The organism is Streptomyces sp. NBC_01445, assembly GCF_035918235.1.
Classification (GTDB): domain Bacteria; phylum Actinomycetota; class Actinomycetes; order Streptomycetales; family Streptomycetaceae; genus Streptomyces.
The window spans coordinates 5,791,288-5,847,330 of record NZ_CP109485.1; the positions used below are offsets into that span (position 1 = coordinate 5,791,288).

The following is a 56,043-nucleotide window of genomic DNA, read 5'->3' on the forward strand; positions in this document are numbered from 1 at the left end:
TGCGGCACCATCGGCCGGCCCTGTCCGCGGGCCGACTGGGCGACGTACGAGAGGGCCATGACGGCGGCGCGGGCGAGGTCCTCGCGGGCCTGCGCCTCGTCGATGTCGAGCAGCGGTTTCAGGCCCCACACGGGCGCGAGCATGGCGAGCGCGGACTGCACGTCGACGCGGATGTCGCCGGAGTGGACGGGGATGGGGAACGGCTCGGCGGGCGGCAGGCCCGGGTTGAAGGCCCCGTCGACGAGCAGGCCCCAGACGTTGCCGAACGAGACATGGCCGACCAGATCCTCGATGTCGACGCCCCGGTACCGGAGGGCGCCGCCCTCCTTATCCGGTTCGGCGATCTCCGTCTCGAACGCGACGACTCCCTCGAGGCCGGGCACGAAGCCGGGGACAGGGCCGGGGTCAAGGCCGGGGTCGGACATCAGGCGGCTCCTCTGAATGTGTACGACTCTGCGTCTGTACGACTCTGCATCTATCTGTACGACGGTGGACCGCGGTGGTGGCGCGGCCCCGGGGGCTCGCGGGCCGGATCGGTCACCCCGGTGATGCCCCGTTCGGCTGGCGGTCACCCAACCGAAGGGGCGGCGGGACCGACGACGATATCCGCTGGTGCCACCCTTGGGGAGAGCTCGCGGCACTCAGTGCCACTCAGTGATGAACTCCACGCGCCCGACTGCCCCATGCGTACGGCAGGATGACCGCGTGAGCGACCACCACGACCACCCCGACCACCACGCGCCCCCGAACCCCGCCGTCATGCGTGCGCAGTACCGCCCGCCGGGTGAAGGGCTCCTGGAGGAGGACGTCCCCGCGCGCCCGATGGAACTGTTCGAGCTCTGGTTCAACGAGGCCACGCGGGCGCGCGGCGTGCTGTACGAGCCGAACGCGATGGTGGTCTCCACGGCGGACGCGGCCGGCCGGCCGAGCTCGCGCACCGTGCTGCTCAAGGCCTACGACGACCGGGGCTTCGTCTTCTACACGAACTACGGCTCCCGCAAGGCCCGCGACCTGGCGGCGAACCACGAGATCGCGCTGCTCTTCCCCTGGCACCCGATGGCCCGCCAGGTCATCGTCTCCGGCACCGTCGCCCACACGAGCCGCGAGGAGACGGCCGCGTACTTCCGCTCGCGTCCGCGCGGCTCCCAGCTCGGCGCGTGGGCCAGCGCCCAGTCACAGGTCCTGGCCACGCGCGCCGAACTCGACACCGCGTACGCCGAACTCGCCGAGCGCTACCCGGAGGGCGAGAACATCCCGGTGCCCGACCACTGGGGCGGCTTCCGCGTCACCCCGCGCACGGTCGAGTTCTGGCAGGGCCGCGAGAACCGCCTCCACGACCGGCTCCGCTACGTCCACGAGCCGTCCGGCGCCTGGCGCGTCGAACGCCTGGGCCCCTGAACCCGGGTCCGCCGCTACGAGGTTCCGCCGCTACGAGGTGAGCACGCCGTCCAGGAAGGGCTCGATCGCGGAGCGCAACGCCTCCGGCCGGTCGTAGTGCACGAGATGCCCGGCGTCCGCGATCTCCGCGTACTCGCCCCTGGGCAGGACGCGGACCATCTCCTGCGACTCGGCGCGGCCCAGCTCGCCGTCGAGGCCGCGGACGACGAGGGTGGGACAGCGGACCTGGGCCAGCTCCTCCCAGTGCGCGTCGTAGACCCACGTGGCCCGGGAGACGAGCATCTGCCGGTGGTCGAACACGGGCCGCCAGCCGTCGGGGCTCTCCGCCATGACCTCGGCGTAGAACTCACCGCGCGAGGGCTGGGGCCGCTCCACCCACGGGTCGTCCTCGCCGAACCACTTCCGTACGTCGCCGAGCGTGGCGAAGGGCAGGGGCCAGGCGTCGAACCAGTCCTCCCACTCCCGCTGGGAGGCCGCCCCGAGTGCGGAGGCCCGCATATCGCAGATGATCACGGCCCGTACGAGGTCGGGGCGGCGCGCGGCGAGCTGCCAGGCGGTGAGCGCGCCCATGGAGTGGCCGATGACGACGGCGGGCGCGAGGCCGAGCTGCTCGAGGGCGGCCTCGGCGTCCTGGATGTACGCCTCGCGGTCGTAGGGACCCTCGGGGGGTTTCTGGCTCTGGCCGTGGCCGCGCTGGTCGAGCGCGACGGCACGGTGGCGCTCCGAGAGCCAGCGGGCGGTGTTCGCCCAGTGCGAGGCGCGGCCCATGAGGCCGTGCAGTAACAGCACGCCGGGGGACTGGTCGACCTCACCCGTCTTGGGAGGGTCGGCGAACTCCCACGCGGCGAGGCTCACGCCGCCCGCCCCGGTCACGTCGATGCGCCGCACCATAGGCCCTGGCACCCCCTTTTGGTCGCGCCTGCAGTCGCGTACCCGCGCACGCTATCGAACTCTTTTTCGAAAACGCGGTCGTTCTGGGCAATACCCCTCGTTCGAGTGACCACGCTCAAGGATTGATCGCCGTCGCCGAGGGGAGATCTTCAGCGGGAGGCGGACCGCTCGGGGAAATCGGTCCGAAGGGGATGACCCTGGGAGCTCGGGGCTCCGGGTCAGCACAGGGGAGGACAGGCCCCGGCGCCGCAAGGCGCCGGGGCCCTCTGTCTGAGTGCGCCCCGCCTGGGTACGCCCCACCTGGGTACGTCGGCACATCGTCCTGCCCCCCTCCCCGCCCGCGCGGCCGGACCGGTGCGGACCCGAAACCGAGACGGTCAGGAGTCCTCAGGTCATATGCCTCTTGCGACAGCCTTGCACGCAAAACGTCCGCGCGCTGCGATTCCACGCAGGGAATCCTGGTTTCTGCGAGAGTTCTCAGGGAAGGCGATGACGTCCCAACTGTCCTTGTGGGAACAGGAGTTGACGCGTCGGTAAGTTGCCCGGACGCCTTTTGTCGCGCCCGGCGCCCGGCTCAGCGCTTGGCGACGAACACGTGCGAGGCGACATCAGCCACCAGCTCCGCAGCCTCACCGCTGCTGCCCACCAGGACCCCGCCCGGCGACGCCGTCACGCTGACCACGGAGCCCGGCTGGATGCCCGCACGCCGCAACGTGTACATCAGCTGCGCGTCCGTCTGGATCGGCTCACCGATCCGGCGCACCACGACCGTCTTGCCGTCCGTGCCCGGGTCGAGGTCGGCGAGGGACACCATGCCCTCGTCGAGGAACGGGTCCGCGCCGTCCTTCTCGCCCAGCTCCTCGAGCCCCGGGATCGGATTCCCGTACGGCGACTCGGTCGGGTGGCGCAGCAGCTCGAGGACGCGGCGCTCGACCGCCTCGCTCATCACGTGCTCCCAGCGGCAGGCCTCGGCGTGCACCTGCTCCCACTCCAGGCCGATCACGTCGACGAGCAGGCACTCGGCGAGGCGGTGCTTGCGCATGACGCGCGTGGCGAGCCGGCGGCCCTCGTCCGTCAGCTCCAGGTGGCGGTCCGTGGCGACGGCCACCAGGCCGTCGCGCTCCATGCGGGCCACGGTCTGGCTCACCGTCGGGCCGCTCTGGTCCAGCCGCTCGGCGATCCGGGCGCGCATGGGGACCACACCTTCCTCTTCGAGCTCGAGGATGGTGCGGAGATACATCTCCGTGGTGTCGATCAGTCCGGACATACGTGCCCCTCGATTAGCTCTGCTAGCTCACCGCTAGCTCGTGCGCTGGCCCTGAACCCAATTCTGACGCATAGCGCCGACAACCGTGCCGCGCCGGGGGAACCGGGCTCCGTACGGCAGGAACGTATTGACAGGGCACTGGTCCGGACCGCAACGTGATGCGCGGCACACGGGCAGTACGGGACGACGAAGGGGCTCCGCCGATGAGCGACAGCAAGCTGGCCGGTCAGTACCTCGACGCCGCGATCGGCCTGCTGAGGCGGGTGCGCGACGAGGAGGACCGCAACATCGCGGCCGCCGGCACGCTCATCGCCGACACGGTCGCCGAGGGGGGCCGGCTCTTCGCGTTCGGCGCGGGGCACTCCTCGCTCGCCGCGCAGGACGTCGTCTACCGCGCGGGCGGTCTCGCCCTGATGAACCTGCTCTCCGTACCGGGGGTCGTCGGCGTCGACGTCATGCCCGCCACGCTGGGCTCCGCCCTGGAGCGTGTCGACGGGCTCGCGGGCGCCGTCCTCGACTCCAGCCCGGTCCGCGCGGGCGACACCCTGGTGATTGTCTCGCTGTCCGGCCGCAACTCCCTGCCCGTGGAGATGGCCATGAACGCGCGCGCACTGGGCCTGCGCGTGATCGGCGTGACGTCCGTGGCGTACGCCGAGGAGACGAAGTCCCGCCATGTGTCGGGGACGTTCCTCAAGGACCACTGCGACATCGTCCTCGACTCGAAGATCGAGGTCGGCGACGCGGAGCTCACGTACGACACCGTCGACGCCCCCTTCGGGCCGGCCTCCACGATGGTGGCCAGCGCGCTGATGCAGGCCACCATGGCGACGGCCGCGGCCGAGCTCGCCGACCGCGGCATCCAGCCGCCGCTCCTGCGCTCCGGGAACGTGGACGGCGGCCACGAGTGGAACGGCCGCGTCTTCAGCGAGTACGGCGACCGGATCTTCTACCGGCACTGACGCGTGGCGCGCGGCTACCGCTCGAGCACCCTCGCCAGGTCGAGAGTCCCGGCGATCCGGGCCGCGACGCTCTCCGCGTACGTGGCGTCGGCCCGCTCGAACTGCGTACGGCTGGGCCCGCGCAGGAACGTCACCACGCCCAGCGTCCGCGCCCGGCTGCGCAGCACCGCGCACAGGGCGTGCAACGTGCCCTCGGGCCACTGTCTCGCCTCGGCCCACTCGCGCGCCCGCGTGGCGTCGCGCCCGCTCGCGCCGGCCCGCACCGAACCCGTGCGCTCCACGCACTGCAGCGCCGGGTGGCCCTCCAGATAGCGCACGGGCAGCGTCGTACGGGGCACCAGCAGGCTCGGCCCCGGCGCCCCCGAAGGCGTCGCGGCGGCCCGCGCCAGGCGCACCGGACCCGTACGTTCCCCGTCGGCACCCCCATAGGCCTGCTCGTCCCCGACCACCAGATCGATCAACGCGTGGTCGGCGAACCCGGCCAGCGCGAAGTCCAGATGGATGGTCGCCGCCTCCGCCGGGTCCTCGCACTCGGCGGCGGCCCGCGAGGCCCGGTGCAGCTGGTTGGCCCGGAAGCGCAGCTGCGCAGCCTCCTGCTCCGTCTGCTTGGCCTCGGTGACGTCCTGGAAAAGCCATCCGACGCCCAGCGGTACGGGTTCCTCGGTCAGCGGTGAGGCGAGCCGCACGAAGCCGCTGCGCCAGCACCTGCGCGCGTCGCCCTCCGGGAGCCGCACCGTCACCCACAGCTCGGCGGGGGCCGGCGGCGCGCCCTCCGCGAGCACATGGGCGAGCGCGCTCTCCAGCTCCTCGACGCCCTGCGAGATCAGGTCGCCGAGGGGGCGTCCGAGCAGCGCGGTACGGCTGGAGCCGAGCGCTCGCGCGGCATGCACGTTCACGACGGCGGGCCGCAGGTCGGCGTCGACGAGGACGACTCCCCAGGCCGCGTCCTCGAAGAGGGCCTCGCTCAGGGCGATCGACCGCTCCAGGTCGATCTGTGTGTGCACCTCGCTGAACGCGCAGTACAGCCCGGCCGGCTTGCCGTCGGGCCCGCGCACGGCGGAGGACTGTGTCCGTACGAGGACGCGCCCGCCGTCCTTGGTGAGCAGGGCGAATTCGTGGACCTGCCGGCCCGGTGCCCGCATCGCGGCCATCAGCCGGGCCTCGACCTCGTCGGCGTCGGCGCTGCGCACCGCCCATCCGGAGAACCCGCGCCGTCCCACGGCCTCGGCCGCGGACCAGCCGAGGATCCGCTCGGCCTCACGGTTCCAATGGGTCACGATCCCGTCGGCGTCGAACGCGCAGAGCGCGGCGTCCATCCCGTCGAGCAACGCGGCAAGAAGATCGGCCCCGTCCCGCTCGGGCTCGTCGGGCCCGAGCTCGTCGGTGGCCCCACTACGCCGGGAAGCACTCACCTGGCACCCCCTGCAGGCTGTGTCCGCGTGTTCCGCACTTCAGATCATTCAACTCGAACGTGACGCAGCACACGCGGAGTTCGGGGAAATCGTTGCGTCCCGGAGATCCGGGAGGAACGTTCCGTCCTTGATCACAGCGTACGACCTCGCGGACGGGACGAGTGTCGGGCCCGTTAATTCGCTTGAAGGCTCCCCGGACCCTTTTTAGAGTGGGGGTACACACGAAGGGAGGTGGTTCGGCAGATGTATGAATACCGGACGCGTGAGGTGACTGCGGGCTAGTAGCCCGGCGTCGCATCTCGATTTCGGCGCCGGACCAGCACGTGAGAGCTGCGTGCAGCCGGCCCCAATCCCAAGCAGTCACCCGACCCGCGAGCCGCCGGTACGTCCGGCCGGCTTCCGCCCGTCTCGTACGGGAGGAGACCTGGCTCGCGGGTCGTCTGCGTGTGAGCACGACCCGCGGGTGCACGACACACGAGCCGACGACCCGCGCGCGGTGGATCAGGTGAAGACGACCGTCCGGCGCCCGTTCAGCAGGATCCGGCGCTCCGCGTGCCACTTCACGGCGCGGGCGAGTGCCTGGCACTCCACGTCACGGCCGATCGCCACGAGCTGGTCCGGTGTCACGTCGTGGCCGACGCGCTCGACCTCCTGCTCGATGATCGGGCCTTCGTCGAGGTCGGCCGTCACATAGTGCGCGGTCGCGCCGATCAGCTTCACGCCCCGCGCGTGTGCCTGGTGGTACGGCTTGGCGCCCTTGAAGCTCGGCAGGAACGAGTGGTGGATGTTGATGATCCGGCCGCTCAGCTCCTTGCACAGGTCGTCCGAGAGGACCTGCATGTAACGGGCCAGGACGACCAGTTCGACACCCTCCGCGCGCACCACGTCGAGGATCTGCGCCTCGGCCTCGGGCTTGTTGTCCTTCGTCACCGGGATGTGGTGGAAGGGGATGTCGTACGACTTCACGAGCTCGGCGAAGTCCGTGTGGTTCGAGACGACCGCCGCGATGTCGACCGGCAGGGCGCCGATGCTGGCGCGGAACAGCAGGTCGTTCAGGCAGTGGCCGAACTTCGACACCATCAGGACGACGCGCATCCGCTCCGCGGAGCGGTGGATCTGCCAGTCCATGTGGAAGGAGTCGCCGACCGCGGCGAAGCTGGCCCGCAGCTTCTCCGCGGTGACGGGCGCGTCCGCCGAGAAGTGGACCCGCATGAAGAACAGGCCCGTGTCGTGGTCGCCGAACTGCTGGCTGTCCTCGATGTTGCAGCCGGTCATGAAGAGATAGCTCGACACGGCGTGCACGATGCCCCGCTTGTCGGGGCAGGAGAGAGTCAGGACGTACTGCTCGCCGCCGGCGACGCCGGACGCGGGGGACTGCTCATTCATGCAGGCAAGGGTCCCATACACGTAACCCGCGCCGGGCCGCCGTCCCGCTGGTCGGACGCGCTCGCGGCGCTCAGGCCGCCCGCGTCATGATCCGCAGGACCTCGAGCGTGCGGGGCGCCGCGTCGGGGTCGTCGCCGTCGCTCGTGGCGAGCACGACGTGCGCGTCCCGCGCGGAGTGCACCGCTTCCGGCCACGCGTGGTGGTCGAGATAGGCGGAGACGGGGGCGTCCGGGCCCACCTGGTGCATGATCCGCAGCACGCGCAGCACCGCGGTGTCGACGAGCTGCGCCTCCTGGGAGTCCCGGAAGATCGTGCCGACGTATTTCTCGGCGGACCAGTTGTCGAGCCAGGTGTCCTCGACGAGGCGGTACACGGCGTCGGTGACGTCCCCGAACCCGTCCACGCCCGCGAGCCAGACGTCCCGCTGGAACGCGGGGTCGGAGAGCATGTGCAGCGCGGAGCGCACATTGCTGCGCCAGCGCCACCACGGCATGTCGTTGAGTGGCATGCCGCCCATGGTGGAGGAGCGACGGCCGCGACGGGAAGACTTCTCCGAGCTTTGCACGGTCATCGATCGTACGTGCCGTCCCCGCCGGCCCGTCCGGACCCCCGTAATTCACCTCCACGTCACCGCACGTTGACCGCAGGTCACTCGCGGGTTAGGGATGCGGCGGAATCGTGCAGGTTCATGACTGGCCGTCGCCGCACCACCACCTCGCGTACCTCGCGCTCTCTCCGTTCCACCGTGCTTTCGGCGGCGGTGTGGGCGGCTTGCGCGTCGCTCGTCGCCGGGTGCGGACTCGTCTCCGACATCACCGGGAGCTCCAAGGACCCCATCACGGTGATGACGTGGGCGCCCGAGAAGACCCAGGCGACCAACATGCCCGGCATGCCCGCCATGGCGCGCGCCTACGCGCGCTGGGTCAACGCCCACGGCGGCATCGGCGGCCGCGACCTCAGGGTCATCACCTGCAACGACAACAACGACACCGTGGGCGCCGCCCGCTGTGCCAGGGACGCCGTCGAGCAGCAGGCTGTCGCGGTCGTCGGCTCCTACAGCCAGCACGCCCGCTCCTTCCTCGCCCCGCTGGAGTCCGCCGGCATCCCGTACATCGGTGGCTACGGCGTCACCGACGAGGAGTTCGCCAGCCCCTTGTCGTATCCGGTCAACGGCGGCCAGCCCGCCCTGATGGCCGGAAACGGACGGCAGCTGGCCGCCGCGGGCTGCGACCGCACCTCGCTCGTGCGCCCCGACACCGTCGCCGGCGACCAGCTGCCGCTGCTTCTCGACACGGGCCTGTCCGCGGGCCGCGACAAGGCCTTCGACGTGCGCGCCGCCGAGGACGCCACCGACTACACGGAGCAGGCCCGCCAGGCGCTCCTGCGGGCCGGTGCCGACCCGGTCGGGAAGGGCTGCGTGACGGCGGTCCTCGGCGACCGCACGGACACGTTCTTCGACTCGTTCCGCCGCACCCGCGACTCGTATCCGAAGGTGCGGATCTCGACCGTCCTCGGCAGTGTCGACCAGACGGTCATCGACCGCTCGGGCGGCAAGTCGGGCGTCTACGAAGGGGCGTACGTCACCGGCTGGTACCCGGTGGCGACCGACCGGCGGTGGGCGACGATGCGCAAGGTCATCAGCGAGCAGGCGTTCGGCGACAACCGGATCGACCCGGCGGATGCCGGCGTGCAGACGACCTGGATCGCGTACACCGTCCTGAAGCAGGTCATCGAGTCACTCGGCAACGGTGACGTGACGTCGCACACGGTGCGTGAGGCGCTCGACGGCGGCCTGAAGGTGCGCACCGGCGGGCTGACGCCGACGCTGAGCTGGCGCTTCGAGGACATGATCGCGGCCCGCGGCTTCCCGCGGCTCGTCAACGCCGACGTCACCTTCCAGGTGGTGCGCGACGGGCGGCTCGTGGCCGCGCGCCGCGGACTCGTCGACGTGTCGAGGACGCTGGAGGCGACCCCGACGGGCTGAGCCCGCCCGGCCGCCCCCGTATCAGCTAGGGCCTCTCGTTTGGATCATGCCGGACTCGCGGGGTCTGGCATGATCCAAACGAAAGACCCTAGAGCTGGAACGGCTTGCGCTGCGGAAGGTTCCACTGCGTCGCGATGGTGTTCCACAGCTTCGACGCCTGGGTCTTCTGCGTGGAGGCCGTGCCGCTCGCCTGGTCGCCCGCGCGGCGCTGCGGGGTGGGTTTGGCGTGGCCCTTGTGACAGCCGCCCTTGCCCGCGACCTGGTCGGCCCACGCCGCGTAGTGGCTGTCCGCGGAGGCGGAGGCCTGCCACGCCTTGGTGAGTGACTGCGTGAGCGCCGCGTTGCTGGGCAGCTTGTCCACTTCGAGCGCGGCGAGCCGGGTGACGAGCCCGGTGCGCTGGGTGGCGGCGCCGCGCAGGTCACTGGCGGCCTTGCCGAGGTCCTTGCAGGCGCCGATGTTCGCGACGGCCCTGATGACCGTGTCGCGGCTGTTGTTCGAGTCGGCGAGGAGCTTGTCGAGTGCGACGGCCTGCGCCTTGGCGGGGTCGGCGGGCGTCGGGGACGAGCTGCCCGGCTCGCCGGTCGCGGCGGCCGGCTTGGCGTCGTCTCCCTTGTTCTCGTCGCCCCCGCCGCTGATGAGGGCGCCCGCGCCGATGCCGACGACGAGGATGCCGACGCCGATGGCGGCGATGAGCGGCACCCTCGAGCCGGTGCGGTTCTGGCCCTTGCGGGCCGCGGCCCGCCCGGTGGGCTCGTACGGGCCCTGGGGCTGCACGGCCGGACCGGGTCTTCCCGGCCCGCCCGGTCCCGAGGGTCCGCCGGCGCGCGGGTCGAAGCGGGGCATCTGCTGCGTCGAGGCGGGCGCGTCCGGCTCCGGCTCGGTGCGGAAGAGGCTGTCGAACTCGGCCGGGGGCTGCCGGTCGCCGGGGGCGCCGGGGCGGATGCCGTAGGGCGCGCTCGGCGGCGCCGAGGGCACGGGCGCGATGTACTGCGTGGCATCGCTGTCGGTGCCCGCGGGCGGCATGGGCATGGAGCCGTACGGCTGCTGCTGGGGCGGCATCTGACCGGGTGCGTTCGCGCGGCCCAGGTACTGGGTGGCGTCGGCGGGCACCTCGGGCGGCAGGGCCCCCGGAGCGACCGGCGCTATGTACTGCGTGGCGTCCGCGTCGGAGGGCGCGGTGGGGGCCATGTACTGCGTCGCGTCCGAGGCGGAGGCGGGCGGCAGTGGCGCGGAGCCGTACGGGGCGGCGTGCGGCGGCAGCGGGCCGGCCGGGGCTCCGGCGGGCGGCAGCTGCGCCGAGTACTGCTGCTGCGGTGCGGCCGGGGGCAGCGGGGCCGCGGCGTGCGGCGCGTTCTCACCCGGCAGCGCGGGCGACGCGGACGGCGCGCCCCACTCGTACGTGGGCATCGGGCCGCCGGAGGCCGCCTGCGCGGACTCGGGGCCCCACGGCTGGCCCCAGGGGCTGCCGCCCGAGGGGGCGACGTGCGACTGGTCGCCGAAGGTACCCGGCAGCAAGGGCTCGCTGCCGTCGGCGGGCAGCACGACGCCTTCGTGTGCCTGCCGCACCGAGGGAAGGTGCGGATCCTCGCCCTGTCCGCTCTGCTGCGTCACCGGGACTCCTACGACTGGGGGACCTTCGGAATCGTCGGCTCACGCTACCGGGTCCCCGCACACACGTGCCACGCAGCTCAGAACCCCACAGCCTCCCCACACCCTCAAGTAACAAAACAGGCCTGCGGAACGCTGATTAGCGCCCTCCCCAAGCGGGTTGAGGCGTCCGTCACACAAGCTTCACCCGTACGTCTCCTGCGCGCCGCTCACCAAACTTCACGCTGCCTGAAGATCAAGGCGCGCACCGAACTCCCGCACCACGGGTTCGTCCCGGTACGGCTCGAGGCGCTGCCTGAAGTCGTCCAGGTACTCGGCGCCCCGGTTCGAGCGCAGCGTGCCGAGGAGTTCCACCGCGCGCGTCCCCGTCTGACAGGCCTGCTCGACCTCGCGCTGCTGCACCTGCGCCGTGGCGAGCAGCACCAGGCCGATCGCCCGGCGCCGCGCCCGCGACTGAGGATGCCCGGCCAGGGACGCCTCGGCCTGCCGCCGCGCCGCCTCCGCCTGCCCCAAATCCCGGTAGCAGTGCGCCAGTTCGTCCGCGAGATACGCCGCGTCGAAGTGCGCGATCCAGGCCGGGTCGTCGCCCGAGTCCGGCTCGGCCCGCTCCAGCGCGGCCAGCGCGCTGCCCGCCACCGCCTGCGTGGCCCGCGCGTCCCCGAGCAGGGCGTGGCCCCGCGCCTCGGCCGCGTAGAACATCGCCTCCGCGCGCGGGGTCACCCGCCCGCGCGCCCCCTCCTGCGCCGCGCGCGCCAACTGGGCGATCTCGCGGGGGTTTCCGAGCTGCGCCGCCAAGTGGCTCATGGACGCGGCCAGTACGTATCCGCCGTACCCGCGGTCCCCGGCGGCCTGGGCGAGGCGCAGGGACTGGATGTAGTACCGCTGGGCGAGGCCCGGCTGTCCGGTGTCGACGGCCATGTACCCGGCCAGCTCCGTCAACCGGGCCACCGCCGCGAAGAGTTCACGCCCCACGGCCTCCCGGTACGAGCCCGCGAGCAGCCCCGACACCACGCTGTTCAGATAGTGGACGACCACCGGCCGCACATGCCCGCTGCCGTACTGGTGGTCAAGGTTCGTCAGCGCCTGGGTCATCGCCCGCACGGCGGCCACGTCCGACGCCCCGACCCGCGGCCCCGCCGACCGCGCGACCTGCGAGTCGGGTACGGAGATCAGCCAGTCCCGGCTCGGTTCGACCAGCGCGGACGAGGCCACCGACGACCCGGACAGGAAGTCCCTGCGCCCCACGTCGCTGCGCCACAGCTCGCACACCTGCTCAATGGCGCCGAGGACGGTCGGCGAGAACTGGAGGCCGACGCCCGAGGCGAGGTTCTTGCCGTTGGCCATGCCGATCTCGTCGATCGTGACCGCGCGGCCGAGCTTGCGGCCGATGGCCTCGGCGATGATGCCGGGCGCCCGGCCGCGCGGCTGCTGCCCGCGCAGCCAGCGGGCCACCGACGTCTTGTCGTAGCGCAGGTCGAGGCCGTGCTCCGATCCGCACATGTTGACCCGGCGGGCCAGCCCGGCGTTCGAGCAGCCTGCTTCCTGGATGAGCGCCTGCAGCCGTTCGTTGGGCTGTCGCGCTACGAGAGGCCTTGCGGCCATGGCGTACCCCCTGTGTGCACCGTGGACCATCGGGCTGGCTCGGGCGGAGCCCGCCTTGAGGTGATCAATGCCCTGAGATCAAACGGAAGATGCGCCACAAAGGAGGGCAAAAACAAGCAAGAGCCCCAACTGGTGGCCGGTCGGTGGACAACACCCTCGTCTGGTCCTCTGGGCTGGCTACCCCCTGCCGGGGCCATTCCTCCCGCGCGCCCCCGCCCATGCATCCATGCGCCCCACGTGCAGGATCGGTGCTGCAGGCCCCCGCGCGCGTGCGCCCGTAACCCCGGGTGGCGGCGGGAGTTGAGAACGTCGTGGAAGAGACCATCGGAGTCACCTCGGCAGTCACCTCGTCCGTCACCTCGCCTCCCCAGATCCCCAAGCAGCGCGGGGAGATCCTCCTCGACGCCGCCGTGCGCTACGCGGAGGAACGCCACTGGGACGTGTTCCCCGGCACCTGGCTGGAGGTCGACGAGGGCAGGCAGCACTGCTCCTGCGGCGACGCCAGGTGCGCGGCCCCCGGTGCCCACCACGCCCGCGAGGACTGGGCGAACCAGGCGACCGGGAGTGCGACCGCCGCCCGCCGGCTGTGGTCCAAGCACCCCGCCGCCTCGATCCTGCTGCCGACGGGCCGCACGTTCGACGCGATCGACGTGCCCGAGACCGCCGGGTTCCTGGCCCTGGCCCGCATGGAGCGCATGGAACTCACTCTCGGCCCGGTCACCTGCACCCCCGACCGCCGGATGCAGTTCTTCGTCCTGCCGGGCGCCGCCTCGAAGGTCCCCGACCTGGTCCGCAAGCTGGGCTGGCCGCCCGCCTCCCTCGACCTGGACGCGCTCGGCGAGGGCGCCTACGTCGCCGCGCCGCCCACCCGCGTCGGCGGCCGGGGCGCCGTCCAGTGGGCCTGCCGCCCCACCGCCGCGAACCGCTGGCTGCCCGACGCCGAGGAGCTCATCTCCCCGCTGGCGTACGCGTGCGGGCGGGAGGGCCGCCGGTAGAACCCCGACAGTGACCCGCGCGGCCACGTATCGTGCGGGAACCTATGGCGGCGACGAAGGGCGGCGGGCGGCACAGTGACCGAGGCGGGGATCAGGATCGAGGCGGAGACCGAGGCCGGCGCGCCGGCCGTACGCGTACAGGACCTCTGGAAGGCGTTCGGCCAGAGCGTCGCCGTCGCGGGGATCGATCTCGCCCTTCCCGCGGGCAAGTTCATCGGCCTCGTCGGGCCGAACGGCGCGGGCAAGACGACCACCCTTTCCATGGTCACCGGCCTGCTCCGGCCCGACCGTGGCACCGTCGAAGTCGTCGGCCACGACGTGTGGCGCGACCCCGTCGAGGTGAAGGCCCGCATCGGGGTACTGCCCGAGGGCCTGCGCCTGTTCGAGCGGCTCTCGGGGCATGAACTCCTCGCGTACACGGGCAGGTTGCGCGGCCTGCCCGGCGCCGAGGTCGACAAGCGCGCCGCCCAGCTCCTCGACGTGCTCGACCTCACCGGGGCCCAGCACAAACTCGTCGTCGACTACTCGACCGGCATGCGCAAGAAGATCGGGCTCGCCGCCGCGCTCCTCCACAACCCCGAAGTCCTCTTCCTGGACGAGCCGTTCGAGGGCGTCGACCCGGTCTCCGCGCAGACCATCCGCGGCGTCCTGGAGCGCTACACCGGCTCCGGGGCGACCGTCGTCTTCTCCTCGCACGTCATGGAGCTCGTCGAGTCGCTCTGCGACTGGGTCGCCGTCATGGCCGCCGGCCGCATCCGCGCACAGGGGCCCCTCGCCGAAGTGCGCGGCGACGCGCCCTCCCTCCAGCAGGCGTTCCTCGAACTCGTCGGCGCGAACAGCCGCGACACCACCTCCGACCTGGACTGGCTGGGAGGCGGCAGCCGGTGACCACGACGACCGTCACGCTGGTCCGCCTCAAGCTGGCGCTCCTGCGCAACGGACTGCGCGGCTCCACGGGCCGCCGCGCCGCCTACATCGCCACGCTCGTCGTCGTGCTGCTCGTCGCCGCGCTCCAGCTCATCGGCCTGATCGCCCTGCGCGGCAGCACCCACGCGGCGACCCTCTGCGTCATCCTCACCGCCGTACTCGCCCTCGGCTGGGCGGTGATGCCGCTCTTCTTCCCCTCCGGCGACGAGACCCTCGACCCGACCCGCCTCGTCATGCTCCCGCTGCGGCCACACCCCCTCGTACGGGGTCTGCTCATCGCGTCCCTCGTCGGGATCGGCCCCCTGTTCACGCTCTGTCTCGCGGTCGGCGCGGTGATCGCCCTGGCGCACGGGGCCGCCGCGTCCGCCGTCGCGGTCCTGGCCGTCGCCCTCACCCTGCTCACCTGCGTCGCCCTCGCCCGCGCCGTGGCCGCTGCCAACATCCGGCTGCTCACCAGCCGCAAGGGACGCGACCTCGCCGTCCTCAGCGGGCTCGTCATCGCCGTCGGCGCGCAGGTCGTCAACTTCGGTGCGCAGCGGCTCGGTTCGTCCGGCGGCCTCGGGGCGCTCGACCCGGCGGGCGACGTACTGGCCTGGATCCCGCCCGCGTCCGCGATCGGCGCCGTCGACTCCGTCAGCCACGGCTCGTACGGCGTCGCGGCGGCCCGCCTCGTCCTGTGTGCGGCCGCACTCGCCGGACTTCTGTACGCGTGGCAACGCGCCCTGACGCGTCTCATGACGTCCCCCGACGGCTCCACGCTCCAGGCCGCCGAGCCCACCCGCCGCAGGCGCACGTCCCGCGGCCCCCGCCTCCTGCCCGACGGCCGCACGGGCACGGTCATGGAGCGCGCCCTGCGCTATGTGTGGCGCGACCCGAAGACCAAGGCGGCCTGGGTGACGTCCCTGGCCATCGGCCTGATCGTGCCGGTCTTCAACGCCCTCCAGGGCACCGGCTCCATCTACTTCGCGTGCTTCGCCGCCGGAATGCTCGGCATCCAGATGTACAACCAGTTCGGGCAGGACACCTCGGCGTTCTGGATGGTCGCCATGACCATCTCCTCGCCGCGTGACGCCTACGTGGAACTGCGCGGCCGCGCCCTCGCCCTCCTGACGATCACCCTGCCGTACGCGACGCTGGTCACCGTCGTCACGACCGCGATGCTCGGCGACTGGCGGGCCCTGCCCGAGGTGCTCGGCCTCTCCTTCGCGCTCCTCGGCGCGATGCTCGCCACCGGCGCCTGGTCGTCGGCCCGCTTCCCGTACTCGATCCCGCAGGAGGGCTACAAGAACGTCGCCCCGGGGCAGGCGGGCCTCGCCTGGATATCGATCTTCGGCGGGATGGTCGCGGCGGCCCTGCTGTGCGCGCCCGTCATCGCCCTCGCGATCTGGCTGCACGTGTCGGGCGCCGAGTCCGCGACCTGGCTGCTGCTGCCGATCGGCGCCGCGTACGCGGCGGGGATCACCCTGGCGGGCCTGCGCCTGGCCGCCCCGCGCACGGCGGCCCGCCTGCCGGAGATCCTCGCGGCGGTCAGCAAGGGATGACGCGTGCCGCAGGGCGTATCCCGCGTATCCCCCTGGAGCGCGTCACATCCTGCTGAGCGCCGCCGTCGCGTACAGGACGTCGTGGATGGCCTCGCGGTCGCCGTCCTGTCCGGCGGCCGCCTCCTCCGGAGTGACGTGACCGGCCGCCAGGCGGCAGAACTCGGCGCCGTCCAGGGCGACATGGGCAACCTCGTGCTCCTCCGAGCCGACCGCGCCGGGCGAGTCCAGGGCGATGAGCCACTCGCCGCCGCCCGCCCCCTCGACCTCGAGGCGCAGCGTGCGGCCCGGCGCGCCCGCGGCGACCAGGCTGCGGGCCGGTGCGGCGAGGCCCGCGCGGCGGCGCCCGGCGAGGGAGTCGGGAAGCAGCCGGGCCGCCAGATCGATCATGCGGTTCAGATGGCGGGCCGACGGCGGCTCGTACGGGTAGTCCACCGCCTCGGCGATGTCCTCGGCGTGCACCCAGCACTCGAAGGCGCGGTCCAGCATCGAGTCGCGCAGCGGCAGGGAGAAGTCCCCGTACGGGACCGCCAGTTGACCCGACGAGCGGGTGCGGCCCGAGGAGCCGTCCGGGTCGGCCGCGAACGACACCGTGCGGATCACGGCGTGCGACTGCTCGCGCCAGGGGCCGCGGACGGCCCGGGTCGGCGGGAAGTGCGAAGCCTTCCAGAACGTCTCCGTGCGGCTCTCCGGCGTGCGGCGCTCCTCGGGTGCGACGCCGAACAGCGGGTCGTCGAGGCCGAGCGCGACGGCGACCAGGCCGTCCACGCTCATCAGATGCGTGAGGACGCCGGCGACGGTCGTCTTGCGGCTGACCCGGTCGTCCCCCTCGTACCAGCGAAGCCGTACGGGCGCGTGCCACTCGGAGTCGCCGATGTCCTGGAGCAGGGCGTCGAGGCGGGCGGTCTCCGCGTCGTACGGGGCGGCCCACTCGGGGACCGGGATGCGGGGCGGGCGGCGGGTGAGGCAGCCCTCCAGGACGCGGGAGCGCAGCATCGGGTCGAGGTCGAGGCTCTCCTCGGAGTGCAGCAGGCCCACGGCGTCCCGCAGCCGCAGCGCCTCCTCGGCACAGGGGCCGCAGTCGCCGAGGTGCTCCTCCACGGCGACGCTCTCCGCGGCCGAGCACGCGGCGAGCGCCCACGCGCCGAGGAGGGACTTGAGGACGCGGTGCTCCAGGACGAGCGGCTCGGGGACGTGATCCGGCAGCGGGCGCCGGGTGTCCTCCACGGAGGAGCGCGGCGTCGGTATCCGGGCGTTCGCGGCGGCGTCGGGAAGCCCGGCGCCCTCGAAGCCTTCGGGTTGCCCGGCGCCCTCGCGGTTGTCGCGGTTGTCGTGGTCATCGGGCTGGTCGGCGTTGCCGAAGGGGTTGGGCCCGCTCACAGCGCCCTCCCGTGTCCGGGAGATCCCGGCGGGGTGCCGGACGTGCCGCTGTCGTGGGCCGTGGACAGGAGCTGGAGTCCGAGGCGCAGGCGGCGGCGCGCCTCGTCCTCGGTGACGCCGAGGTCGACCGCGGTCTGGCGGTAGTCCCTGCGCTGGAAGTAGGCCAGCTCCAGCGCGGCGCGCAGCGGGGCGGGCATCGAGGTGACGATGTAGTCGGCGCGGGCGGCGGCGGAGGCGTGCCGCACCTTGCGCTCCAGGTCCTCCGTGGTGCCCTCGCCGCTGCGGACGAGGGCGGCGGACTCGGTCTGGCGCAGGCGGTGGACCGCGCGCCGGTGGGTGAGGGTGGCGATCCAGGAGCGCAGGGGCCCCTGCTTGGGGTCGTACGCGTCGGGGTTCTCCCAGACGTGGGTGAAGACGTCGCGCGTGATGCGGTCGGCCGCGTCCTCGTCACCGAGCACGCGGTGCGCGAGCCCGTGCACGAGCGACGCGAAGCGGTCGTACAGCTCACCGAGCGCCGCGGCCTCCCCGTGCGCGAGCCGCTGTTGCATCCTCCGGTCCCACCGGGTCGGAGTCTCCTTGGCCATGCGGCCCCCTCACCGTGTGCGTTCCCTCGAATGTAGTCGGACGCGCCGACAACGCACCTGCCTTTGCGTCAAAGGTCGACCTGGCCGGATGCGGATGGTAAGGAGGCAGTCACGTTGCGCGGACCTTTGGCGCCGAAAGCAGTGCAAAATCCGATCACTTGGGTCTTAACCGGGTCATATGTGATACGTCTGCAGTGGTGTTTCAGCACCTCGCGGTCGGGCAGCCGCGAGAGAAGACAAGCGTAAGCAGGGGTTCCGGATCAACGGGAGGAGTGGCGCGTGACGCTCAGAGTGACCGAGGGACAGCAGGGTGGCTGGGCCGTCGTGCGGGTGTCGGGCGAGATGGATCTCGCCACCTCTCCCGCGCTGCGCCAGCAGGTGCACGACGCGGTCGCGGACGGCCGGCACAGCCTCGTCCTCGATCTCTCGCAGGTCCTCTTCTGCGATTCGAGTGGAGTCGGCGTACTGATCGCGGCCCGCCGGCTGATGCGTTCCTGCCGCGGCGAGCTCCGGCTGATCCTGCCGGCCAAGGGGGCCGAGGACGGCTCGCACGTCAACCGCGTCCTGTCGGCGCTCGGCGTGCGCCGCCTCTTCGAGGTGTACCCGGACGTACTGAGCGCCGTGAACGACGAGGCGTCGCCGCTCTCGGCCTGACCGCGCGGATCCGACCGGCGCAGACCCGTGCGTCCGGGCCGCCGGGCGCGGAAGTTGTTGCGGAATTTTTCCGGTCTTGGCACAAGCGTCGCTGTGAGGGCCCCCGGCGCCGCTCCACGACGTACGCTCCCTGGCGAGGGGACGGGCAGGACCCGTACCACCACCGATGCGAGAGGCGGCCGAGAGGACATGGACCACGCCGAGAGCACCGATCACGCCGAGTACGAGCGCAGGATCGCTGCCCGCTTCGCCGGCTTCGACCAGGACGGCAACGGCTACATCGACCGCGAGGACTTCGTGACCGCGGCCAAGGGACTGCTGGCCGAGTTCACCACGACGGCGCGCTGCGACAAGGGCCAGGCGCTCTACGCGGGCGCCGAGGCCTTCTGGCAGGGCATGGCCGGCATAGCGGATGTGGACGGTGACCAGCGCGTCTCCCGCGAGGAGTTCGTGACGGGCGCGGTGAAGCGGCTGCGGGACAACCCGAAGCGGTTCGCGGAGATCGCCCGCCCCTTCCTGCGGGCCGCCATCGCCGTCGCCGACCAGGAAGGTTCCGGGATCACCCCGGCGGCAGCGGAGCGCATCCTGCGCGTCCTCGGTGCCGACCCGTCCGTGGTGGCCACGGTGGCCGCCGCGCTGGACTCGGACGGCGACGGGCGGATCTCGGAGGAGGAGATCGTCATCGCGTTCGCCCACTACTTCACCGTTCCGGAATAGCGTTCACCGGTCCTGTTCCCGAATAGCGCTCGCGCAGCTTGTACTTGAGCACCTTGCGCAGGGTGTCGTTGCGCGGAAGGGCGTCCACCAGTTCCAGCTGCTCGGGCAGCTTGTGCGTGGACAGCCCTTCCGACCGCAGATGGGACGCCATCGCCTCCAGGGTCAGCGGCTCGGTGCCGTCGCGCTGGACGACGACCGCGCACACCCGCTCGCCGCGCTCGGGGTCCGGGAGCCCCACGACCGCCGCGTCGCCCACCGCGGGGTGCGCGTGCAGCAGGTCCTCGATCTCCTTCGCGGAGATGTTCTCGCCCTTGCGGATGATGATGTCCTTGGCCCGCCCGGTGAGCACCAGATGCCCCGTGTCCCTCACATGCCCGAGGTCGCCGGTGACGAGGAACCCGTCGCCGTCGAACGCGGCAGCCGACTGCACGGGGTCCAGATAGCCCTGGCAGACGGCCTCCCCGCGCAGCCTGACCTCGCCGTCCACGCCGCACGGGACCTGCTTGCCGTCCGCGTCCGTGACCCGGATCTCCATGCCCTCGGGGGGCTTTCCCTCCGTCGTCGCGAGGTTCTCGGCGGTGTCGTCGGGGGCGCCCATCGTGATCATGGGGACCTCGGTCATGCCGTACCCGTGGGTGAGCTGACAGCCCATCTCCCGTACGACCGCGTGGTAGATCTCGGGCGGCTTGGGCGCGCCGCCGCCCGCGAGGAGCCGCAGCGTCGGGATGAGCCGGTCCTCGGGGGACTTGCGCTGTTCGGTCAGGAACATGGAGTAGAAGGCCGTGGAGCCGCCCGCGACGGTCACTCCGTGCCGCCGGTAGCCGTCGAGCGCGTCCGGCAGCGCGAACTGCTCGAACATCACCGCGGGGAACCCGTACAGGAGCAGCATGACCGTGTAGTCGGGGCCGGCTATGTGCGCGAAGGGGAACGCCATCGAGCCGACGTCGGACGCCGACAGGTGCAGGGCGTGCGCGAGGCAGGAGCCGCCGGCGATCAGCGAGCGGTCCGTGTGGAGGACGCCCTTGGGGTCGGAGGTCGTGCCGGAGGTCCAGTAGATCCAGCGCACGGCCGTGCCGTCGGTGGGTGCGGGCGGCAGTACGGAGGGATCGCCGTCGGGCAGCGTGTCGTACGCCTCGAAGATCCCGCGGGCGCCGAGGCGCCGGGCCATCTCCGTGTGGTCGAAGCCCCGCCACACGCCCGGGGTCGCGAAGAACTCGGCCTTCGACTCGCGCAGCGCGAAGCCGACCTCGCGGTCCCGGTAGAAGGGGATGACGGGGGACTGGACGGCGCCGATGCGGGCGAGCGCGAAGGAGAGCAACGCGGTCTCGATACGGGTCGGGAGCTGCCAGGCGACGACCGTGCCGGGGCGTACGCCCATGTCGTACAGACCGGCGGCGACCCGCTCGCCGCGCCCGCGCAGCTCGCCGAAGGTCAGGCGCCGGTCGTCCTTCGCGTCGGGGGCGGACTGGATCAGTACGGGGGTGTCGGGGGTGAGGGCGGCGCGGCGCTCGATCAGCTCCCAGAGCGTCCCGGCGGCGCCCAGGGCGTGTGCGGTGTCGTTCACTGCTCCCCCTCGAAACGGCAGACCGTACCTGACGGTTAGTCAGATCGTGCGCAGAGCGTAGAGCGCTGCGCCTTGTCGGTCCAGGGGTGCGGGGCTAGCCTGCTATCTGACGACCCATCAGAAACGCCATCAGAAACTGTCAGGTGAGGGGACACGATGGACCCGATGGAACTGCCCCGGATCATCAGCGTCGACGACCATGTGATCGAGCCCGCGCACCTCTTCTCGACCTGGCTGCCGGCGAAGTACCGGGACCGGGGGCCGCAGCCGCTCACGGCCGGGATCGGCGAGCTCGCCTACGTGGCGGGCAAGTACCAGATCACCATGGACCCGGACGGGCCCCCGACGGACTGGTGGATCTACGAGGACCTGAAGTTCCCGTACAAGCGCAACATCGCCGCCGTCGGCTTCGACCGCGACGACATGACCCTCGAAGGCATCACGCGCGCGGAGATGCGGCGCGGCTGCTGGGACCCGAAGGCCCGCCTGGAGGACATGGACCTCAACCATGTCGAGGCCAGCCTCTGCTTCCCCACCTTCCCGCGCTTCTGTGGCCAGACGTTCGCGGAGGCCAAGGACAAGGAGGTGGCGCTCGCCTGCGTGCGCGCCTACAACGACTGGATGGTCGAGGAGTGGTGCGGCGACAGCGGGGGCCGCCTCATCCCGCTCTGCATCATCCCCCTGTGGGACATCGACCTCGCCGTCGCCGAGATCCGGCGCAACGCCGCGCGCGGCGTCAGGGCCGTGACGTTCTCCGAGATCCCCACCCACCTGGGGCTCCCGTCGATCCACTCCGGCTACTGGGACCCGTTCTTCGCCGTGTGCCAGGAGACCGGGACGGTCGTCAACATGCACATCGGCTCCAGCTCGCAGATGCCCGCCGCGTCCCCGGACGCCCCGCCCGCCGTCCAGGCCTCGCTCAGCTTCAACAACGCGATGGCGTCGATGATGGACTTCCTCTTCTCCGGGGTCCTGGTGAAGTTCCCGACGCTCAAACTCGCCTACTCCGAGGGGCAGATGGGCTGGATCCCGTACGCCCTGGAGCGCGCGGACGACGTCTGGGAGGAGCACCGGGCCTGGGGCGGGGTGCGCGACCTCATCCCCGAGCCGCCGTCGACGTACTACTACCGCCAGATGTTCTGCTGCTTCTTCCGCGACAAGCACGGGGTGGCGTCCCTCGACGTCGTCGGCCGGGACAACGCGACCTTCGAGACCGACTACCCGCACGTCGACTCGACCTTCCCGCACACCAAGGAGGTCGCCCTCGACCATGTGAAGGGCCTCGACTCCGAGACGGTCTACAAGCTCATGCGGGGCAACGCGATCCGCATGCTCGACCTGGACCTCGACAGGTAGCGGGCCGCGCCGTGGATCTGACGTACACGGACGAGGAAGAGGAGTTCAGGGCGCGGCTGCGGGAGTGGCTCGCGTCCGTCCTGCCGGGGCTGCCCCCGAAGCCGTCACCGAACGACTGGCCGGGCAGGCGCGCCTACGACCTCGGCTGGCAGCGCAGGCTGTACGACGCCGGGTACGCGGGCCTGCACTGGCCCGCCGACGCGGGCGGCCGCGGTGCCACGCCCACGCAGCACCTCATATTCCTGGAGGAGACGGAGAAGGCGGGCGCGCCGTACGTGGGGGCCAACTTCGTCGGGCTGCTGCACGCCGGGCCGACGATCGCCGCCGAGGGGACGCCTCAGCAGCGGGCCCGCTGGCTGCCGCCGGTCCTGCGCGGCGACGAGGTGTGGTGCCAGGGGTTCAGCGAGCCCGACGCCGGCTCCGACCTCGCGGCGCTGCGCACGCGCGCGACGCGGGACGGCGACCACTACGTGGTCAGCGGGTCCAAGATCTGGACCTCGCACGCGGAGGTCGCCGACTGGTGCGAACTGCTCGTGCGCACCGACCCGTCCGCCCCGAAACACCGCGGCATCTCCTGGCTCGCCATGCCGATGGACGCGCCCGGGATCACCGTACGACCGCTGCGCACGCTCGCCGGGTCCGCCGAGTTCGCCGAGATGTTCCTCGATGACGTACGCGTCCCGGTTGCCAACCGGGTCGGCGAGGAGAACGACGGCTGGCGCGTGACGATGGTGACGCTGTCCTTCGAACGCGGCACCGCGTTCGTGGGCGAGGTCGTCGCCTGCCGCCGTGTCCTCGGCGAACTGGCCGCACAGGCCCGTAAGAACGGCCGCTGGGACGACGCCGTGCTGCGCCGCAGGCTCGGCCGCCTCAACGCCGAGTTCCGCGCCCTGTGGCGGCTCACCCAGTGGAACGTCAGCGAGGCCGAGCAGGCCGGCGGCGTCCCCGGCACCGGCGGTTCGGTCTTCAAGCTGCGCTACTCGCACGCCCGCCAGGAGCTGTTCGACGCCGCGGCCGAGGTGCTCGGCGTCGCGGGTGCTCTCGACACGGACCAGGAGTGGACCCTCGACCGCCTGTCGTCCCTCTCGTACACGATCGCCGCCGGCACCTCCCAGATCCAGCACAACATCGTCGCCGAACGCATCCTCGGCCTGCCGAAGGACCGGCCCGGCCAACGGCCGAAGGATCTTCAGAAGGGAGGGCGGTGAGCATGCGCTTCCAGCTCACCGACGACCAACGCGCCCTGCGCGACGGCGTACGGGACCTGCTCGCCGGACGCTTCGACCGTGACGCCCTGCGCACCGCCGTGGACACGCCCGGGCACCTGGACCGGGCGCTGTGGCGGGCCCTGGGCGACGCGGGCTTCTTCGCCCTGTGCCTCCCGGAGGCGGACGGCGGCGTCGGCCTGGGGCTGCCCGAGGCCGTCCTCGTCTTCGAGGAGGCGGGCCGGGTCCTGCTGCCGGGCCCGCTCGTCGCCACGCATCTCGCCGCGGGCACCGTGCCGGGCGCCGCGACCGGCGAGGCCGTCGTGACGGCGCCCGCCGGGGAGCTCCTCCCGTGGCGGGACGCGTCGGACGTCGTCCAGGGCGACGCGACCGGCGCCGTACCCCTGGCCTCCGTCGACCCGCTCACGCCTCTGCACAAGCTGCCGGGCCCGCACGCGCCCCGCAGCCCACAGGCCGTACTCCTCACCGCCGCCGAACAGCTCGGCTCCGCCACGCGCACCTGCGAGCTGGCGGTCCAATACGCCCGGGAGCGCGAGCAGTTCGGGCAGCCCATCGGCGCGTTCCAGGCCGTGAAGCACCTGTGCGCCCAGATGCTCGTACGGGCCGAGCTGGCCCGTGCGGCCGTGTACGCGGCGGCTGTCACCGCCGACCCGGTCGAGACCGCCGCCGCCGAGCTGCTCGCCGACGAGGCGGCCGTGCGCAACGCGCGCGACTGCGTCCAGGTGCACGGCGGCATGGGCTTCACCTGGGAGGCGGACGTGCATCTGCATCTCAAGCGGGCCTGGGTGCGCGCCGGGACGGGCCGTACGGCGCGCGAGACGGAGGAGGAGCTGGCGGCGGCGCTGTGACGTCCGGGGCCGCGCTCAGGGCGGGGCGAACCCATGTACGGAGGGTCACGGAACGTCGATATCGGGTTGTGTCCTGCGCGGGACTCGTCACGGCACGGAGTCGGGGTCCCGCTCGGGTACCTTGTGTGGGATGCGAGTGGTTCCGAGTCCGAGCCATCCCGGTGTTGCCCCTGAGGCGGCTCCGGATCCGGCGATGCGCGCCGTTCGCAGCGCATGGGAGGGCCGCACGCCCGCCCGTTCGACTCCCCGCAGGACGCGTCGCACAGTATGGCGCACGCGTACTCCTTCGCGCTGGAATATGCCCGAAGCGCTTGTTGGGGTGACTGTACGTCAACCATGCTGTCTCCCAAGGGGATCACGGTCCGTGAGCTCCTTGACTTGTCACAGTCCCGAGGCGTTGTGTCCGCCGGTTCGGATGGTGTGAGCGGTGCAGGTGCTTCAAGTTCAGCTGGAGGTCGGGGCGGATCCCGCGGAGGTGGGGCGAGCCCGCAGGTGGGCGCGCTCGCGCCTCGCAGGGTCGGGGATAGAGGCCGATGAGCCACTGGCGGAGACGCTCATCCTGATCGTCTCCGAGCTCGTCACCAACGCCGTGGTGCACACCGGCTGTCCGGCCGTCCTGCGCATGCTGCTGCCGGGCGTCCCGGCGGAGGCCAGCGCCGGCACGGTCCGCGTGGAGGTGGCCGACGCCAGCGACCGGCCCCCCGCGCCGCGGCACGCCGACGGGGACGAGACCAACGGCCGCGGCCTGGAACTCGTCGACGGTCTGGCGGACCGCTGGGGCTGGCGGCCCGAGGGCACGGGCAAGGCCATCTGGTGCGAGATCGACCGCTGCGGCGCGCAGGGCGCGGGGGCGGGGACGTATCAGGGGATGGCGTACGAGGCCGTGTAGTCCGCCTCCCGGTGCGTCAGTTCCGACTTCCGGTGCGCCGGCGTGCCTCGCCGTTCCCCGGTGTGCGTCGGTTCGCGCCGGGCGTGCGCCGTCATAAAAGTCACATAACTGGCAAATCTCCTTACGGGTGTTGACGCCGGGTGTCCGTTTGATCACGCTTGTGGTCAGCGATTCGTGGCGAGGGGACGCCAAGGGTTCCGGTGACGGGAGCCCACGGTGAGTACGGGTCGTGCCGCGGCGGGCGGCTCTCCCAGAGGCCGGGGGAGCAGGGCCCGGGCGCCGGGGCCCGGACGGCGGTGCGAGCGCATCGCCGTCCGGGCCTGAACTCGCCTACGGGGCAAGCCTCTTGATGCCTAAAGGATCGCGACCGGGGCCACGGGTGTGCCCGTGCCGCCCACGAAGGGCTCGGGCATCGCCGACAGCAGGAACGCGTAGCGCGCATCTTGTGCACAGGCTGTGGACAAGTTCTCCAGATTCCAGTTCTGGCCCTGGATCATGCCCATTTCGACCAGGTCGAGGGCGTGCACCGGCAGCCAGAGGTTCTCGTGCTCCGGCGGGAAGATCTCGAAGGTGAGGGTGTCGTTCGCGACGGCGGCCACGTCGCGCGCGTGGAACCACTCGGGCGTGCGCACGGACAGGCCGGGGGACGGATAGCCGTACGCGTGCTTGTCGCCCGCGAGATACGTCTGGATCTGGCCGGTGCGGACGAGGACGATGTCGCCGGCGCGGACGGTGACGTGGCCGAACTCCTCGGCCTCGGACAGGTCTTCGGGGGTCACGGCGTGGTCGCCGGGCAGCCGGTCCACGCCCTTCGCCGCCGCGACGTCGAGCAGGACGCCGCGCGAGACGATGTACGGGGCCTTGTCGATGCCGCTGAACCGGGCGCCGCCGTGCGCCGTGATCGTGTCGGCGGGGCGGCCGTTGTAGATCCGGCCCGAGTGCGAGATGTGGGTGAGGGCGTCCCAGTGTGTGGCCGCCTGGAGCCCCATGGTCACCGCGTCGTCGCTGGTGGCGACGGTGCCGGGGCCGAACAGCTCGTGGTTGATCTGCACCATGGTGTGGAGCGGGTTGACGCGGCCCGGGATCAGTCCGGTCTGCACCCCGTCCTCCTTGAGGGGCAGCGCGAGCGGTACCCGGCGGCCCGTGCGGACGGTCGACGCGGCCTCGCGCACGACCTCGTCGGTGACCAGATTGAGCGTGCCGATCTCGTCGTCGGCGCCCCAACGTCCCCAGTTGTTGACGCGCTTGGCCATCTCGTGGAACTCGGCAGGCAACGACATGAGTGCTCCCCGGGGCTTGTCTTCCAGTGTCTGACGGGTCATAGAATCTAACGGTCCGTCAGAAACCGCGGGAAGGGGCCGGACGTGGGGAACTTCTTGGCAGGCAAGGTGGTGGCTGTCACCGGGGCCGGGCGCGGCATCGGCAGGGCCGTCGCGCTCGCCTGCGCCGCCGAGGGCGCACGGGTCGTCGTCAACGACTACGGGGTGTCCATCGAGGGCGGCGAACCGGCGAGCGAGATCGCCGAGTCCGTCGTCAAGGAGATCGAGGCATCCGGGGGCGAGGCCGTCGCCGTCGCCGACGACATCTCGACCATGGCGGGCGGTCAGCGGATCGTCGACGTGGCGCTCGCCCGGTACGGGCGGATCGACGGCGTCGTGTGCGTCGCCGGGATCCTGCGCGAGCGGATGCTGTTCAACATGTCCGAGCAGGAGTGGGACCCGGTGGTCGCCACGCACCTGAAGGGCACGTTCACCGTGTTCCGGGCGGCGTCCGCCGTCATGCGCAAGCAGGGGTCGGGCACGCTCATCGGTTTCACCAGCGGCAACCACCAGGGATCCGTGGCGCAGGCCAACTACAGCGCCGCCAAGGGCGGGATCATCTCGCTCGTGCGCAGCGCCGCGCTCGGGCTGCACAAGTACGGCGTCACGGCGAACGCGGTCGCGCCCGTCGCCCGTACGCGGATGTCGGCGAACGTGCCCATGGAGCTCAAGGAGATCGGGGAGCCGGAGGACGTCGCCGCGCTCGTCGTCTATCTGCTCAGCGAACGCGCCCGTGCCGAGAAGATCACCGGACAGGTGTACACGATCGCCGGGCCCAAGATCGCGGTCTGGGCCCAGCCGAGGGAGCTGCGCTCGGGCTACGCGGAGGGCGGCTGGACGCCGGACAAGATCGCGGACTTCCTGCCGGGCACCGTGGGCGTCGATCCGATGCCGATGCTCGCGCAGTTGGAGGCGATGGCCGAGGCGGCCGCCGCGAAAGCGCGGCCCAATCAGTGACGTCGAGGCCGGGGGCGGAGGCGCGTGGTGGAGTTCGGGTTCGGGGATGAGGACGAGGCGTTCCGGCGGGAGGCCCGCGCGTGGCTCGCGGAGCACCTCACCGGTGAGTACGCCGTCGCCCGGGGGCGCGGCGGGCCCGGGAGCGAGCACGAGGACGCCGGCGTACGGCGGTCCTGGGAGCGGGAGTTGGGCGCGTCCGGGTGGATCGGGCTCGGCTGGCAGCGCGACGGGTACGGCAACCGGGTCGCCTCACCGACCCAGCAGGTCGTCTGGGCCGAGGAGTACGCGCGGGCCCGCGCGCCCGCACGCCACGGGCACATCGGCGAGAACCTGCTCGCCCCGACCCTGATCGCGTACGGCGACGAGGAGCAGCAGCGGCGCTTCCTGCCGCCGGTCGCCTCCGGCGAGGAGCTGTGGTGCCAGGGCTACAGCGAGCCCGGTGCCGGTTCCGACCTCGCGAACCTGCGCACGACCGCCGTACGTGACGGGGACACGTACCGTGTCACCGGGCAGAAGGTGTGGACGTCGCTCGCGCACGAGGCCGACTGGTGCTTCGTGCTCGCGCGCACCGAGGCCGGGTCGCGGCGTCATCACGGCCTGTCGTTCCTCCTCGTGCCGATGGACCAGCCGGGCCGGATCGAGGTGCGGCCCATCCGGCAGCTGACCGGCACGGCTGAGTTCAACGAGGTGTTCTTCGACGGGGCGCACGCGCGCGTGGAGCACGTCGTCGGCGGCGAGGGGAACGGCTGGCGGGTCGCGATGGGGCTGCTCGCCCTGGAGCGCGGCGTCTCGACGCTCGCCCAGCAGATCGGGTTCGCCGCCGAACTCGCCGAGGTCGTACGGACCGCGGTGCGTACGGGCGCGGCCGACGACCCGCTGTTCAGGGACCGCCTCGTACGGCAGTGGGCCGAGCTGCGGGTCATGCGGTTCAACGCGCTGCGCACGCTCGGTGGCGCGCAGGACCCGGGCGCCCCGAGCGTCGCCAAGCTCCTGTGGGGCCGCTGGCATCAGCGTCTGGGCGAACTCGCCCTCCAGGCGCGGGGCGCGCTCGCCGCCGCCGGGCCCGGGGACTGGACGCCTGACAGTCCGTACGAACTCGACGCCGCACAGCGGCTGTTCCTCTTCAGCCGGGCCGACACGATCTACGGCGGCTCGGACGAGATCCAGCGCAACATCATCGCCGAGCGCGTGCTCGGGCTGCCCAGGGAGACGAGGGAGTCGTCATGAGGGGTGTCGTGTTCGACGGGGTCCGGGCCGACGTGGTCGACGATCTCGAGATACGCGATCCGGGACCGGGCGAGGTGCTCGTCGACGTCGCCGCCGCCGGGCTGTGCCACAGCGACCTGTCGGTGATCGACGGGACTATTCCGTTCCCGGCGCCGGTCGTGCTCGGGCACGAGGGCGCGGGCGTCGTGGAGGCCGTCGGCGCGGGCGTCACGCATGTGGCGCCCGGGGACCATGTGGCGCTGTCCACGCTCGCCAACTGCGGCGCCTGCGCGGACTGCGACCGGGGGCGGCCGACCATGTGCCGCAAGGCGATCGGGAGGCCCACGCAGCCGTTCTCGCGGGGCGGCACACCGCTCTACCAGTTCGCCGCGAACTCCTCGTTCGCCGAACGGACCGTCGTGAAGGCCGTGCAGGCCGTGCCGATCCCCGCCGATATCCCGCTGACGTCGGCCGCGCTCATGGGGTGCGGGGTGCTGACCGGCGTCGGCGCCGTCCTCAACCGGGCGCGCGTCGGCCAGGGCGACACCGTCGTCGTCATCGGGACCGGCGGGATCGGCCTCAATGTGCTCCAGGGCGCCCGGATCGCGGGCGCGTCCAGGATCGTCGCCGTCGACGCGAACCCCGACAAGGAGGCGGTGGCGCGGCAGTTCGGCGCGACGGACTTCCTGACCTCGGCCGCCGGGGTCAGGGACGTCCTGCCGCACGGCGCCGACCACGTCTTCGAGTGCGTCGGCCGCGTCGAGCTGGTCCGCCAGGCCGTCGACCTCCTCGACCGGCACGGCCAGGCCGTACTCCTCGGCATGCCGGGCGCCGACGCGGAGGCGTCCTTCGTCGTCGCCTCGCTCTTCCTCGACAAGTCCATCCTGGGCTGCCGCTACGGCTCTTCGCGGCCCCAGCGCGACATCAGGCTCTACGCCGACCTGTACCGCCAGGGCCGGCTGCTGCTCGACGAGCTGGTCACGGAGACGTACCCGGTCGAGGACTTCGCGAAGGCGGCACAGGACGCGCAGCAGGGGAGGGTGGCGCGGGGGGTGCTGGTGTTCTGAGCCGGGCCTACGTGTTCTGCATCGCGCCCTGCACGGTCGTGGCGTGGAACGTGCGGCGGTACGCCGTCGGCGTCACGCCCAGTGCCGCCTGGAGGTGCTGCCGCATCGACTGCGCCGTGCCGAAGCCCGACTCGCGCGCCACCTGGTCCATCGACAGGTCGCTCGACTCCAGGAGGTGCCGGGCCCGCTCCACCCGCTGCTGGGTGAGCCACTGGCCCGGGCTGACGCCGGCCTCTTCGCGGAAGCGGCGCGTGAAGGTGCGTACCGACATCGCCTCCTGGGCGGCCAGGTCGCGCAGCTGGAGCGGTTCGTGAAGGTGGGCGAGCGCCCAGGCGCGCGCCTTCGTCGTCGTCGCGAGCTGGGGTTCGGGGACGGGGCGGTGGATGTACTGGGCCTGCCCGCCGTCGCGGTGGGGCGGGACGACGGTGTGGCGGGCCACCTCGTTGGCCACCGCCGTGCCGTGGTCCCGGCGGACCAGGTGCAGGCAGAGGTCGATGCCCGCGGCGACGCCGGCCGACGTCAGGACGTCCCCGTCGTCGATGTACAGGACGTCCGCGTCGACCTTGATCTCGGGGAAGAGCCGCTGGAAGTGTTCCGCCGACGTCCAGTGAGTGGTCGCCGGGCGCCCGTCCAGATAGCCGGCCGCCGCGAGGACGTAGCTGCCGGTGCAGATCGACACCATCCGTGTACCGGTCCTGACCTGCGCGAAGGCCGCCGCCAGCTCGTCGGTGAGTACGCCCTCGTCGACGACGGGGCCGAGCTCGTACGACGCGGGCACGACCACGGTGTCCGCGGTGGCGAGCGCCTCCGGGCCGTTTCTGATCAGGACGGCGAAGTCGGCGTCCGTCTCCACGGGGCCGGGTTCCCTGACCGAGCACGTCACGACCTCGTAGAGCGGCCGGCCCGCGGAGTCCTTGGCGCGGCTGAAGATGCGCTGGGTGATGCCGAGTTCGAAGGGGAGCACGCCGTCGAGGGCCAGGACGACCACACGGTGGGGGCGCTGCGTTCGGGGCGCGGGAGTCTCGGGCATGGCTCCGAGTGTATGGCCCGATCCTAGCGAAGGCTGTCTTTCGGGCCACTCGCCCGGAGCGGGTCCGTGATCCGATGCTGTCTGCTGTGACGCACACAACCGACATCGACGCCGCGGCCAAGGGCTCGCCCGGCGCGGGCGCATCCCGTCCGCCCCGCCCCCGTCCCCGTATCCACCGCGCCTGGTTCGTGGCCGCCGTCACCTTCGTGACGATCATCGGAGCCGCCGCCTTCCGGTCCCTGCCGGGGCTCTTGATCGACCCGCTGAACGAGGAGTTCCACTGGTCGCGCGGCACCATCGGGCTCGCCGTCTCCATCAACCTCGCGCTCTACGGGCTGACCGCGCCCTTCGCCGCCGCCCTCATGGACCGGTTCGGCATCCGGCGCGTGGTCGCCGTCGCCCTGGTCGTCATAGCGGCCGGCTCCGGCCTGACCGTGTGGATGGACTCGGCCTGGCAGCTCCTGCTGTGCTGGGGCCTGCTCGTCGGACTCGGCTCCGGCTCGATGGCCCTCGCCTTCGCCGCGACCGTCACGAACCGGTGGTTCACCGCCCGGCGCGGGCTCGTCACCGGGATCCTCACGGCCGCTTCCGCGTCGGGGCAGCTCATCTTCCTGCCGCTGCTCTCGTGGATCGTCGAGGTGCACAAGTGGCGGCCCGCGGCCGTGACGGTGGCGCTCGCGGCCCTCGCCGTCGTGCCGTTCGTGTGGCTGCTGCTGCGCGACCACCCGGCCGACGTGGGGACCACCCCGTACGGCTCCTCGGAGTTCGTCGAGAAGCCGCCGCCCGTCACCGGGGCCGCCCGCCGCACCTTGAGCGTGCTCTTCAAGGCCGCCCGTACGGGTCCCTTCTGGCTGCTCGCCGGGACGTTCGCGATCTGCGGCGCCTCCACGAACGGGCTCGTCCAGACGCACTTCGTACCGGCCGCGCACGACCACGGGATGCCGATCACCGCGGCGGCCTCGCTGCTCGCCGTGGTGGGGGTCTTCGACGTCGTCGGGACCGTGGCGTCGGGCTGGTTCACCGACCGCTTCGACCCGCGGCGGCTGCTCGCGGTGTACTACGCGCTGCGCGGGGTCTCCCTGCTGTTCCTGCCGATGCTCCTCGCCCCGTCCGTCCACCCGCCGATGATCTTCTTCATCGTCTTCTACGGGCTCGACTGGGTCGCCACCGTGCCGCCCACCCTGGCCCTGTGCCGTGAGTACTACGGCGAGGACAGCGCGATCGTGTTCGGCTGGGTGCTCGCCTCGCACCAGGTGGGCGCCGCGCTCGTCGCCTTCCTCGGCGGCGTCGCCCGTGACACGTTCGGCTCGTACGACGTCGTCTGGTACGCGTCCGGCGCGCTGTGCGCGGCGGCGGCCCTGATGGCGCTGGTCATCCGGCGCCGGAACGCCGATGCCGATGGCCTGCTGGTGGCCGACCTCGCCTGATCAGTGCTCGAAGCGGCCGAACACGCCCTTGTGGAACAGCAGCGGGGACGCCTCGCCCTCCGTCGTCCCGAGCGCCTCCACCCGGCCCACCACGATGAGGTGGTCCCCGCCCGTGTGGACCGCGTGGATCGTGCAGTCGACCCACGCGGGTGCGCCCGCGAGCCGCGGCGAGCCCGTCACCGGCGCCGCGTCGTGCTCGACGCCCGCGAACTTGTCCGCGCCGCTCACCGCGAAGGACCGGCACAGCGCGCCCTGGTCCGCGCCCAGGACGTTCACGCAGAAGACGCCGGCGCTCGCGATGCGCGGCCAGGTCGTGGACGTACGGGCCACCATGAACGCCACCAGTGGCGGGTCCAGGGAGAGCGAGGAGAAGGACTGGCAGGCGAAGCCGGCTGGGGGAGCGCCGGGGTGCGGGGGCGGCGCCGTGACGACCGTGACGCCGGTGGCGAAGTGGCCGAGGACGCGGCGGAACTCGCCGGGGTCCAGTGGCGCCCGCTCGTCCTCGCCCACCGCCCGTAGCTCCGGACGCGGCAGTGCGTCCACCGGCTCGGCCGACGTGGGCGCACCGACCGACCGGAGGTACCTGACCACCGTCGCTGCCATTCCTGCGTGTCCCATCACACCTACGATTGAAGCTGACGATGCGTCAGATAGGAAGTGGTGGGCCCGAATTCGATGACGGCGGCCGGCTGCGAAGTCGGCTACCGGCCCTTGTACGTCGGGTCGCGGCGCTCCTTGAAGGAGGCGACGCCCTCCTGTGCGTCCGCCGTCGTCATGTTGATCTCCTGTGCCGTCGCCTCCGCCGCGAACGCCGTCGCGCGGTCCGACTCCAGGGAGGCGTTGACCAGCTGCTTGGTCATGGCGATGGCCCGCGTCGGACCGCTCGCCAGGCGCGCCGCCCACTCCTGGGCCGTCTTGCGCAGCTCCCCGTCCGGGACCGTGCGGTTGACCAGGCCCAGGCGTTCCGCGTCCGCCGAGGAGAGCGCGTCGCCGAAGAACATCAGCTCCTTGGCCCGCTGCGGCCCGATGAGGCGCGGCAGCAGATAGGCGCCGCCCCCGTCGGGGACCAGGCCCCGGCGCGCGAAGACCTCGATGAACCGGGCCGACTCCGCCGCGAGCACCAGATCGCACGCGAACGCCAGATGCGCCCCGATCCCGGCCGCCGTCCCGTTGACCGCCGCGACGACCGGCTTCTCGCAGTCCATGACCGCCGCGATCAGGCGCTGCGCGCCCAGCCGGATCGTGCGGGCCACGTCACCGGGCACGCGCGGCCCCGAGGCCGGCGCACCCCGCAGGTCCGCCCCGGCGCAGAACCCCCTGCCGGTCGCCGTGATGACGACGGCGCGCACGTCCGGGTCCGCGGAGGCGCTGTTCAGGATGCCGATGATCTCCTCACGCTGGTCCCAGGTCAGCGCGTTCATGGCCTCGGGACGGTTGAGTGTGATCCAGGTGACGGCGTCGGCGGTGGTGCACTCGATGGTGGCGGACATGACCTCTTCTTCCCTGTACGGAGGCGGGCGCGGGCGGCAGGCGTGTGCGCGGTACCGGCTGGGCTCAGTGGCAGACGGCCAGCGCGTCGAGCGCCACCGCGCCCTGGCCCCTGGGGAGCACCATCAGCGGGTTGATGTCCAACTCCGCCAGGTCGTCGCCCAGTTCGAGGGCCATCCGCTGGACCCGCAGGACGACCTCCACCAGCGCGTCCATGTCCACGGGCGGCGCCCCCCGCATCCCGTCCAGAAGAGGCCTGCCCCGCAGTTCGTCGAGCATCGCCCGCGCCTGGTCCTCCGCGAACGGCGGCACCCTCACCGCCGTGTCCCGCAGCACCTCCACGAGTACGCCGCCCAGGCCCACCGTCACCGTCGGGCCGAACAGGTCGTCCTGCGTGACCCCGACGACCATCTCGACGCCCCGCTCGACCATCTGGCAGACCAGGACGCCGTCCAGGTCGAGGCCCTCGTAACGGGCGATGTCGGTGAGTTCCCGGTAGGCGTCCCTGACCTGGCTGGCCGAGGTCAGGCCGACCTTGACCAGGCCGAGGTCCGACTTGTGGGCCAGCCGCGCCCCGGACGCCTTCATGACGACGGGGTAGCCGACCTGCCCGGCCGCCCGTACGGCCGCCGCGGCGCTGGTGACGAGCTGCTCGCGCGGTACGCGGATGCCGTACGCCCGCAGGAGCTGCTTCGCGGCGTGCTCGCTGAGCTGGCGGCCCGGGCGCATCAGGGCCTGGGCCTTGCGGAAGGAGGGGGAGGGTGTGCGGGGCGCCTCGGTGAACGGCGAGCGGTAGGCGGCCGTGAACCGGTGGTGGTCCAGATAGGCGCGCACGGCCGTGATGCAGTTCCCGAACGTGCGGAACGTCGCGAGGCGCGAGGAGCCGAGAAGCGTCTCGCGGTAGGCGTCCTCGGTGCCCAGCGGCGAGCCCCAGACGACGCAGATCAGCTTGTCCGTGCGCTCCGCGGCCTCTGCCAGGTCCCGGGCCAGCTTGTCGCTCATCGGGGGGAACGGGCCGGTGATCGGGCAGATCAGGACGCCTATGGACGGGTCCTGGAGGATCGACTCGATGATTTTGGGGCCGCGCCAGTCACCCACGGGGTGGCCGCCGTTGTCGATCGGGTTCGCGACGTTGAGGTACTCCGGGATCCACTGGTGCAGCTCCTGCTGCTTCGCCTCGGACAGCGCCGGCAGGGTCAGGCCCGCGCGCGTGGCCAGGTCGGCGAAGTGGGCGCCGGTGCCGCCGGATATCGAGTAGACCGCCACGCCGTCGGCGCGCGGGGGCCGCGCCCGCGCCAACAGGGCCGCCGTGTCCTGGAGTTCGTCGAGTCCGTCGACCCTGATCACGCCGAACTGGCGCATCGCCGCGTCCACCACCGTGTCCGCGCCGGTCAGCTTGCCCGTGTGCGAGGCCGCCATGCGGGCACCCGTCTCGGTGCGGCCGACCTTGACGGCCACGACGGGTACGCCGTTGCGCGCCGCGCGGTCCGCCGCGAGCAGGAAGCCGCGCCCGTCCTTGAGGCCCTCCACGTAACACGCGATCGCCCCGACCTCCGGGCGCTCGGCGAAGTACGAGATGAAGTCCGCCGTCTCCAGGTCCGCCTCGTTGCCCGTGGGCGCCCAGTGCGAGAGCCGTACGCCCAGCTCCTGCATCGTGTAGAGGGGGCGGCCCTGATGGCCGGACTGCGTGATCAGGGCGATGGCCGGCCCTTCGAGGTCCTCGCGGAACTCGGAGAACGCGTTCAGGTTGGTGTTCGGGCCCAGCAGGCGCATACCCGAGCGGCTGACCGCCGCGGACAGGGACGACTGCGCGGCCGCCCCCTCCTCGCCCGTCTCGGCGAAGCCCGACGCGAAGGCCACCGCGAACTTCACCTTGGCCTGCGCCAGTTCCTCGATGACCGGCAGCGGGTCCGAGATGAGGAGAACGGCGAGGTCGACGGGTTCGGGCAGCGCGGAGACGCCCGGCGAGCACGGGATGCCGAAGACGGTCTCGCGGGTGGGGTGCACGGGGTGGAGGCGGGCGCCCACGCGCTCCGCCCACGCGATCAGCTGCCGCGTGATGCCCGTGTTCGGGCGGCCCTCGGCGTCGGACGCGCCGATGACCGCTATCGATTCGGGCCGGAAGAAGCGGTCCAGGTCGGGCACCTCACGGTGCAGTGGCCTGCCGCTCACGTCCAGGTCGTCCGCCCTGCTGTGCACGGCGGGTGCCGGCTGCTCTCCGCAGGCGATCGTGCGGGCCCGGCGGGGGTCGGTGGTCAGGGTGCCGTATGTCGATCCAAGCATCGGGTCCGCCCGCTCCTCGACTGGTGCTCACGTAACTGACGTAGTGTCAGATTACTGAACTGACGCTGTGTCAGGAACAGGGCTGCACGCAAAGGCTGTTACGGGTGTTCCCGCGGGCGTGCGGGTTGGAACGGCGGGATGTGGCCACTGTGCAATGGGTGGCGTCGCGAGCGGATGGCTGTGTGCGGGTCGGTGGCCGGCCGGCGGCGCCGGCCGGGATCAGCCCGCGATCGCCCTCGCGATCTTCCGTGCGTCCAGGGCCAGTTCGCGGAACATGCCGCTGATCGGGTTCGTGTAACCCGTGAAGTAGAGGCCGGGCGCGGCGGGATCGGTCCGCCGGCCGTGCCTGGTCGGGCGGCCCCGGTCGTCGAGGACGCCGAGGTGGCCCACCAGGTCTTCCAGTGCGCGCCGGTACCCCGTCGCCGCGATCACCGCGTCGGGGGTGATGTGCGCGCCGTCCGCCAGGACCACCTTGCCGTCCTCGAACGACTCGACGGCCGCGACCGGTTCGACCCGGCCCGTGCGTACGGCGTCGATCAGGCCGACGTCCTGCACGGGGATCGCGCCCTCGCGCACCCGCGAGTAGAGGCCGGTCGTGGGTCTGGGCAGGCCCTGTTCCGCCAGGTCGGGCACGCTGAGCTTCGCCATCGGGCGGGCCAGGCGGTCCACGAGCGCCACGGGCAGCCTGCGGCACAGGATGCCGGTCCGCTGTGTGGGCCAGCCCGCGGTGGACCGGCGCACCATGTGGGGCGCCGTGCGGACCGCGAGCCGGACGCGGGACGCGCCGCCCTCGGCGAGGTCCACGGCGATCTCGGCGCCGGTGTTGCCGACGCCGACGACCAGCACGTCACGGCCCGCGTACGGCTTCGCGTTGCGGTAGTCGCCCGCGTGGAGGAGCTCGCCCGTGTACGAGGAGCGGCCCGGCCAGTCGGGCAGGCGCGGGGTGTGGTTGTAGCCCGTGGCCACCACGACGGCGCTCGCGGCCAGTTCACGGCCGCCCGAGGCGCGTACGAGCCAGCCGTCCTCTGTGCGCTCCACGCGCGAGACCGCCACACCCGTGACGATCTCCAGCTGGTGGTGCTCGGCGTACTTCTCCAGGTAGCGCACGACGTCGTCGCGGGACACCCAGCGGCCGAAGCGGCGCGGGATCGCGAGGCCCGGGAGCCCGGAGAGCTTGCGGGTGGTGTGCAGGTGGAGGCGGTCGTAGTGGCGGCGCCAGGACGCCCCGACGTGCTCCGACTTCTCCAGGATCACGGCGCGTACGCCCCGCTCGCGCAGCGCCGCGGCTGCGGCGAGGCCGCCCGGGCCGCCCCCGATGACGTACACGGGGCGGTCCTGGTTGCGTGCGGCGGGCGCGGGGGTGGTGACCATGAGTGCGAGCGTAATCACGGTTCGATTTGATGGGTCTCGGTCAAGACCGGAATCGGTTGCGAATTCATCACGGCGTACGCCCCTTGCGGTAGCGCCCCCGCGTGCGCTGAACTGACGTTCCGTCAGAAACGGAGAGGAGGGCCCCGGTCGTGGACTCGATCTGGCTCGACGGCGTCGAATGGCTGGCCGTGCTGCGCATAGGCCTCGGACTGTGGTGGCTGGAGAGCTGGCGGCACAAGGACAAGAAGGGCTGGTTCGAGCGGGGCACCGGCATCGCCTGGGCCGCCGACGTCGCCGCGAAGCACCGGTGGAACGCCGTGCGCAGCGGCTTCGGCGCGGTCGTCACCCCCCGGCCGAAAGTGATGGCGTACATCGTCGTCTACGCCGAACTGGCCCTGGGCCTCGGGCTCGTGGTGGGCCTGCTGACACCCGTGGCCCTCATCGGCGGGCTGCTCCTGAATCTCCTGTACCTGGTCCTGATGATCCACGACTGGGCCGAGCAGGGACAGAACGCGATGATGGCCCTCATCTCGCTCGTGGCGCTCTTCGCCATGTCCTGGCAGGCATGGTCTCTCGACGCGGCGATCGGACTCTTCCTGTGACTCTTCCCGCGACCGTACGGTTCGACCTGCCCGAGCCCGACGCGTTCACCCGCCCCTACTGGGACGCGGCCGCCGACGGGACCCTGCTGCTCCGCCGCTGCCGCGCGTGCGAGCGGGCCCATCACTATCCGCGCGAGTTCTGCCCGCACTGCTGGAGCGAGGACGTCGTGTGGGAGCGGGCGTCCGGGACGGCCGTCCTCTACACCTGGTCCGTCGTCCACCGGAACGACCTGCCGCCCTTCGGCACCCGCACCCCGTACATCGCAGCCGTCGTCGACCTCGCGGAGGGCCCGCGGATGATGACGGAAATCGTGGACGCGGAGGGCGACGAGCTGCGCGCAGGAATGCCCCTGGAGGTCACCTTCCGCCAGGTGGAGGGCTTCGCCGTCCCCGTATTTCGCTCGCGGACGTGAGGGGACGCGCGGCACCATGCGGTCATGACAGAGAGCCCCGCTCCCCTGCCCGGCTGGCACCTCACCGCTGACGTCGACGACTTCCTCGCCCGCGCGGGCGACTACCTGCGCGCCGAGCCCGCCCTGCACACGGTCGCCCTCAGCGTCACCGCGAGCCTGCGGGAACGGGGGCCGGCGGTGTACGGGGCGCGGGGGCAGCTCTTCGGGGTGCTGTACGGGCCGGACGGCCGCGTGAGCGGGACGTTCCTGTGGACGCCGCCGTTCCGGATCAGCATCAGCCCCCTGGACGGGGAGCAGGCGGACGCTCTCGCGGTCGCGCTCCAAGGGCGGCCGGTGCCCGGCGTGTTCGGGGTCGACGCGGCCTCGGCCGCCTTCGCCGACGCCTGGCAGTCCCGTACGGGAGCGCGGGCCCACCGCGCCGTCGAGCAGCGCCTCTACCGGCTCGGGGACCTCACCCCGCCGCATCCCGCACCCGCCGGGCGGCACCGCGTCGCCACCGAGGCGGACCGGGAGCTGCTGGTCCGGTGGCGCAACGCGTTCGCCGCGGACGCCGGCACTCCGGGCGGCGCCTCGGGCGCGGAGGAATGGGCCGACGAGCGGATCTCGTACGGCGGCGTCACCCTCTGGGAGACCCCGGACGGCGCGCCCGCCTCCATGGCCGGCGTGACCCGCGAGGCCGCCGGAGCGGTCCGGGTCGCGCCCGTCTACACCCCCAAGGAGCTGCGCGGCCACGGCTACGCGGGAGCGGTCACCGCCGAGGTCAGCCGCGCCGCCCGGGCCGCGGGCGCGAGCGAGGTGCTCCTCTTCACCGACCTCGCCAACCGGACCAGCAACGGCCTCTACCTGCGCATCGGCTACCGTCCCGTGCGGGACTTCGCCGTCCACACTTTCACCGCCCCCGAGAACGGCTGACAGCTCATGACCGACACTCCTGAGATACGTGGCCACGGACTGCTTCTGCGGGCCTGGCGGCCCGGGGACGAGGGGGACGCCGCCGCCGTACTGCGCGGGCTCGGCGATCCCGAGTTCCGGCGCTGGAACACCCCGCTCACCCCGGTCGACGACCTCGCCGGGGCCCATGAGTACCTGCGCTCGCGCCAGGAGGCGCTGGCGAGTGGTGAATCCGTGGCGTGCTGCGTCGCCGACGAGAGCACGGGGGAGGTCCTCGGGCACGTGGGTCTCAACGCGATCATGCCCGCGTTCCGCAGCGCCCACGTCGGCTACTGGGTGCTGCCCGAGGCCCGTGGGCGCCGTGTCGCGACCCGTGCGCTGAACCTCGCGTCCCGGCTGGCCTTCGGTGAACTCGGCCTCCACCGGCTCGAACTCGGCCACGCACTCGGGCACGAGGCGTCCTGCCGGGTCGCCGACCGCGGCGGCTACCGGTACGAGGGCACGCTGCGGGGCGCGATGTTCGAGGCGGGGCGGCAGGACGTCTTCCGCGACGTGCACCTGCACGCCCGCCTCGCCTCGGACCCCGAGCCGCCGGTGGCGTGAGCCGGCCGCGTCACGGCCAGAGCAGCTCCCGTACCCAGCCCGTCTCCGTGCTGCGGTACCTGAGGCGGATGTGGCGGCGGCGGGTGTCTCCCTGGAAGAACTCCACCTCGCGCGGGGCCAGCGCGTACGCCGTCCACGTGGGGGCGGGGGCCTTCGGGTCGGCTTGCGCGCGCTCCCAGGCCGCGACCGACGCCCGCTCCAACTCCTCCTGTGAGACCAGGACTTCGCTCTGGTGGCCGACCAGGGCTGCGGCCAGCGCTCCCGTCGAGCGGACGTGCAGGTCGGCCTGGCCCACCTCGGGGGACTGAGTGGTGACATCACCGCGAACACGGATCTGGCGGCCCTGCGACGGCCAGTAGAAGCCGAGCGCGGCCCGGGGGTGCGCCGTGAGCTGGCGGCCCTTGGCACTGCCCGCGTGGGAGGCGAAGTGGAAGCCGTCCTCGTCGGCGCCGTGCAGCATCACCGTACGGACGTCGGGCAGGCCGTCCCCGTCCACCGTCGCGAGCGACATGGTGTGCGGCTCGGTCTGGCCGGCGGCCACCGCCTCGGCGAACCACTCGACGAAGAGCGGCAGCGGGGCGGACGGGGCCGCGGACGGGTCGAACGCGGGCAGTTCGGTGTCCCAGACGCGCAGGGACTTCAGGATCTCTTGCAGTTCGGGCATGCACCGATTCTCGCGGTGAACGCGAGCGCCCCGCCGACCGGTCCGTCCGGAAGGCGGGGCGACGCGTACGACAGGCGAGTCCCGTCGGATGAGCCGCGTCAGATGAGGTCCATCGCCGCGACCTCGTCCGGGCTGCCGTAGCTGACCGGGCCCTGGAAGCGGCGGCGGGCCGTCGCGAACCACCACACCGTCGCGATCACGAGTACGGCGACCAGGGCGATCGGCGCGTAGTTGAACGACGTCGCGTTGATCGGGGACGCCTGCGGCAGCATGAACAGGACGCTGCTCGCCACGATCCAGACCACCGCGATCGCGGCGACGGGCTTGCCCCAGCGTCCCAGGTTCCACGGCCCCTGCTGGAAGTCGTCGTGGCGCAGACGCAGATAGATCGGGACGGCGTACGCGAGGTAGAGACCCACGACGTTGACGCTCACGATCGCGGTGAACGCCGTGTGCGACCACCAGCCCGGCACCACGAGGACCAGCGAGCAGGCCGCCGCGAGCCACACGGCCTTCACGGGCGTGCGCGTGCGCGACGAGACCGAGTGCCACCAGCGGGAGCCCGGCATGGCGCCGTCACGCGAGAAGGCGAAGATCTGACGGGTGTTGCTCGTCATGTTGGCCAGGCCGCAGAACAGCATCGAGCCGATCACGATCAGCAGCAGGAGCTTCGCCGTCGTCATGCCGAGCGCGTCGATGAGGATCTGCACGGGCGGCGCCGACGCGCTCGCCTCCGCCGCGTAGTCCCCGATCGCGAAGACGAGGGCCAGCATCAGGATCAGGCCGGTGACCGCGGAGTAGCCGATCGCCCGCATGATGCCCTTGGGCGCGTTGACCGTCGCCTGGACCGTCTCCTCCGACATGTGGAAGCTGCCGTCGAAGCCGGTGAACGTCCAGCTGGTCACGAGGAGGCCGAGCAGGGCCGCGTAAATCCCGTTGGAGAACCCGGTGTTGTTGGTGAACTGCGTGACGACCGACGCGGACTGGTGGTGGTCCGGTACGGCGATCAGCGCGACCACGATGACCACCATGCCGACGAGGAGCCACCACACGGAGATCCGGTTCACCAGTGCCACCAGCTGCACCGTGTACGTGTTGGCGAGCGCCTGGAGCAGCAGGATCACCGCCGTGATCAGAACCGTCTGCTGCGCCGTCGCGTGGTACGACGGCCACTGCATGACGACGAACGCCTGGATGAACGTCGCCGCCGCGTAGCCCGTCGCCGCCGTGCCGCCGACCTGCCCCACGAAATTCAGCCAGCCCGTGTACCAGGACCAGGCGCCCTTGTGCCGTTTCGCCAGCTTTCCCGCCGAGAAATAGAGCGCACCGCTCGTCGGATACGCCGATGCAATTTCGGCCATCGACGCTCCGACGAAAAGCACCATGGCCGCGACGGCTATCCAGCCGAACACGAGAATGCGCGGTCCGCCGGCGTTCATCCCGAACCCGAAGGAGGAGAAGATGCCGGAGATGATGTTGATGATCGTGAAGGAAATCGCGAAATTGTCGAACGCCTTGAAGCGCCGGGTCAGCTTCCGCGGGTAGCCCATCGCGTGCAGCGTCGCGTCGTCGTCGAGCGCGGCGGCGGGCCGCCCGGATCTGCTGGGGGACGTGGGGGGAGTGGGTGTGCTGGTCAGGGGGTCGGACACAACCTCGGCCTTCCGGTGTGGGGGAATTTCCGAAACCTGTGGGGCGGGTGGGGTCAGGTGCCGTGGGGGACCGGCAGGCCGCACGCGCGCCGCGCCCTGCTGAGCTGTTCTCCGGGGTCACCGAAGACGCTCCACGGCATGCGGGACGCGTACGGGCCCATGGCCGTGAGCACTGCCCGCGCTTCGAAGGCGCACTGCGCCATGTGCAGCGCGTGCGCCAGATACGCCAGGTCGAGGACCGGCGTGAAGCGGTAACCGGCCACCTGCGGCAGCCAGTTCCGGTACGCGCCGAGCGCCGTCGCCTTCCACTGCGGCTGGTCCCAGGTGTGCTCGGCGAGGAGGTGCGCCGGGTTGTGGCCCTCGACGAGGGTGACCAGGGGCAGCAGGCGCAGCGGCGACGAGGCCGGGGCGCGCTGGCTCAGATACGCGGCCACGTCCCAGGCCGCGTTCGCGGTGCCGCCGTGCCGGGTGAAGAAGAACGCCAGGAACTGGTGGTGGGCCTCGCGGTGCCAGGGGTCGAGGCGCGTGACGTGCTCGAACTGGGCCCAGGGGCCGCGGGGTTCGGTGAGCAGGCCCTGCGGCGCGCGGTCGCGGGGCCGCTGGAGGCGGGCCATGGAGAGCCGGGCGGCCCACGGGGTGGGGTCCTTGGGCGCGAGGTCCGCGGCCCGGTCGCAGGCGGCGAGCGCTATCCGCCCGAGCGTCCCGATGCGCCGGTCGTGGGACTGGGCGGCGCGCAGGGTCCGGAACACGGCGACGCGCGCCCACAGCAGGGCGGCGTCGGGGCCGGGCTCCTCCTCCAGCCAGCGTTCCGCGAGGTCGGAGTCGGCGGCGACGGAGGCCAGGACGAGGGAGCGGTGGGCGCGCAGTCCGAAGTCGCCGTGCGTCTCCTTGAGGACCGAGTGCGCGCCGAAGTAGCGGCCCGCCTTTAAGTCCGTGCAGGCCCTGGCCAGCTCTCGGTCGTCGGCGGCGGGATGCCAGACGTACTGTCCTTCGAACGAGCCGGCGGTCATGCTCCCCTGCCACTGTTCTGCTTTTCCGTACGGACGACGGGGAGCACCCTACTCAGGATCATGGCCCACGGAAACTGTGCATCCCAAATAACAGGTTCCGGGTTGTTTATGACGCGGCGCGCGTCCCACCATCCGATTTCGGGTTCGCGAGCGGTTTATTGAAATTGCAAATTTATTGTGCCGGTTCCCGGTTTCTTATGGACGCGGGCTCATGGACGAGGTCTCAGGATGTGCCGAGCACCACCGTTCCCGACGAGCAGAACCATCCGCCCGTGCCGGACGCCACCGCGAGCCGCGGCAGCCGTCCGCCCCCCTTGCGCACCTGGCGCTCCCCGGCCTCGCCCCGCAGCTGCCGTACCGCTTCCACCAGCAGGAACAGGCCCCGCATTCCCGGGTGTTGGGCCGACAGGCCACCGCCGTCCGTGTTCGTGGGGAGCTCGCCGTCCCGCAGCAGCCGTCCCTTCTCCACGAACGGTCCGCCCTCGCCCTTCGCGCAGAACCCCAGATCCTCCAGCGTCACCAGCGTCATGTACGTGAAGGCGTCGTAGATCTCCGCGAGGTCGACCTCGTCGGGCGTTACGCCCGCCCGCTCGAAGGCGAGCTTCCCGCTGACGGCCGCCGGGGACACGGTGAAGTCGTCCCACTCGGACATCGTCGTGTGCGACACGTGCTCACCCGAACCGAGCACCCACACCGGGGACTTGGCGCAGTCGGGGAGCAGGTCCTCGGCGACGAGCAGCACGGCGGCGCCGCCGTCCGAGCGTATGCAGCAGTGCAGTTTCGTGAACGGGTCCGCGATCATCGGCCCGTCGAGCACGTCGTCCACGGTGACCGGGTCGCGGAACATGGCCTCCGGGTTCAGCGCGGCGTTCGCCCGCGCCTGCACGGCGACCTCGGCGAGCTGTTCAAGGGTGGTGCCGTACTCGTGCATGTGGCGCCGCGCCGCCATCGCGTACTTGGCGATCAGCGAGTGCCCGTACGGCACCTCGAACTGGAGGGGGCCGCGGGCGCCGAAGCTCAGGTTCGACGTGCGCCGTCCGGCCTTGATGTCGGCGCGGGCCGTCGACCCGTAGACGAGCAGGACCGCGCGGGCATGGCCCTGGGCGATGGCGTCCGCCGCGTGCGCCGCCATCACCTCCCAGGTGGAACCGCCGACCGAAGTCGAGTCCACCCAGCGGGGTTTGAGCCCCAGATACTCGGCGACCTCGATCGGCGCGAGGATGCCGAGGCCCGCGCTGGCGAACCCGTCGACGACGTCGGGGGTGAGTCCGGCGTCGGCCACGGCGCGGCGGGCGGCCTGGGCGTGCAGGGCGTAGGGAGTGGCCTCGTCCACGCGGCCGCAGTCGGAGAGGGCGATGCCGGCGATGGCGACCCGGCGGGAACCGTGAAGTGCGGCAGTCATGAATCTGACGGTACATCAGATCGGCTGATCCGCCAGAGGATGTCTCCGTGCGCACGTCCGTGCACACCCCTGCGCTTACGTCTGCGCATATCGCTGTACACGCCTCTGCGCATATCTCTGTGCATCCCGTCCCCGCCGCCCTAACATGACGCCCCGTCAGAACAGGGGTTCCGGGGTCGCCGGACCCCGGGGAGGAGCCCGTATGGACGCCGCCTTCACCGCGGAACAGGACGAGATCCGCCGCACCCTGCACGAACTCATGAACAAGCGCTGCGGCCCCGAGGACGTCAAGGCCGCCGTCGGCACCCCCGCCGGCTACGACCCGGCCCTGTGGTCGGCCCTCGGCGGCGAACTGGGCCTGCCCGGCCTGGCCCTCCCCGAGCAGTACGGCGGAGTCGGCTGCGGGACCACCGAACTGGCCCTGGCCTGCGAGGAGTCGGGCCGCGCACTGGCCCCCACCCCGCTCCTGGCCACCGCGGCGCTCGCCGCCCCGCTCGTCCTCGCCCTCGGTACCGAGGCCCAGCGTGCCGAACTGCTGCCCCGCGTCGCCTCAGGCGCCCTGACCGCCACGCTCGCCGTACCCGGCGAGGGCCTCGCCACCGCGCTCGGCCTGACCGGCGACAACCGCGGCGACTGGTCGGGCGGCGGCCGCGCGGGCGGCGTCCAGGCCAGGCGGGACGACCGCCATGACGGTGGCTGGAGGCTGTACGGGCAGGCCGACCAGGTCCTCGACGGACACAGCGCCGGCCTCTTGATCGTCGCCGCGCACACCGGCGGCTTCGCCCGCTCACGCACCCTGCTCTTCCTCGTGGACGGCGACGCGGAGGGAGTCGTCAGGACCCGCCAGACGTCCCTCGACGAGACACGCCCCCGCGCCCGGGTCGAACTACGGGACGTGGCAGCCGAGTTGCTCGGCTCGGCGGGGGGTGAGGGCGGCGAGGTGGCCGGCGCCCTCGCCGCCATGGGCGACGCGGCCGCGACCGTACTCGCCGCGGAAGCCGTCGGCGCCGCCGAGCGCGCCCTGGAACGGACCGTCGAGCATGTGCGCCAGCGCGAGCAGTTCGGGCGGCCCATCGGCTCCTTCCAGGCGGTCAAGCACCGCCTCGCGGACGTCTATGTCCAGGTGCAGGCGGCGCGCTCCGCGGCGTACTACGCGGCCTGGGCGGCGGGCTCCGGGAGCGGCGAACGGACGGGCGGTCTCGCTCTCGCCCAGGCCCTGGAAGCGCTGCGCACCGCAGCGTCCGAGGCCGTCCAGCTGCACGGCGGCATCGGCTTCACCTGGGAGCATGACGCCCACCTCTACCTCAAGCGCGCGACCGGCGACGAACTCCTCTTCGGGCCCGTCCACCTGCTGCGCGCACGCGCCGCGGAATCCGCCGAGCTCTTCACCCGCCAGGAGGCGACTGCCTGATGGCACCACCCGGAGCAAGACTGATGCAGAAGGTCTCGTCGACCCGAGCCTTCGCCCGCGTCGCCCCCCATTTCATCCCCGCGATGGACCGCACCGTGCACCGGCTCACCCGGGGAAAGGTGCTGCTCAGCGCCCAGATGCTGCCGGGCGTCATCCTGACCGCGCGCGGCGCGAAGAGCGGGCTGCCACGGCGTACGCCACTCGCCTGCATGCCTGAGGGCGAGGCGGGCACCTGGCTGCTGATCGGGTCCAATTTCGGCCGCCCGGGACACCCCGCGTGGACGGCGAACCTGATGGCCCACCCGGACGCCGAGATCAACTGGAAGGGTGAGGACATCCCGGTCACCGCCCGGCTGCTCGACTCCGGCGAGCGGGCACAGGCCTGGGCGGCGGTGCTCACGTTCTGGCCGCCGTACGCGAAGTACCAGGCGAGGGTGGAGCGGGAGATCAGGCTCTTCCGGCTGGTGCGCCGGTAAGGCGGGCCAGCGGCTGAAACTGCAACAGCGGCGGCTCACGTGAGACGCGAACCGCCGCTGCTCGACAGGACCGGGAAACCCGAAGGACCGCTTCGGGGGTTACTTCGTCGGCTTCTTGCCGGTGACGCCCAGGTGCACCAACAGGGCCAGATTGGGCTTGAGTTCGGCCTGCTTGACGCCCCAGGTCTGGAAGCCCTTCTGATGAGAGGCCACCGCCGCGAGCATCGCGACGAGCGAACCGGCCATCGCGGCGGGGCTCACGTCCTTGTCGACCTTGCCCTTGGCCTGGAGCTCCTTGACCGTGTCCGTAAGGGAGTTGTTCACGGAGTTCAGGATCTTCATGCGGATCTTGTAGAAGCGCTTGTCGCCCTCGGCCGCGCCGAGGTCGACGACGCGCAGGATCGCATCGTTCTTTCGCCAGAACTCCAGGAACCCGTCCACGAGTTCCTGCGAGGTCTGCCAGCCGGCCTTGCCGACCCACGAGCGGCCCTCGAGGAGCTGGGTCAACCCGGCTCCCTCCGTGGCCATTTGCTCGGCAATCTCCAGGACGGCGCCCTCGACGTCCGGGAAGTACTGGTAGAAGGTCGCCGGTGAGGTGCCTGCCTTCCGGGCCACATCAATGACTTTGACGTCCCGGTAGGGCGAGGAGCTGAGCATCTCGCCGAGGCACTCCAGCAGCTTCTGACGCGTCGCCTGACCACGCCGTCCGGCCACTCGGCCGTCGACGGTACGTACTTGTCCTGTCATGCCGTCAGCTTACCGAGGGGTGATCGGAGCGCGATTCGGCCGACTGCAAATGGGGTTGGAGGCTCCGGCACATGGGTTGATGAGGGGCCACCCGGGGCTTTTGCGCATGTGGGGGCCGGTGGGGTCGCGAACGTTATCAACAGCCTGTGGAAAACCCCGTGGATAAAATTGGCCAAGTGTTCGAATTGTGCGTGTCGCCGGCCCGCGGACGCGGCACCCTGCCACCCAGGAGACACCCATCCCCATAGTGACGTACGGCACACCCGCGTACGGCAGGTGAACAGGAAGGACGCACGCCGATGGAGTTCGCCGAGGGCGCCCCCTGCTGGGCCGACGCCGCGCTCCCCGACGTGGAGTCGGGCAAGCGCTTCTACGGCGACCTCTTCGGCTGGACCTTCGACGAGGGCGCGGGTGCGGAGTACGGCTACTACACGCAGGCCTACAGCGACGGCAGGAGCGTCGCCGCCCTCGCCCCGGACCGCGACGGCCGCACGCCCACCGGCTGGACCGTCTACTTCAAGGCCCGCGACGCCGAGACGCTCGCCTCCGCCGTGCGGGACGCCGGCGGGCGGCTGCTCGTCGAACCCCTCTCCATCGGCCCCTTCGGCACGATGGCGCTCGCCGCAGACCCCGAAGGAACCGTCTTCGGTCTCTGGCAGCCCGGCACCCACATCGGCTTCGAGGTGCAGGGGGAACCCGGCACGTTCCGCCGGACCGAACTCCACGCGCGCGACAGGGTGACCGTCGCCCCCTTCTACGCGTCGGTCCTCGGACACGGCCCCAGTGACCTCGGCTTGTCCATCGCCACTGGCGACGCCCCCGCCCACTTCCTCGTCCACTTCGCCGTCACCGACTGCGAGGCCACGGCCGACGCCGCCACCCGCCTCGGCGGCCGCGTAAAGGAAGAACCGTTCGACACCGCATACGGACGCGTGGCCGTCCTCACCGACAACCAGGGCGCCGACTTCGCCCTCCACCAGGGCTGAACGGGCCCCTCCGCGCCCCTCCCACTCCCTCCCGCCCCTCTTCCTCCTCCGCGGAACCCACCCGTAATGCGGCACCTCTCCCGTGACACCCCGATTTGCCCCCGGGTTCGCAACCGGAGCCCCGTACAGGAAGAATCGGGGTGCGTGCCGCCGTAGCGCTTCGGTGGTGAGACGCTGACCGGGGACTGTGCACAGCGACCCGGTCCCGTACGGGGAGGCAGGCAAGTGGTGGATCAGCTGACGCAGCACGATCCGAGGCGGATCGGCCCGTTCGAGGTCCTGGGACGGCTCGGCGCCGGCGGCATGGGACTCGTCTATCTCGCGCGCTCGGCATCCGGCCGGCGCGTGGCGATCAAGACCGTGCGGACCGAACTCGCCGAGGACCAGCTCTTCCGCGTCCGCTTCACCCGCGAGGTCGAGGCGGCCCGCGCCGTATCCGGCTTCTACACGGCAGCCGTCGTCGACGCCGACCCGCGCGCCGCCGTGCCGTGGCTCGCCACCGCCTACGTCCCCGCGCCCTCCCTCGAAGAAATAGTGAACGAGTGCGGGCCGCTGCCGGCCCAGGCGGTGCGCTGGCTCGCCGCCGGAATCGCCGAGGCCCTCCAGTCCATCCACGGCGCGGGCCTCGTCCACCGCGACCTGAAGCCGTCGAACGTGCTCGTCGTCGAGGACGGCCCCCGCGTCATCGACTTCGGCATCGCGTCCGGCGTCTCCAACACCCGCCTGACCATGACGAACGTCGCCGTCGGCACCCCCGCCTACATGTCGCCCGAGCAGGCCAAGGACTCTCGGAGCGTCACCGGGGCCTCCGACGTCTTCTCCCTCGGCTCCACCCTCGTCTTCGCCGCCACCGGACACGCCCCCTTCCACGGCGCCAACCCCGTCGAGACCGTCTTCATGCTGCTGCGCGAAGGCCCCGACATCGAAGGACTGCCCGCCGAGCTGCGGCCGCTCATCGAGTCCTGCATGAAGATGGAGGCACCGCTGCGGCCCTCGCCCGCGGACCTCCAGGCCCAGCTCGCCCCGCACCTCTTCGGCTCCGGCAGCGACGACAGCGGCACCGCGTCCGCCTGGCTCCCCGAGCGCTCCGTCGCGCTCATCGAGGAACGCAGGGGCGGACGGCCCCCGGTCAAGAGCAGCGGGCCAGGCCGCGGCGGCAGCGGCGGACGGGGCGTGCACGGCGGCGCCCCCGGCCCCATGCCGGCCATGCCTGCCCAGCCCCCCGGCCCGCCCCCGTCCCACGCCCCCGGCACCGGCGGCTGGCGCCCCGCGCCCGCGCCCGTCGGCACCTCGGGCCTCGCAGCCGACGCCGGGCCCGTACGCCTGGCCGGGGCGAAGGTCCCGATCGGCCCCGGCCCGCGCGTCGCCGACGCCCGCGCCGCCGCGGTGAAGGCACCGCCTGCCGACGCGGGCCTCGCCGCGTCCTGGTCCCGCCCCAAACCCGGCGTCAACGGCGCCCCCGATCCCGTGATCCCCGCCCCGGCCCCCGAGGCGGGCGCCGCCTGGCGGCCCTGGCGCTTCCGCATGTCGAACGACGTGTGGGGCACCCCGTCCGTGGCCGGCGACCTCGTCTACGTGACCTCTTTCGAGGTGCACGCACTCGACGTGTCCACCGGCCGCCGCCGCTTCAAGACGCGCGACGTCGCCTGGTCCATGGCCGTGGCCGACGGCCGTATCCACGCCTCCGACGGCCCCACCCTCTACGCACTCGACGCCCGCGAGGGACACGACCTGTGGCGGCTGCAGACCGACGCCTGGGTGTACTCCCTCAAGGCCGACCGCGGCACCGTCGTCACCGGCACCCGCGGCGGTGGCGTACAGGCCTGGGAAGCCGTCAACGGCGACAAGCTGTGGGAGATCACCGGCGCCCAGACCGACTTCGAGTCCCCCGAAGCCGGACCCGTCATCCACGACGGCACCGTCTACGTCTGGAAGGACGCCCGGCTGCGCGCGCTGGAGGCCCGTACCGGCGAGGAGCGCTGGTCGTACCCGATCGGCGACGCGGCCTCCTGCGGCGGCGTCCCCGTCCGCCTCACCCAGGCCTCCGACGGCTACGTCTACGTGGCCGCCGGCACCCGCGTCCTGGCCGTCGACGTCGCGAGCGGCCACGTCCGCTGGCACTTCGAGGCGCCCGCCGTGTTCCTCTGCCCGCCCGCCTTCGCCCCCGGCCCGGCCGTCACCGGCGGCGGCGTCTACCTCGCCGACCACCTCGGCACCGTCTACGCCCTCGACGCCACCGACGGCCGCGACCGCTGGCGCATCGCGACGGAACCCCGCCCCTCCTCCATCGAGCCGGTTCTCGTCTCGCACGGCCACGTCCACGTCGGCAGCGGCCAGGGTCTCTACACCCTCGACGCCGTCACCGGCACGCCCAAGTGGCGCTTCCAGGCGGGCGGCGAGGTCGTCGGCTCACCCGTCGTCGCCGACAACCGCATCCACTTCGGCGCCACCGACCACCTCCTCTACACCCTCAAGGCCGACGACGGCCGCCTCCGCTGGAAGCTCGCCACGGGCGGCGAGATCACCGGCGCACCCGTGGTCAAGGACGGCGTGGTGTACGCGTGCAGCAAGGACCGCTGCGTGTACGCACTGGACGCGGAAAAGGGCACGGGGACGGCCTCGGCGCGCTAGGGCTTGTCGGTCGGCCTGTCACCCGGGTGCCGGCCAGGCTGCTCACCCGGCTGCTCGTAGGGCTCGGTCGGCCTGTCGCGAGGCTGCTCGCCCGGCTGCTCGTACGGCGCCGTGTCGTCGTGCCGCCGCTCCTCCTCGTACCGCTCGTCCTCGTAAGGCGGCTCCTCGTAAGGGGGATCCGGATACGGGGGCTGCTCGGCGTACGGCTGCATCGGGCCCTCCAGCGTGTGCTGGGGACCGTCGAGCGTGGGTGCCGGCGGCGGGACGGGGTCGGTGAAGTGCGTGGGCTCCGGGCCGCTGTCACCGGCGTACCCCTGGTCCGCGTCAGCGGGGAGCCGCTTCTGCCGCCCGCTCATCACGGCCGCACCCAGCAGCAGCAGGACGCCGCCGACGGCCGCGCCGGCCACCCCCACACCGAGCCCGGAACCGTCACCGGCCACCACCATCCGCCCCTCCGCCTGCCCCACCCGCACCATCCACAGCACGGTGAACGCGAGCACCACCACGCCCGCGAACGCGACGAGCAGCCGCGACCGCAGTACGAGTCCGATCAGCGTCGCGGCGGCGGCCACCGCGAACGGCAGCAAGAGGGAACCGAACAACTCCGCACGCGCGTCCGTCACTCCGGCACCCGAGAACAGGTCACCGAGGCGGTAGTAGCGCCCGTGACGGCCGTCGTACCACGCACGGAAGGGGCTGGAAACGGCGGCCGTCGCTCCGAGGAGAGCGAGGATCGACCCAAGGACGTTGCGGACCATGCGCAGCCTCCTGAGTGCGGCCCGGTTCGGCTCTCGGTCCCGACGCTACGCCGGGAGCACACCCCTCGCCACGCGGCGCTGCTACGGTGTCGGGTCGCCAAAAGGAACGCACGGATCACCATATTTTCGGGGGAGCAGAAGGATGCTGCGACGAGGACTGAAGCTCACGGCACTGGCGGCCGTGGTCGTACTCGCACTGACCGGATTCTCGACGGGCCGCGGTCACGGTTCGGGCAAGAGCAGGGGGCACAGCAGCAGTAGCAGCGGAGGCGGCTGCTCCAGCTCGAAGCAGAACCACAGCGGATCGTCGTCGAGCACGACAGGCGGTTCGAGCTACGACGATGACGACGACTCGTACGGCAGCTCCAGCTCGGGCTCCTCGGGCTACACGTCGGGCGGCAGCAGCTACAACAGGCGCCCCACCCGCACCCCCAGCACCTCCAGCACCTCGGGGAGCGGCCGGAGCGCCGACATCACGGCGAAGGTCCTCAAGTGCGCGGGCAAGGACTCCCCGTACGCGTCCGTCGAGCTCAGGAACCGCGGCGGCCGGGAAGGCCGCTACAACCTCACCATTCACTTCCAGGACGCGAGCGACATCACCGTCATCGACGGCAGCACGACCGTCACCGTCCCGGCCAACGGCACGAAGGTCGCCAAGGTGAAGCCCGGCGGCGGCGCGGACCTGCTCCAGTCCATCGACCACTGCCAGCTCGACGGCGCCCCTGCCCCGAGCTGAGGCGCTTCCCCGCCGCCGGTCACCGCACCCGGAACCCGCCCGGCCGCCGGGCGGCGAACAGCTCCGCCTGCCGCTCCGGAGGCAGATTTCCCAGGGCGATCAACTGCGGCGCGTGCGCGAGGGCCTGCGTGCGCGCCGCCTCCTTGGCCGCCCACACCGCCCGCACCGTGCCCTGCACGGCCTCGGTCGGATACGACGCGATCGTCTCGGCGCAGCGCACCGATGCCGCCAACACACCGCCGGGTGCGGTCAGTTCGGACACGAGCCCGGTCTCGTGAGCGCGCCGGGCCGAGATCCGCTCGGCGGTCCCCATGAGCGCCATCCGAGCCACCTCGCCGAACGGCATGCGCTGGGCGAGGTAGATGGTCTCGTAGGCGCTGACCATGCCGTAGGTCGTATGCGGGTCGAAGAACGTGGCGCTCTCGTCGGCCACGACGAACTCGCTCTCGCCGATGAGATAGAACGCCCCGCCGCACGCCATCCCGTTGACGGCGGCGACGACGGGCTTCCACAGGTCATTGGCCTTCGGCCCGACCGCGACGAGCGGATCGTCGATGCTGTACGGGGAGTGCGGCTGCGGCACATCGGCGTCGCGGTCGATCCCCGTACAGAAGGCCCGCTCACCGGCGCCGGTGATGACGACGGCGCGCACGGAGTCGTCGAACCTGAACCCCCGCCACACAGCGGCGAGTTCATCGGCGGTCGCCAGGTCGATCGCGTTGTGACGCTCGGGCCGGTCGAGCGTGACGACCGCGACCCCGCTCTCCTTGTCGGTCTCGACGCGCACGCTCACGGCCGCTCCAGAACCCAGCGCGGCATCGTCACACCGTCGACGTCGGTGAAGGCGACCTGCACCTTGGCGCCGATGCGCAGCCGCGCGGGGTCGACGGAGTTCAGGGCCGCGTCGGCGGAGGCCACCAGATTCCCGACGAGCCGGATCCGCGGGGCGTCGGCCAGCTCGACGATGATCGCGTTGTACGGGGCGACGGCGGCGTACGCGGGCAGCAGCGGCGGATGTGGAACGACGTAGGACCAGATCCGCCCGCGCCCGCTCATGAGTCGCCACTCACTCTCGAACGACCCGCAGTGCGGGCAGCACGGACGAGGCGGAAACCGCAGCTCACCGCAGGTGGGGGAGGCGCAGGACTGGATGCGGAGCTGGGATTGGGCGGCGTAGTGCCAGAAGGGTGCACCGTCGTCATCGATGACAGGTGGCAGATAACAGATTTCAGATTCTGTCATTGGTCAATCCAACTTCCCTCTTTGTCATTGGTCAGTGCAACGCCGTGAGCCGGACTCCGTGAGTCCATCCCCGCCCCGCCTCCGCCCCTCACGCCCCCCGCAGCAGCAATGCCGACGTAGGTACCCCCTCGCCCGCCGTCACCAGGCATGTCCCCGCGTCCGGTACCTGCGCCGTGCCGATGCCGCGTAGCTGTTTCACGCCTTCGTTGATCAGGTTGAAGCCGTGGACGTACGCCTCGCTGAGGCCGCCGCCGCCCGTGTTCAGCGGCAGGCGTCCGCCGATCTCCAGCGCCCCGCCCTCCGTGAACGCCCCGCCCTCGCCCCGCCCGCAGAACCCGTACCCCTCCAGGGACAGCGGGATCAGTGGCGTGAACGCGTCGTAGATCTGGGCGACGTCCACGTCCTCCGGCCCGAAGTCGGCCTGTTTCCACAGGTGTCGGGCGGCGGTCCAGGCCGGACCCGTCAGCGGATCGTCGTTCCAGTAGTTGACCATCCCGTGGTGCTGGGACGGCAGCCCCTGCGCGACCGAGTGCACGTACACCGGCTTCTGGCGGCAGTCGCGCGCCCGCTCGGCGGAGACGATGACGCACGCCAACGCGCCGTCCGTCTCCAGGCAGTTGTCGAAGAGGCAGAGCGGCTCGCTGATCATGCGGGCCGTCATATACATGTCGCGCGTCAGCGGCCGCTCGTACATCATCGCGGCCGGGTTCTGGTTGGCGCGGTTGCGGCAGGCGAGCGCGACGTTGAAGAGGTGGTCCCTGGTCGCCCCGTACTCGTGCATGTAGCGCCGCGCGAGCATCGCGATCTCGTCGGCGGGGCGCAGCAGCCCGTACGGGCGGGTCCACTGTGCCGGCGTCGGCAGCTGGACGGCCGTGTTCTTCCACGGGCGCGGCCCCGACCCTCGTTTGCGCGAGCGCCAGGCGACCCCGACACTCGCCTGCCCCGTGGCGACGGCGCCGGCCAGGTGCGCGACCGTCGCGCACGATCCGCCGCCCCCGAATCCGACCTTGCTGAAGAAGGTCACGTCCCCCGCGCCGACGGCCTTGGCGACCTCGACCTCGTCGGTCTCCTCCATCGTGTACGAGGCGAAGGCGTCGACCTCGGACGGCGCGATCCCGGCGTCGTCGAGCGCGGCGAGAATCGCCCGGCACGCCAACGTCTTCTCACTCTCGGGGAGTTGTTTGCCGAAGGGCGTCTGCCCGATCCCCACTATGGCCGTCGCGTCCTTGAGCCCCGCCATCGCAAGCCACCTCCGCGCGTCGTGATGCCACCACGATCGTCCCGTCTGCTGACAGCGCGTCAGGCTACCGTTAATCTGACGGATAGTCAGCTACGGGTCGGCTACGGGTGTGGAGGTCGTGCGATGCGCGGGGACCTGGAGTGGGGCACCGTTCCCCAACTGGTGCGTGCGGCAGCCGAACGGTACGGGGAGCGTGAGGCCGTCGTCGAGGGCCGTACGCGCATCTCGTACGCGGAACTCGGCGACCGCGTCGAACGAGCCGCCGCCGCGTGCATCGCGAGCGGCGTCGAGACGGGTGACCGGGTGGCGATCTGGGCGCCCAACACCCTCGACTGGATCGTCTCCGCCCTTGGCGCGGTGAGCGCGGGCGCGGTCCTGGTCCCGCTCAACACCCGCTTCAAGGGTACGGAGGCGGCCTACATCCTGGCCCGCTCCCGCGCGAAGCTCCTGTTCGTGACGGGTACGTTCCTCGGCACGTCGTACGTTGCATCCCTGCGCCGGGCAAACGCCGAACTCCCGCACCTGGAACAGGTAGTTGTCCTCGCCGACACGGCCCCGGACACCTCCCCCGCCGAAGATGACCCGCGCGTGTGGCGGACCTGGAAGGACTTCCTGGCGGGCGGCGAGGGAATATCGGGCGAGACGGTCCGGGCCCGCGCGGCGGGAATCGCCCCGACCTCCCTCTCCGACATCATCTTCACCTCGGGCACCACGGGCCGCCCCAAGGGCGCGGTGATCACCCACGCCCAGACCCTGCGCGGCTACGCGATCTGGTCCGACCTCGCCGGCCTCCGCGAAGGCGACCGCTACCTCATCGTGAACCCGTTCTTCCACACCTTCGGCTACAAGGCGGGCATCATCGCCAGCCTGATGCGCGGCGCGACGATGGTCCCGCAGCCCGTCTTCAACGTGGATACGGTCCTCGCCAACATCGCCGCCGAACGCATCTCCGTACTCCCCGGCCCGCCCACGCTCCACCAGTCACTCCTGGACCATCCGAACCGCACCTCCCACGACCTGTCGGCGCTACGACTCGTGGTGACGGGCGCGGCGGTGGTCCCCCTCCAGCTCGTCGAGCGCCTCCGCTCCGAACTCCACATCGACACCGTCCTCACCGCATACGGCCTCTCCGAGGCGAGCGGCATCGTGACGATGTGCCGCCGCGGCGACGAGGCGTCGGTGATCGCGTCGACGTCAGGCCGGGCGATACCCGACACGGAAGTACGCGTGGACTCGCCCGGCCCCGGC

At 71.9% G+C, this 56,043-nt stretch carries 52 protein-coding genes (2 of these 52 cut by a window edge); 26 read left to right on the forward strand and 26 right to left on the reverse strand.

The features are described from left to right. Window positions 1–425, reverse strand: the start of a protein-coding gene (locus OG574_RS26495; protein WP_100596006.1) for a citrate synthase 2. Its footprint begins 706 nt before the window's first position; 425 of the gene's 1,131 nt are visible here — the first part of the coding sequence; the start codon lies at window positions 423–425; its stop codon lies off the left edge, out of view. 232 nt (window positions 426–657) lie between these two features. On the opposite strand from OG574_RS26495, the gene pdxH reads away from it, so the two are divergent. Beyond that, the gene (pdxH, locus tag OG574_RS26500) at window positions 658–1,398 is read left to right on the forward strand and encodes a pyridoxamine 5'-phosphate oxidase (protein ID WP_442816853.1); all 741 of its coding nucleotides are present in this window, start codon (window positions 658–660) and stop codon (window positions 1,396–1,398) included. A 30-nt stretch (window positions 1,399–1,428) separates the two neighbouring features. Here the strand turns inward: pdxH and OG574_RS26505 are convergent, their stop codons facing one another. After that, the gene (locus OG574_RS26505) at window positions 1,429–2,289 is read right to left on the reverse strand and encodes an alpha/beta fold hydrolase (protein ID WP_326775227.1); all 861 of its coding nucleotides are present in this window, start codon (window positions 2,287–2,289) and stop codon (window positions 1,429–1,431) included. Window positions 2,290–2,863: 574 nt separating this feature from the next. Next, on the reverse strand, window positions 2,864–3,556 hold the full coding sequence (locus OG574_RS26510; protein WP_100596009.1) for a metal-dependent transcriptional regulator: 693 nt from the start codon (window positions 3,554–3,556) through the stop codon (window positions 2,864–2,866). A gap of 203 nt (window positions 3,557–3,759) precedes the next feature. On the opposite strand from OG574_RS26510, the gene OG574_RS26515 reads away from it, so the two are divergent. Beyond that, window positions 3,760–4,515 (forward strand): SIS domain-containing protein, encoded by a 756-nt coding sequence (locus OG574_RS26515; RefSeq protein WP_326775228.1) that lies wholly within the window; start codon window positions 3,760–3,762, stop codon window positions 4,513–4,515. A 14-nt stretch (window positions 4,516–4,529) separates the two neighbouring features. Here the strand turns inward: OG574_RS26515 and OG574_RS26520 are convergent, their stop codons facing one another. From OG574_RS26520 to OG574_RS26530, 3 genes are all read right to left on the reverse strand, one after another. Then, window positions 4,530–5,927 (reverse strand): PAS domain-containing protein, encoded by a 1,398-nt coding sequence (locus OG574_RS26520; protein ID WP_326775229.1) that lies wholly within the window; start codon window positions 5,925–5,927, stop codon window positions 4,530–4,532. 501 nt (window positions 5,928–6,428) lie between these two features. Continuing rightward, the gene (gene purU / locus OG574_RS26525) at window positions 6,429–7,313 is read right to left on the reverse strand and encodes a formyltetrahydrofolate deformylase (RefSeq protein WP_326775230.1); all 885 of its coding nucleotides are present in this window, start codon (window positions 7,311–7,313) and stop codon (window positions 6,429–6,431) included. 70 nt (window positions 7,314–7,383) lie between these two features. Further along, window positions 7,384–7,884, reverse strand: coding sequence for an SCO4402 family protein (locus OG574_RS26530; protein WP_326775231.1), 501 nt, complete (start codon window positions 7,882–7,884; stop codon window positions 7,384–7,386). A 117-nt stretch (window positions 7,885–8,001) separates the two neighbouring features. On the opposite strand from OG574_RS26530, the gene OG574_RS26535 reads away from it, so the two are divergent. Then, a complete protein-coding gene (locus tag OG574_RS26535; protein WP_326775232.1) occupies window positions 8,002–9,297 on the forward strand; it encodes an ABC transporter substrate-binding protein in 1,296 nt (431 codons plus the stop codon). An 88-nt stretch (window positions 9,298–9,385) separates the two neighbouring features. Here OG574_RS26535 and OG574_RS26540 read toward each other — a convergent pair whose 3' ends face one another. After that, window positions 9,386–10,909 carry a hypothetical protein gene (locus tag OG574_RS26540; protein ID WP_326775233.1) on the reverse strand — a complete coding sequence of 508 codons (1,524 nt, stop codon included), beginning with the start codon at window positions 10,907–10,909 and terminating at the stop codon, window positions 9,386–9,388. A gap of 216 nt (window positions 10,910–11,125) precedes the next feature. Further along, a complete protein-coding gene (locus OG574_RS26545) occupies window positions 11,126–12,508 on the reverse strand; it encodes a transcriptional regulator (RefSeq protein ID WP_326775234.1) in 1,383 nt (460 codons plus the stop codon). Between the two features lie 311 nt (window positions 12,509–12,819). Between OG574_RS26545 and OG574_RS26550 the strand changes: the two genes are divergently transcribed. The 3 genes from OG574_RS26550 (at window position 12,820) to OG574_RS26560 (ending at window position 15,971) form a co-directional block, all read left to right on the forward strand. Continuing rightward, entirely contained in the window at window positions 12,820–13,503 is a 684-nt protein-coding gene (locus tag OG574_RS26550; RefSeq protein WP_326775235.1) for a bifunctional DNA primase/polymerase, read from the forward strand. A 75-nt stretch (window positions 13,504–13,578) separates the two neighbouring features. Beyond that, window positions 13,579–14,391 carry an ABC transporter ATP-binding protein gene (locus OG574_RS26555; protein ID WP_326775236.1) on the forward strand — a complete coding sequence of 271 codons (813 nt, stop codon included), beginning with the start codon at window positions 13,579–13,581 and terminating at the stop codon, window positions 14,389–14,391. Then, on the forward strand, window positions 14,388–15,971 hold the full coding sequence (locus OG574_RS26560; protein ID WP_326775237.1) for a transporter: 1,584 nt from the start codon (window positions 14,388–14,390) through the stop codon (window positions 15,969–15,971). The genes OG574_RS26555 and OG574_RS26560 overlap by 4 nt, the downstream gene beginning before the upstream one ends. Before the next feature lie 42 nt (window positions 15,972–16,013). Here the strand turns inward: OG574_RS26560 and OG574_RS26565 are convergent, their stop codons facing one another. Both OG574_RS26565 and OG574_RS26570 read right to left on the reverse strand, forming a co-directional pair. Beyond that, a complete protein-coding gene (locus tag OG574_RS26565; protein ID WP_326775238.1) occupies window positions 16,014–17,348 on the reverse strand; it encodes an MDMPI N domain containing protein in 1,335 nt (444 codons plus the stop codon). Then, window positions 17,345–17,932, reverse strand: coding sequence for a sigma-70 family RNA polymerase sigma factor (locus tag OG574_RS26570; protein ID WP_100596018.1), 588 nt, complete (start codon window positions 17,930–17,932; stop codon window positions 17,345–17,347). Before OG574_RS26570 ends, OG574_RS26565 begins: the two co-directional genes overlap by 4 nt. A 279-nt stretch (window positions 17,933–18,211) precedes the next feature. Between OG574_RS26570 and OG574_RS26575 the strand changes: the two genes are divergently transcribed. Next, window positions 18,212–18,586, forward strand: coding sequence for an STAS domain-containing protein (locus OG574_RS26575; RefSeq protein ID WP_100596019.1), 375 nt, complete (start codon window positions 18,212–18,214; stop codon window positions 18,584–18,586). Window positions 18,587–18,775: 189 nt separating this feature from the next. Continuing rightward, window positions 18,776–19,303 (forward strand): EF-hand domain-containing protein, encoded by a 528-nt coding sequence (locus tag OG574_RS26580; RefSeq protein ID WP_326775239.1) that lies wholly within the window; start codon window positions 18,776–18,778, stop codon window positions 19,301–19,303. Here the strand turns inward: OG574_RS26580 and OG574_RS26585 are convergent. Next, the gene (locus tag OG574_RS26585) at window positions 19,287–20,867 is read right to left on the reverse strand and encodes a class I adenylate-forming enzyme family protein (RefSeq protein ID WP_326775240.1); all 1,581 of its coding nucleotides are present in this window, start codon (window positions 20,865–20,867) and stop codon (window positions 19,287–19,289) included. The genes OG574_RS26580 and OG574_RS26585 overlap by 17 nt on opposite strands. A gap of 156 nt (window positions 20,868–21,023) precedes the next feature. Between OG574_RS26585 and OG574_RS26590 the strand changes: the two genes are divergently transcribed. From OG574_RS26590 to OG574_RS26605, 4 genes are all read left to right on the forward strand, one after another. After that, the gene (locus OG574_RS26590; RefSeq protein WP_326775241.1) at window positions 21,024–22,223 is read left to right on the forward strand and encodes an amidohydrolase family protein; all 1,200 of its coding nucleotides are present in this window, start codon (window positions 21,024–21,026) and stop codon (window positions 22,221–22,223) included. Window positions 22,224–22,234: 11 nt separating this feature from the next. Continuing rightward, a complete protein-coding gene (locus OG574_RS26595; protein WP_326775242.1) occupies window positions 22,235–23,431 on the forward strand; it encodes an acyl-CoA dehydrogenase in 1,197 nt (398 codons plus the stop codon). A 2-nt stretch (window positions 23,432–23,433) separates the two neighbouring features. Beyond that, on the forward strand, window positions 23,434–24,297 hold the full coding sequence (locus tag OG574_RS26600) for an acyl-CoA dehydrogenase family protein (RefSeq protein WP_326778627.1): 864 nt from the start codon (window positions 23,434–23,436) through the stop codon (window positions 24,295–24,297). 427 nt (window positions 24,298–24,724) lie between these two features. Continuing rightward, window positions 24,725–25,186: an ATP-binding protein gene (locus OG574_RS26605; RefSeq protein ID WP_326775243.1), complete on the forward strand. Its 462-nt coding sequence runs from the start codon at window positions 24,725–24,727 to the stop codon at window positions 25,184–25,186. A 353-nt stretch (window positions 25,187–25,539) separates the two neighbouring features. Here the strand turns inward: OG574_RS26605 and OG574_RS26610 are convergent, their stop codons facing one another. After that, window positions 25,540–26,466 (reverse strand): cyclase family protein, encoded by a 927-nt coding sequence (locus OG574_RS26610; RefSeq protein WP_326775244.1) that lies wholly within the window; start codon window positions 26,464–26,466, stop codon window positions 25,540–25,542. Between the two features lie 84 nt (window positions 26,467–26,550). Between OG574_RS26610 and OG574_RS26615 the strand changes: the two genes are divergently transcribed. The 3 genes from OG574_RS26615 to OG574_RS26625 are packed head-to-tail and all read left to right on the forward strand — an operon-like array spanning window position 26,551 to window position 29,735. Continuing rightward, window positions 26,551–27,462 carry an SDR family NAD(P)-dependent oxidoreductase gene (locus OG574_RS26615; protein WP_326775245.1) on the forward strand — a complete coding sequence of 304 codons (912 nt, stop codon included), beginning with the start codon at window positions 26,551–26,553 and terminating at the stop codon, window positions 27,460–27,462. A gap of 27 nt (window positions 27,463–27,489) precedes the next feature. Beyond that, entirely contained in the window at window positions 27,490–28,689 is a 1,200-nt protein-coding gene (locus OG574_RS26620) for an acyl-CoA dehydrogenase family protein (protein WP_326778628.1), read from the forward strand. Beyond that, window positions 28,686–29,735, forward strand: coding sequence for a Zn-dependent alcohol dehydrogenase (locus OG574_RS26625; protein ID WP_326775246.1), 1,050 nt, complete (start codon window positions 28,686–28,688; stop codon window positions 29,733–29,735). The genes OG574_RS26620 and OG574_RS26625 overlap by 4 nt, the downstream gene beginning before the upstream one ends. Window positions 29,736–29,742: 7 nt before the next feature. On the opposite strand, the gene OG574_RS26630 is transcribed toward OG574_RS26625, so the two are convergent. Beyond that, the gene (locus OG574_RS26630; RefSeq protein ID WP_326775247.1) at window positions 29,743–30,765 is read right to left on the reverse strand and encodes a GlxA family transcriptional regulator; all 1,023 of its coding nucleotides are present in this window, start codon (window positions 30,763–30,765) and stop codon (window positions 29,743–29,745) included. 86 nt (window positions 30,766–30,851) lie between these two features. Between OG574_RS26630 and OG574_RS26635 the strand changes: the two genes are divergently transcribed. After that, complete coding sequence (locus OG574_RS26635) at window positions 30,852–32,192, forward strand: MFS transporter (protein ID WP_398376702.1); 1,341 nt, start codon at window positions 30,852–30,854, stop codon at window positions 32,190–32,192. Here OG574_RS26635 and OG574_RS26640 read toward each other — a convergent pair whose 3' ends face one another. The 4 genes from OG574_RS26640 to OG574_RS26655 form a co-directional block, all read right to left on the reverse strand. After that, window positions 32,193–32,810 (reverse strand): flavin reductase family protein, encoded by a 618-nt coding sequence (locus OG574_RS26640; protein ID WP_326775249.1) that lies wholly within the window; start codon window positions 32,808–32,810, stop codon window positions 32,193–32,195. A gap of 83 nt (window positions 32,811–32,893) precedes the next feature. Continuing rightward, window positions 32,894–33,682 carry an enoyl-CoA hydratase/isomerase family protein gene (locus OG574_RS26645; RefSeq protein WP_326775250.1) on the reverse strand — a complete coding sequence of 263 codons (789 nt, stop codon included), beginning with the start codon at window positions 33,680–33,682 and terminating at the stop codon, window positions 32,894–32,896. A gap of 64 nt (window positions 33,683–33,746) precedes the next feature. Then, window positions 33,747–35,963, reverse strand: a complete 2,217-nt coding sequence (locus OG574_RS26650; protein WP_326775251.1) for an acetate--CoA ligase family protein — start codon at window positions 35,961–35,963, stop codon at window positions 33,747–33,749. A 219-nt stretch (window positions 35,964–36,182) separates the two neighbouring features. After that, window positions 36,183–37,334 (reverse strand): flavin-containing monooxygenase, encoded by a 1,152-nt coding sequence (locus tag OG574_RS26655; RefSeq protein WP_326775252.1) that lies wholly within the window; start codon window positions 37,332–37,334, stop codon window positions 36,183–36,185. Between the two features lie 149 nt (window positions 37,335–37,483). Here OG574_RS26655 and OG574_RS26660 point away from each other — a divergent pair, with 149 nt between their 5' ends. Genes OG574_RS26660 through OG574_RS26675 form a run of 4 tightly spaced genes read left to right on the forward strand, consistent with a single transcriptional unit; the run spans window position 37,484 to window position 39,843 of the window. Beyond that, window positions 37,484–37,936, forward strand: coding sequence for a DoxX family protein (locus OG574_RS26660; RefSeq protein WP_116512441.1), 453 nt, complete (start codon window positions 37,484–37,486; stop codon window positions 37,934–37,936). After that, window positions 37,933–38,349 carry a Zn-ribbon domain-containing OB-fold protein gene (locus tag OG574_RS26665; RefSeq protein ID WP_326775253.1) on the forward strand — a complete coding sequence of 139 codons (417 nt, stop codon included), beginning with the start codon at window positions 37,933–37,935 and terminating at the stop codon, window positions 38,347–38,349. The genes OG574_RS26660 and OG574_RS26665 overlap by 4 nt, the downstream gene beginning before the upstream one ends. Before the next feature lie 24 nt (window positions 38,350–38,373). Continuing rightward, window positions 38,374–39,261, forward strand: a complete 888-nt coding sequence (locus tag OG574_RS26670; RefSeq protein WP_326775254.1) for a GNAT family N-acetyltransferase — start codon at window positions 38,374–38,376, stop codon at window positions 39,259–39,261. Between the two features lie 6 nt (window positions 39,262–39,267). Next, window positions 39,268–39,843, forward strand: coding sequence for a GNAT family N-acetyltransferase (locus OG574_RS26675; protein WP_326775255.1), 576 nt, complete (start codon window positions 39,268–39,270; stop codon window positions 39,841–39,843). 10 nt (window positions 39,844–39,853) lie between these two features. Here OG574_RS26675 and OG574_RS26680 read toward each other — a convergent pair whose 3' ends face one another. The 4 genes from OG574_RS26680 to OG574_RS26695 all read right to left on the reverse strand — a co-directional run bounded on the left by OG574_RS26680 (window position 39,854) and on the right by OG574_RS26695 (window position 44,568). Then, on the reverse strand, window positions 39,854–40,507 hold the full coding sequence (locus OG574_RS26680) for a pyridoxine/pyridoxamine 5'-phosphate oxidase (RefSeq protein ID WP_326775256.1): 654 nt from the start codon (window positions 40,505–40,507) through the stop codon (window positions 39,854–39,856). A gap of 98 nt (window positions 40,508–40,605) precedes the next feature. Continuing rightward, entirely contained in the window at window positions 40,606–42,057 is a 1,452-nt protein-coding gene (locus tag OG574_RS26685; protein ID WP_100596173.1) for an amino acid permease, read from the reverse strand. A gap of 152 nt (window positions 42,058–42,209) precedes the next feature. Continuing rightward, entirely contained in the window at window positions 42,210–43,166 is a 957-nt protein-coding gene (locus OG574_RS26690; RefSeq protein ID WP_326775257.1) for a hypothetical protein, read from the reverse strand. A 223-nt stretch (window positions 43,167–43,389) separates the two neighbouring features. Further along, entirely contained in the window at window positions 43,390–44,568 is a 1,179-nt protein-coding gene (locus OG574_RS26695; RefSeq protein ID WP_326775258.1) for a thiolase C-terminal domain-containing protein, read from the reverse strand. A gap of 202 nt (window positions 44,569–44,770) precedes the next feature. On the opposite strand from OG574_RS26695, the gene OG574_RS26700 reads away from it, so the two are divergent. Both OG574_RS26700 and OG574_RS26705 read left to right on the forward strand, forming a co-directional pair. Next, the gene (locus OG574_RS26700; protein WP_326775259.1) at window positions 44,771–45,979 is read left to right on the forward strand and encodes an acyl-CoA dehydrogenase family protein; all 1,209 of its coding nucleotides are present in this window, start codon (window positions 44,771–44,773) and stop codon (window positions 45,977–45,979) included. Next, on the forward strand, window positions 45,979–46,455 hold the full coding sequence (locus OG574_RS26705; RefSeq protein ID WP_326775260.1) for a nitroreductase family deazaflavin-dependent oxidoreductase: 477 nt from the start codon (window positions 45,979–45,981) through the stop codon (window positions 46,453–46,455). Before OG574_RS26700 ends, OG574_RS26705 begins: the two co-directional genes overlap by 1 nt. A gap of 99 nt (window positions 46,456–46,554) precedes the next feature. Here OG574_RS26705 and OG574_RS26710 read toward each other — a convergent pair whose 3' ends face one another. Continuing rightward, a complete protein-coding gene (locus tag OG574_RS26710; protein ID WP_100596046.1) occupies window positions 46,555–47,202 on the reverse strand; it encodes a TetR family transcriptional regulator in 648 nt (215 codons plus the stop codon). 299 nt (window positions 47,203–47,501) lie between these two features. On the opposite strand from OG574_RS26710, the gene OG574_RS26715 reads away from it, so the two are divergent. Further along, a complete protein-coding gene (locus OG574_RS26715; protein ID WP_326775261.1) occupies window positions 47,502–48,188 on the forward strand; it encodes a VOC family protein in 687 nt (228 codons plus the stop codon). A 225-nt stretch (window positions 48,189–48,413) separates the two neighbouring features. Further along, window positions 48,414–50,819, forward strand: a complete 2,406-nt coding sequence (locus OG574_RS26720) for an outer membrane protein assembly factor BamB family protein (protein ID WP_326775262.1) — start codon at window positions 48,414–48,416, stop codon at window positions 50,817–50,819. Here OG574_RS26720 and OG574_RS26725 read toward each other — a convergent pair. Then, entirely contained in the window at window positions 50,816–51,577 is a 762-nt protein-coding gene (locus OG574_RS26725) for a hypothetical protein (protein ID WP_326775263.1), read from the reverse strand. The two genes, OG574_RS26720 and OG574_RS26725, sit on opposite strands and share 4 nt — an antisense overlap. Before the next feature lie 142 nt (window positions 51,578–51,719). Between OG574_RS26725 and OG574_RS26730 the strand changes: the two genes are divergently transcribed. Continuing rightward, the gene (locus OG574_RS26730; protein ID WP_326775264.1) at window positions 51,720–52,313 is read left to right on the forward strand and encodes a hypothetical protein; all 594 of its coding nucleotides are present in this window, start codon (window positions 51,720–51,722) and stop codon (window positions 52,311–52,313) included. Between the two features lie 19 nt (window positions 52,314–52,332). Here the strand turns inward: OG574_RS26730 and OG574_RS26735 are convergent, their stop codons facing one another. The 3 genes from OG574_RS26735 to OG574_RS26745 form a co-directional block, all read right to left on the reverse strand. Continuing rightward, window positions 52,333–53,106, reverse strand: coding sequence for an enoyl-CoA hydratase/isomerase family protein (locus OG574_RS26735; protein WP_326775265.1), 774 nt, complete (start codon window positions 53,104–53,106; stop codon window positions 52,333–52,335). Further along, window positions 53,103–53,555 carry a Zn-ribbon domain-containing OB-fold protein gene (locus tag OG574_RS26740; RefSeq protein WP_326775266.1) on the reverse strand — a complete coding sequence of 151 codons (453 nt, stop codon included), beginning with the start codon at window positions 53,553–53,555 and terminating at the stop codon, window positions 53,103–53,105. The genes OG574_RS26735 and OG574_RS26740 overlap by 4 nt, the downstream gene beginning before the upstream one ends. 88 nt (window positions 53,556–53,643) lie before the next feature. After that, complete coding sequence (locus OG574_RS26745) at window positions 53,644–54,795, reverse strand: lipid-transfer protein (RefSeq protein WP_326775267.1); 1,152 nt, start codon at window positions 54,793–54,795, stop codon at window positions 53,644–53,646. A 123-nt stretch (window positions 54,796–54,918) separates the two neighbouring features. Between OG574_RS26745 and OG574_RS26750 the strand changes: the two genes are divergently transcribed. Further along, window positions 54,919–56,043, forward strand: partial view of a FadD3 family acyl-CoA ligase gene (locus OG574_RS26750; protein WP_326775268.1) — the 5' portion only. 459 nt of this gene lie beyond the right edge of the window; 1,125 of the gene's 1,584 nt are visible here — the first part of the coding sequence; its start codon is at window positions 54,919–54,921; its stop codon lies beyond the right edge, outside the window.

What these genes read in the sequence shown, in the direction of transcription:
- pdxH (WP_442816853.1), top strand. Translation starts at nt 658, where the DNA reads ATGAACTCCACGCGCCCGACTGCCCCATGCGTACGGCAGGATGACCGC.
- OG574_RS26505 (WP_326775227.1), bottom strand. Translation starts at nt 2,289, where the DNA reads ATGGTGCGGCGCATCGACGTGACCGGGGCGGGCGGCGTGAGCCTCGCC.
- OG574_RS26510 (WP_100596009.1), bottom strand. Translation starts at nt 3,556, where the DNA reads ATGTCCGGACTGATCGACACCACGGAGATGTATCTCCGCACCATCCTC.
- OG574_RS26515 (WP_326775228.1), top strand. Translation starts at nt 3,760, where the DNA reads ATGAGCGACAGCAAGCTGGCCGGTCAGTACCTCGACGCCGCGATCGGC.
- purU (WP_326775230.1), bottom strand. Translation starts at nt 7,313, where the DNA reads ATGAATGAGCAGTCCCCCGCGTCCGGCGTCGCCGGCGGCGAGCAGTAC.
- OG574_RS26530 (WP_326775231.1), bottom strand. Translation starts at nt 7,884, where the DNA reads ATGACCGTGCAAAGCTCGGAGAAGTCTTCCCGTCGCGGCCGTCGCTCC.
- OG574_RS26535 (WP_326775232.1), top strand. Translation starts at nt 8,002, where the DNA reads ATGACTGGCCGTCGCCGCACCACCACCTCGCGTACCTCGCGCTCTCTC.
- OG574_RS26545 (WP_326775234.1), bottom strand. Translation starts at nt 12,508, where the DNA reads ATGGCCGCAAGGCCTCTCGTAGCGCGACAGCCCAACGAACGGCTGCAG.
- OG574_RS26570 (WP_100596018.1), bottom strand. Translation starts at nt 17,932, where the DNA reads ATGGCCAAGGAGACTCCGACCCGGTGGGACCGGAGGATGCAACAGCGG.
- OG574_RS26580 (WP_326775239.1), top strand. Translation starts at nt 18,776, where the DNA reads ATGGACCACGCCGAGAGCACCGATCACGCCGAGTACGAGCGCAGGATC.
- OG574_RS26590 (WP_326775241.1), top strand. Translation starts at nt 21,024, where the DNA reads ATGGACCCGATGGAACTGCCCCGGATCATCAGCGTCGACGACCATGTG.
- OG574_RS26600 (WP_326778627.1), top strand. Translation starts at nt 23,434, where the DNA reads ATGCGCTTCCAGCTCACCGACGACCAACGCGCCCTGCGCGACGGCGTA.
- OG574_RS26610 (WP_326775244.1), bottom strand. Translation starts at nt 26,466, where the DNA reads ATGTCGTTGCCTGCCGAGTTCCACGAGATGGCCAAGCGCGTCAACAAC.
- OG574_RS26625 (WP_326775246.1), top strand. Translation starts at nt 28,686, where the DNA reads ATGAGGGGTGTCGTGTTCGACGGGGTCCGGGCCGACGTGGTCGACGAT.
- OG574_RS26630 (WP_326775247.1), bottom strand. Translation starts at nt 30,765, where the DNA reads ATGCCCGAGACTCCCGCGCCCCGAACGCAGCGCCCCCACCGTGTGGTC.
- OG574_RS26640 (WP_326775249.1), bottom strand. Translation starts at nt 32,810, where the DNA reads ATGGGACACGCAGGAATGGCAGCGACGGTGGTCAGGTACCTCCGGTCG.
- OG574_RS26645 (WP_326775250.1), bottom strand. Translation starts at nt 33,682, where the DNA reads ATGTCCGCCACCATCGAGTGCACCACCGCCGACGCCGTCACCTGGATC.
- OG574_RS26650 (WP_326775251.1), bottom strand. Translation starts at nt 35,963, where the DNA reads ATGCTTGGATCGACATACGGCACCCTGACCACCGACCCCCGCCGGGCC.
- OG574_RS26655 (WP_326775252.1), bottom strand. Translation starts at nt 37,334, where the DNA reads ATGGTCACCACCCCCGCGCCCGCCGCACGCAACCAGGACCGCCCCGTG.
- OG574_RS26670 (WP_326775254.1), top strand. Translation starts at nt 38,374, where the DNA reads ATGACAGAGAGCCCCGCTCCCCTGCCCGGCTGGCACCTCACCGCTGAC.
- OG574_RS26675 (WP_326775255.1), top strand. Translation starts at nt 39,268, where the DNA reads ATGACCGACACTCCTGAGATACGTGGCCACGGACTGCTTCTGCGGGCC.
- OG574_RS26680 (WP_326775256.1), bottom strand. Translation starts at nt 40,507, where the DNA reads ATGCCCGAACTGCAAGAGATCCTGAAGTCCCTGCGCGTCTGGGACACC.
- OG574_RS26685 (WP_100596173.1), bottom strand. Translation starts at nt 42,057, where the DNA reads ATGGGCTACCCGCGGAAGCTGACCCGGCGCTTCAAGGCGTTCGACAAT.
- OG574_RS26690 (WP_326775257.1), bottom strand. Translation starts at nt 43,166, where the DNA reads ATGACCGCCGGCTCGTTCGAAGGACAGTACGTCTGGCATCCCGCCGCC.
- OG574_RS26695 (WP_326775258.1), bottom strand. Translation starts at nt 44,568, where the DNA reads ATGACTGCCGCACTTCACGGTTCCCGCCGGGTCGCCATCGCCGGCATC.
- OG574_RS26700 (WP_326775259.1), top strand. Translation starts at nt 44,771, where the DNA reads ATGGACGCCGCCTTCACCGCGGAACAGGACGAGATCCGCCGCACCCTG.
- OG574_RS26705 (WP_326775260.1), top strand. Translation starts at nt 45,979, where the DNA reads ATGGCACCACCCGGAGCAAGACTGATGCAGAAGGTCTCGTCGACCCGA.
- OG574_RS26710 (WP_100596046.1), bottom strand. Translation starts at nt 47,202, where the DNA reads ATGACAGGACAAGTACGTACCGTCGACGGCCGAGTGGCCGGACGGCGT.
- OG574_RS26715 (WP_326775261.1), top strand. Translation starts at nt 47,502, where the DNA reads ATGGAGTTCGCCGAGGGCGCCCCCTGCTGGGCCGACGCCGCGCTCCCC.
- OG574_RS26725 (WP_326775263.1), bottom strand. Translation starts at nt 51,577, where the DNA reads ATGGTCCGCAACGTCCTTGGGTCGATCCTCGCTCTCCTCGGAGCGACG.
- OG574_RS26730 (WP_326775264.1), top strand. Translation starts at nt 51,720, where the DNA reads ATGCTGCGACGAGGACTGAAGCTCACGGCACTGGCGGCCGTGGTCGTA.
- OG574_RS26740 (WP_326775266.1), bottom strand. Translation starts at nt 53,555, where the DNA reads ATGACAGAATCTGAAATCTGTTATCTGCCACCTGTCATCGATGACGAC.
- OG574_RS26745 (WP_326775267.1), bottom strand. Translation starts at nt 54,795, where the DNA reads ATGGCGGGGCTCAAGGACGCGACGGCCATAGTGGGGATCGGGCAGACG.